General features: G+C 63.4%; 45 protein-coding genes (1 of these 45 running past the window's edge). 23 read left to right on the forward strand and 22 right to left on the reverse strand.

The features are described from left to right. Positions 1 to 200: 200 nt before the first annotated feature. Genes ACWF5H_RS11245 through ACWF5H_RS11265 form a run of 5 tightly spaced genes read right to left on the reverse strand, consistent with a single transcriptional unit; the run spans position 201 to position 6,024 of the window. Positions 201 to 1,166 carry a PaaX family transcriptional regulator gene (locus tag ACWF5H_RS11245; RefSeq protein ID WP_452036883.1) on the reverse strand — a complete coding sequence of 322 codons (966 nt, stop codon included), beginning with the start codon at positions 1,164 to 1,166 and terminating at the stop codon, positions 201 to 203. Between the two features lie 12 nt (positions 1,167 to 1,178). Further along, positions 1,179 to 2,474: a cytochrome P450 gene (locus ACWF5H_RS11250; protein WP_452036884.1), complete on the reverse strand. Its 1,296-nt coding sequence runs from the start codon at positions 2,472 to 2,474 to the stop codon at positions 1,179 to 1,181. Position 2,475: 1 nt separating this feature from the next. After that, a complete protein-coding gene (gene phnE / locus ACWF5H_RS11255) occupies positions 2,476 to 4,179 on the reverse strand; it encodes a phosphonate ABC transporter, permease protein PhnE (RefSeq protein ID WP_452036885.1) in 1,704 nt (567 codons plus the stop codon). Further along, positions 4,176 to 5,015: a phosphonate ABC transporter ATP-binding protein gene (gene phnC, locus ACWF5H_RS11260; RefSeq protein ID WP_452036886.1), complete on the reverse strand. Its 840-nt coding sequence runs from the start codon at positions 5,013 to 5,015 to the stop codon at positions 4,176 to 4,178. The genes phnE and phnC overlap by 4 nt, the downstream gene beginning before the upstream one ends. Positions 5,016 to 5,031: 16 nt before the next feature. After that, positions 5,032 to 6,024, reverse strand: coding sequence for a phosphate/phosphite/phosphonate ABC transporter substrate-binding protein (locus ACWF5H_RS11265; protein ID WP_452036887.1), 993 nt, complete (start codon positions 6,022 to 6,024; stop codon positions 5,032 to 5,034). A gap of 791 nt (positions 6,025 to 6,815) precedes the next feature. On the opposite strand from ACWF5H_RS11265, the gene ACWF5H_RS11270 reads away from it, so the two are divergent. The 16 genes from ACWF5H_RS11270 to ACWF5H_RS11345 all read left to right on the forward strand — a co-directional run bounded on the left by ACWF5H_RS11270 (position 6,816) and on the right by ACWF5H_RS11345 (position 22,546). Next, complete coding sequence (locus ACWF5H_RS11270; RefSeq protein WP_452036888.1) at positions 6,816 to 7,964, forward strand: ABC transporter substrate-binding protein; 1,149 nt, start codon at positions 6,816 to 6,818, stop codon at positions 7,962 to 7,964. A gap of 46 nt (positions 7,965 to 8,010) precedes the next feature. Beyond that, positions 8,011 to 9,075 carry a hypothetical protein gene (locus tag ACWF5H_RS11275; protein WP_452036890.1) on the forward strand — a complete coding sequence of 355 codons (1,065 nt, stop codon included), beginning with the start codon at positions 8,011 to 8,013 and terminating at the stop codon, positions 9,073 to 9,075. Positions 9,076 to 9,101: 26 nt separating this feature from the next. Next, the gene (locus ACWF5H_RS11280; protein ID WP_452036891.1) at positions 9,102 to 10,361 is read left to right on the forward strand and encodes a purple acid phosphatase family protein; all 1,260 of its coding nucleotides are present in this window, start codon (positions 9,102 to 9,104) and stop codon (positions 10,359 to 10,361) included. Further along, positions 10,330 to 11,316, forward strand: coding sequence for a carbohydrate ABC transporter permease (locus ACWF5H_RS11285; protein WP_452036893.1), 987 nt, complete (start codon positions 10,330 to 10,332; stop codon positions 11,314 to 11,316). The genes ACWF5H_RS11280 and ACWF5H_RS11285 overlap by 32 nt, the downstream gene beginning before the upstream one ends. After that, positions 11,313 to 12,227, forward strand: coding sequence for a carbohydrate ABC transporter permease (locus ACWF5H_RS11290; RefSeq protein WP_452036894.1), 915 nt, complete (start codon positions 11,313 to 11,315; stop codon positions 12,225 to 12,227). Before ACWF5H_RS11285 ends, ACWF5H_RS11290 begins: the two co-directional genes overlap by 4 nt. Further along, a complete protein-coding gene (locus tag ACWF5H_RS11295; protein WP_452036895.1) occupies positions 12,224 to 13,015 on the forward strand; it encodes a DUF6282 family protein in 792 nt (263 codons plus the stop codon). The genes ACWF5H_RS11290 and ACWF5H_RS11295 overlap by 4 nt, the downstream gene beginning before the upstream one ends. Then, the gene (locus ACWF5H_RS11300; RefSeq protein WP_452036897.1) at positions 13,012 to 14,082 is read left to right on the forward strand and encodes a Gfo/Idh/MocA family protein; all 1,071 of its coding nucleotides are present in this window, start codon (positions 13,012 to 13,014) and stop codon (positions 14,080 to 14,082) included. The genes ACWF5H_RS11295 and ACWF5H_RS11300 overlap by 4 nt, the downstream gene beginning before the upstream one ends. Further along, positions 14,079 to 14,708 (forward strand): hypothetical protein, encoded by a 630-nt coding sequence (locus tag ACWF5H_RS11305; protein WP_452036898.1) that lies wholly within the window; start codon positions 14,079 to 14,081, stop codon positions 14,706 to 14,708. Before ACWF5H_RS11300 ends, ACWF5H_RS11305 begins: the two co-directional genes overlap by 4 nt. Beyond that, a complete protein-coding gene (locus ACWF5H_RS11310; protein WP_452036899.1) occupies positions 14,705 to 15,748 on the forward strand; it encodes an isocitrate/isopropylmalate dehydrogenase family protein in 1,044 nt (347 codons plus the stop codon). Before ACWF5H_RS11305 ends, ACWF5H_RS11310 begins: the two co-directional genes overlap by 4 nt. Next, the gene (locus tag ACWF5H_RS11315) at positions 15,745 to 16,593 is read left to right on the forward strand and encodes a sugar phosphate isomerase/epimerase family protein (protein WP_452036900.1); all 849 of its coding nucleotides are present in this window, start codon (positions 15,745 to 15,747) and stop codon (positions 16,591 to 16,593) included. Before ACWF5H_RS11310 ends, ACWF5H_RS11315 begins: the two co-directional genes overlap by 4 nt. Then, a complete protein-coding gene (locus ACWF5H_RS11320) occupies positions 16,590 to 17,297 on the forward strand; it encodes a FadR/GntR family transcriptional regulator (protein WP_452036901.1) in 708 nt (235 codons plus the stop codon). The genes ACWF5H_RS11315 and ACWF5H_RS11320 overlap by 4 nt, the downstream gene beginning before the upstream one ends. Beyond that, positions 17,287 to 18,591, forward strand: a complete 1,305-nt coding sequence (gene otnK / locus ACWF5H_RS11325; RefSeq protein ID WP_452036902.1) for a 3-oxo-tetronate kinase — start codon at positions 17,287 to 17,289, stop codon at positions 18,589 to 18,591. The genes ACWF5H_RS11320 and otnK overlap by 11 nt, the downstream gene beginning before the upstream one ends. Continuing rightward, the gene (gene otnC / locus ACWF5H_RS11330; RefSeq protein WP_452036903.1) at positions 18,588 to 19,217 is read left to right on the forward strand and encodes a 3-oxo-tetronate 4-phosphate decarboxylase; all 630 of its coding nucleotides are present in this window, start codon (positions 18,588 to 18,590) and stop codon (positions 19,215 to 19,217) included. The genes otnK and otnC overlap by 4 nt, the downstream gene beginning before the upstream one ends. A 214-nt stretch (positions 19,218 to 19,431) precedes the next feature. Further along, entirely contained in the window at positions 19,432 to 20,889 is a 1,458-nt protein-coding gene (cycA, locus tag ACWF5H_RS11335) for a D-serine/D-alanine/glycine transporter (protein WP_452036904.1), read from the forward strand. A 194-nt stretch (positions 20,890 to 21,083) separates the two neighbouring features. Beyond that, positions 21,084 to 21,527 (forward strand): VOC family protein, encoded by a 444-nt coding sequence (locus tag ACWF5H_RS11340; RefSeq protein WP_452036905.1) that lies wholly within the window; start codon positions 21,084 to 21,086, stop codon positions 21,525 to 21,527. Continuing rightward, positions 21,524 to 22,546 carry a 1-aminocyclopropane-1-carboxylate deaminase gene (locus ACWF5H_RS11345; protein ID WP_452036906.1) on the forward strand — a complete coding sequence of 341 codons (1,023 nt, stop codon included), beginning with the start codon at positions 21,524 to 21,526 and terminating at the stop codon, positions 22,544 to 22,546. Before ACWF5H_RS11340 ends, ACWF5H_RS11345 begins: the two co-directional genes overlap by 4 nt. A gap of 87 nt (positions 22,547 to 22,633) precedes the next feature. Here the strand turns inward: ACWF5H_RS11345 and ACWF5H_RS11350 are convergent, their stop codons facing one another. Next, a complete protein-coding gene (locus ACWF5H_RS11350) occupies positions 22,634 to 23,203 on the reverse strand; it encodes an MOSC domain-containing protein (protein WP_452036907.1) in 570 nt (189 codons plus the stop codon). 40 nt (positions 23,204 to 23,243) lie between these two features. Beyond that, positions 23,244 to 23,756, reverse strand: coding sequence for a hypothetical protein (locus ACWF5H_RS11355; RefSeq protein ID WP_452036909.1), 513 nt, complete (start codon positions 23,754 to 23,756; stop codon positions 23,244 to 23,246). A 139-nt stretch (positions 23,757 to 23,895) separates the two neighbouring features. Between ACWF5H_RS11355 and ACWF5H_RS11360 the strand changes: the two genes are divergently transcribed. Further along, positions 23,896 to 24,210 (forward strand): hypothetical protein, encoded by a 315-nt coding sequence (locus ACWF5H_RS11360; RefSeq protein ID WP_452036911.1) that lies wholly within the window; start codon positions 23,896 to 23,898, stop codon positions 24,208 to 24,210. Positions 24,211 to 24,448: 238 nt separating this feature from the next. Here ACWF5H_RS11360 and ACWF5H_RS11365 read toward each other — a convergent pair whose 3' ends face one another. Both ACWF5H_RS11365 and ACWF5H_RS11370 read right to left on the reverse strand, forming a co-directional pair. Next, positions 24,449 to 24,913, reverse strand: a complete 465-nt coding sequence (locus ACWF5H_RS11365) for a hypothetical protein (RefSeq protein WP_452036913.1) — start codon at positions 24,911 to 24,913, stop codon at positions 24,449 to 24,451. Between the two features lie 86 nt (positions 24,914 to 24,999). Then, a complete protein-coding gene (locus ACWF5H_RS11370) occupies positions 25,000 to 25,752 on the reverse strand; it encodes a hypothetical protein (protein ID WP_452036914.1) in 753 nt (250 codons plus the stop codon). Between the two features lie 363 nt (positions 25,753 to 26,115). Between ACWF5H_RS11370 and ACWF5H_RS11375 the strand changes: the two genes are divergently transcribed. After that, a complete protein-coding gene (locus tag ACWF5H_RS11375; RefSeq protein ID WP_452036915.1) occupies positions 26,116 to 26,457 on the forward strand; it encodes a YciI family protein in 342 nt (113 codons plus the stop codon). A gap of 201 nt (positions 26,458 to 26,658) precedes the next feature. On the opposite strand, the gene ACWF5H_RS11380 is transcribed toward ACWF5H_RS11375, so the two are convergent. From ACWF5H_RS11380 to mhpA, 5 genes are all read right to left on the reverse strand, one after another. Continuing rightward, positions 26,659 to 28,713 carry an acetoacetate--CoA ligase gene (locus tag ACWF5H_RS11380; protein ID WP_452036916.1) on the reverse strand — a complete coding sequence of 685 codons (2,055 nt, stop codon included), beginning with the start codon at positions 28,711 to 28,713 and terminating at the stop codon, positions 26,659 to 26,661. A 101-nt stretch (positions 28,714 to 28,814) separates the two neighbouring features. Next, the gene (locus ACWF5H_RS11385) at positions 28,815 to 29,660 is read right to left on the reverse strand and encodes a fumarylacetoacetate hydrolase family protein (RefSeq protein WP_452036917.1); all 846 of its coding nucleotides are present in this window, start codon (positions 29,658 to 29,660) and stop codon (positions 28,815 to 28,817) included. Between the two features lie 29 nt (positions 29,661 to 29,689). Next, positions 29,690 to 30,397 carry a VOC family protein gene (locus tag ACWF5H_RS11390; RefSeq protein ID WP_452036918.1) on the reverse strand — a complete coding sequence of 236 codons (708 nt, stop codon included), beginning with the start codon at positions 30,395 to 30,397 and terminating at the stop codon, positions 29,690 to 29,692. 93 nt (positions 30,398 to 30,490) lie between these two features. After that, positions 30,491 to 31,711, reverse strand: coding sequence for an acetyl-CoA C-acetyltransferase (locus ACWF5H_RS11395; RefSeq protein ID WP_452036920.1), 1,221 nt, complete (start codon positions 31,709 to 31,711; stop codon positions 30,491 to 30,493). Beyond that, positions 31,708 to 33,387, reverse strand: coding sequence for a bifunctional 3-(3-hydroxy-phenyl)propionate/3-hydroxycinnamic acid hydroxylase MhpA (gene mhpA, locus ACWF5H_RS11400; protein ID WP_452036922.1), 1,680 nt, complete (start codon positions 33,385 to 33,387; stop codon positions 31,708 to 31,710). The genes ACWF5H_RS11395 and mhpA overlap by 4 nt, the downstream gene beginning before the upstream one ends. A gap of 196 nt (positions 33,388 to 33,583) precedes the next feature. Here mhpA and ACWF5H_RS11405 point away from each other — a divergent pair, with 196 nt between their 5' ends. From ACWF5H_RS11405 to ACWF5H_RS11420, 4 genes are all read left to right on the forward strand, one after another. Beyond that, a complete protein-coding gene (locus ACWF5H_RS11405; RefSeq protein WP_452036923.1) occupies positions 33,584 to 34,246 on the forward strand; it encodes a GntR family transcriptional regulator in 663 nt (220 codons plus the stop codon). A gap of 112 nt (positions 34,247 to 34,358) precedes the next feature. Then, the gene (locus tag ACWF5H_RS11410) at positions 34,359 to 35,603 is read left to right on the forward strand and encodes an MFS transporter (protein WP_452036925.1); all 1,245 of its coding nucleotides are present in this window, start codon (positions 34,359 to 34,361) and stop codon (positions 35,601 to 35,603) included. A 50-nt stretch (positions 35,604 to 35,653) separates the two neighbouring features. After that, a complete protein-coding gene (locus ACWF5H_RS11415) occupies positions 35,654 to 35,971 on the forward strand; it encodes a nuclear transport factor 2 family protein (protein ID WP_452036926.1) in 318 nt (105 codons plus the stop codon). A 94-nt stretch (positions 35,972 to 36,065) separates the two neighbouring features. Further along, positions 36,066 to 37,835 (forward strand): FAD-dependent monooxygenase, encoded by a 1,770-nt coding sequence (locus ACWF5H_RS11420; protein WP_452036927.1) that lies wholly within the window; start codon positions 36,066 to 36,068, stop codon positions 37,833 to 37,835. Between the two features lie 392 nt (positions 37,836 to 38,227). Here ACWF5H_RS11420 and aceB read toward each other — a convergent pair whose 3' ends face one another. Both aceB and aceA read right to left on the reverse strand, forming a co-directional pair. Continuing rightward, positions 38,228 to 39,868, reverse strand: a complete 1,641-nt coding sequence (gene aceB / locus ACWF5H_RS11425; protein ID WP_452036929.1) for a malate synthase A — start codon at positions 39,866 to 39,868, stop codon at positions 38,228 to 38,230. Between the two features lie 216 nt (positions 39,869 to 40,084). Beyond that, positions 40,085 to 41,401 (reverse strand): isocitrate lyase, encoded by a 1,317-nt coding sequence (gene aceA / locus ACWF5H_RS11430; protein ID WP_127514291.1) that lies wholly within the window; start codon positions 41,399 to 41,401, stop codon positions 40,085 to 40,087. 130 nt (positions 41,402 to 41,531) lie between these two features. Between aceA and ACWF5H_RS11435 the strand changes: the two genes are divergently transcribed. Beyond that, on the forward strand, positions 41,532 to 43,049 hold the full coding sequence (locus ACWF5H_RS11435) for a helix-turn-helix domain-containing protein (protein WP_452036931.1): 1,518 nt from the start codon (positions 41,532 to 41,534) through the stop codon (positions 43,047 to 43,049). Between the two features lie 430 nt (positions 43,050 to 43,479). On the opposite strand, the gene ACWF5H_RS11440 is transcribed toward ACWF5H_RS11435, so the two are convergent. From ACWF5H_RS11440 to ACWF5H_RS11465, 6 genes are all read right to left on the reverse strand, one after another. Continuing rightward, entirely contained in the window at positions 43,480 to 45,126 is a 1,647-nt protein-coding gene (locus ACWF5H_RS11440) for an SIR2 family protein (protein ID WP_452036933.1), read from the reverse strand. Between the two features lie 31 nt (positions 45,127 to 45,157). After that, complete coding sequence (locus ACWF5H_RS11445) at positions 45,158 to 46,417, reverse strand: McrC family protein (RefSeq protein ID WP_452036935.1); 1,260 nt, start codon at positions 46,415 to 46,417, stop codon at positions 45,158 to 45,160. 5 nt (positions 46,418 to 46,422) lie between these two features. After that, a complete protein-coding gene (locus ACWF5H_RS11450; RefSeq protein WP_452036936.1) occupies positions 46,423 to 49,359 on the reverse strand; it encodes an McrB family protein in 2,937 nt (978 codons plus the stop codon). Further along, positions 49,356 to 53,396, reverse strand: coding sequence for an Eco57I restriction-modification methylase domain-containing protein (locus tag ACWF5H_RS11455; RefSeq protein ID WP_452036938.1), 4,041 nt, complete (start codon positions 53,394 to 53,396; stop codon positions 49,356 to 49,358). The genes ACWF5H_RS11450 and ACWF5H_RS11455 overlap by 4 nt, the downstream gene beginning before the upstream one ends. Further along, the gene (locus ACWF5H_RS11460; protein WP_452036940.1) at positions 53,393 to 56,149 is read right to left on the reverse strand and encodes a helicase-related protein; all 2,757 of its coding nucleotides are present in this window, start codon (positions 56,147 to 56,149) and stop codon (positions 53,393 to 53,395) included. The genes ACWF5H_RS11455 and ACWF5H_RS11460 overlap by 4 nt, the downstream gene beginning before the upstream one ends. Positions 56,150 to 56,256: 107 nt before the next feature. Then, positions 56,257 to 57,671 carry the 3' portion of a DEAD/DEAH box helicase gene (locus ACWF5H_RS11465; RefSeq protein WP_452036942.1) on the reverse strand. It continues 3,754 nt past the right edge of the window, so only the last 1,415 of its 5,169 coding nucleotides appear in the window; its start codon lies off the right edge, out of view; its stop codon occupies positions 56,257 to 56,259.

Raw genomic sequence — 57,671 nt, forward strand, 5'->3', positions numbered from 1 at the left:
GCAATGAGGAGGGGCGTAACGGCGAGGCTCGCCGCGACAACGGCCGCGGCCAGAATCCGGCGGCGGGTTCGAGGGCGTGGTCGGGCTGATGAAAGGCGGTATGACATGGAAATCCTTCCCGCGGCACACGAAATCGGCGTACCGCTATGGAGACGCAGAGCAGGGGAGAGCTATGTCAGGCCGGGGCGCGCAGCAGGGGCCTATGAGTGTTCGGAAAGCAGCGAGGCCGAGGCGGCAAAGGTGTGGTGCGTGATGAGCTCGGCCAATTGCTCGTCATGCGCGCGCAAAATCCGGCGGAATCCGGCCTCGGCGGTGGGCCCGAGGCTGTCGTATAGGGCGGCGCAGGCGGCGACGGCGCGGTGCATAGGATAGTCAGCCCCGAGGAGCTCGTGCGGCAACCGCGGGTCCTGCCGGCGCAGGATGCGCCAGTCCGCCATGATGGAGGTGCGGAGCCGGAGGGCCGCGTCCCCTGGTCGAGCTCCAGCCTCGGGGGACAGCTCGAGTGCCGCGTCCAGCCCGTCCTCGAGGTGGGATGCTACTGGTTCCCAGCGTTCGATAAATTCGGCATACCCCTCTGCGAGGGCCGGAAGGCCGAATGCCGCCTGTACTGATTCCAGTCCGGCACGCTCCGGCAACTTCGCCCCGGTGAACACCGTCAATTGGTCTGGATGCAGCTGATCGCCAAAACCCTTCAGCAGCCCACTCACGGAATCCAACTGATCGCCGGGGCGGATCCATAGGGCGTCGTACAGGCTCCCGAAACCAAGTTGCCGTAGCTGATCGCGGAGGAGTCGGCGGGTTCCCTTGGCGTCCTCCGGGAGGGAATATCCCACCAGGGTCCAGGTGCCGTCCCATGTCTGCGGCAGGTGGCTCATGAAGAGTGATCGCACGTGTGAATTGATGCGTTCCTGGCTCATCGGCGACACCGCATAGGCCGTCTGTCGGCCTACCTTCGTGCCCACCAGAAAGCCCCGCTGCGCAAGCCGCTGGATGGCGGCACGCGCACCGCTGGCCGTCACATCGAACACCTGGAGCAGTTCCACGAGCGCTGCAGACGGGATCGGTTCGTTGCGTGCATGCCAGTAGTCGCCCATCAACACCGTCAACAACTGCTGGGGGCGGGCGCCGTTCTGAAAGCGCGGCAGGCTCGGAGATGACATGGGCATGGCTTGATTCTGTCACTCGGCAGAGGCTCTCAGATCTTCTGCCCGGGCAGCGGGGGTGTCCTTCCTCGCCTTCAGCTGCAGCGGGACGGCACGCGGTCCATATTCCAGCCAGTTCATCATGACGACGTCGCCCGAGAGCTCGAAGGTCTCGGTGCGCTCAAGGAGTACCTGGAGCGCAATCAGCAGCTCCAGCCTGCCCATGGTGGCAGCAGGGCACTTATGCGCCCCGCGGCCGAAAGCCAGGTGCGAGTTGTTCGGGCGACGCAGCACGAATTCATCCGGATCCAGGAACACCGTTTCGTCCCGGTTGCCGGAGGGAAAGATGAGGGCAATCGGTTCACCCTGGCGGACCAAGCGCCCGTGCACCAGAGTGTCATGTTTGGCGGTCCGCGAAAAAACCCGGTAGGGCGCGTGAAGACGCAGGAATTCCTCGATCGCTGCCGGCAGGTCTTCCGGGTGCTCGCGCAGATGCTGCTGCAGGGCAGGGTCCTGGGCCAGATGCACCAAGCAACTGCCGAGGACGGCCTGCGGGGCTCCCATCCCGGCAACGATCATCTGGCGGATCGTCGCAATGGCCGTCTTCTTGGTGATGTGGTTGTCAGGGTTCAGCGCGGCCTCGTGGAGGCTGGACACGAGGTCCCGGGAGGAGTCCGCCCCGGCAGCAAGACGATCCCGGTAAACCTGTTCGGCGATCCGGTAGAGTTCCGCGCTGCACTCTCCGATGACCTCGTCATCCATGTCCTGGATAGCGAAGGAGTAGCGCACTCCTATGTCCCGAATATGCCGCGTAAGCGAGGACGGCACGCCAAGGAAAGCGGCGAAGCAGTCCATGACGAAGGGTGCCGCGAAATCCCGGACGCCGTCGGCGTCGTCCTGAGCCAGCAGGGTATTCACGAGCTCTTCAGCGCTGGCACGGAAAGCCTCTTCGTGTTCGCGCACAATGGAACGCCGAAGCACCGGGTCGATAGCTTCGCGATAGGCGGTGTGCTCCGGCGGATCGAAGTGTAGAGGCGGACGCCGGGAGGAACGCGGAACATGTGGCACCACGTTCTGCACCGAAGTGATGAACAGATCGCCGTCCTGCGTGATGCGGGCGATGTCTTCATAGGTGGTGGCGGACCAGAAGCCGCCGAAGTCACCGCTCCAGGGGAACGGATTGCTCCGCCGGAGTTCGGCGTAGTCGCGGTGGGCGCTGCCAAAGTTTTCTTCGAGCGCGGGAGACCATTCCGAGGTCCGGCTGCCATCCACCACGGCGGCACCGCCGCCGGGCTGCTGGTCGGAGGAATAGCCGAAGGGGCACTGGCCCATGTCAGATCACCTTTCTGCGGGCCCAGCGGGCCACTGATTCGAGAGCTACCACCACAACGATCAGACCGATCAGGATGCCGGCGGTTTGCTGGTAGTTGAGCGTTGCCACGGATTCGTCCAGCAGGAAGCCGATGCCGCCGGCGCCGACGATCCCCAGCACGGCCGACTCCCGGAGGGCCAGGTCCGAGGTGAACAGGCTGTTGCCGATGAAGCTGGGCACAAACTGCGGCCAGACGCCGCTGACGAAGACCTGCACGCGGCCCGCCCCCGTTGCTTCAAGGGCGCGAACCGGAGCGGGATCCACGTTCTGCAGGGAATCGGTGAAAAACTTCGAGGCCAAGGCGGTGCAGGAGATGGACAAGGCCAGAAAGCCGGCGAAGGGTCCCAGGCCCAGTGCAGCCACAAACACCAGCGCGTACACGATGTCCGGGATGCCGCGCATGAAGACGACGAGTGCCCGCAGCGCCAGGGCGAGGGGTTCGAAGCGGACCAGATGCCGGGTGGACAGCACGGCAATCACCAGCCCAAAGACCACTCCAAAGAAAGTCGCTGTGAGAGCCATTATGACGCTCTCGAAAATCCCGAGCAGGATGTCCTGGTTGAATAGCGGCGGCACGAAGCCGGACAGCAGCGCCACGGCGTTGTCCCATGCCTGGCCCAGACGGGCGGGGTTCAGTGACAGCTGGCTGAGCGAAAACAGGAACAGCAGCAAGGCGGCAACGGCACCGCTGGTGCGCAGCACGCGGGAACGGTTCCATCCCGGAGTAGAAGGGTGGGCCCCGGCGGCATAAAGCTGAGATTGAGTATGCTCGTCCGCATGTTCGGCTACGGCACGCTGCACCAAATAGGCAACGAGTTCCAGAATGAGGAGCAGCACCACGATCACCAGGATGATCCCGGCGGCCCGGCGGTAATTGAGCGAACCAATCGCTGTCTGCAGGGCCACGCCGATGCCGCCAGCGCCCACCAGGCCGAGCACGGCCGAGGCGCGGACGTTGATGTCCAAACGGTAGAGAACCAGGGACGTCACAGCTGGGAGGGCACGCGTCAGGGTGGTGGATACAAAATTCTGCAGCCGGTTAGCGCCGACCGAGGCAATCGCTTCACGCGGGGCGGGGGTCTGTTCCTCGAAGACGTCCGCCATCATCTTGCCGATCATGCCGACCGAGTGGAAGGCGATGGCAAGTCCGCCGGCCAGCGGCCCGAGACCGAAGATGCGGACAAACAGGATGGCGAAAATGAGCGACGGCACGGCTCTGGTCACGATGATGATGCCATGTGCGAGCCACTGGACCGCCCGTGGCCCGGTGAAGTGGCGGGAAGCAGCGGCGGCCAGGAACACCGACGCAATCGTCGCCAATCCGGTGCCGGCAACGGCGATCCACAGCGTCTCGAAGGCGAGGGCCATCAGGTCGGGGACAGGTCCGGTGGTCGGCGGCACCATGCGTTCCAAGAGCCGCGCGATGTCGCCAAAGCCCGCTGCGATTGCTGCCGGGCGGATGTCGATCCACCAAACACCGAACAAGGTGACAGCCAAGTAGGCCAGCGGAATGCCGAGCGTCGCTGCGGAGACACGGGGCCGCCCGATGGACGGCTTTGACGATGGCGACGGCGGCGCCCCCGGCGCAGGGTTCCCGCGTCGGGTCGGCGTTCCGCCGTCAACCAGCCGGGTGTCCCCGGCCGTTTGTTCCGTGGTGCCGTTCATGAGCGGGCGCCCTTTGCCTTCTCGTAGATGGCCCGGATAGCTTCCTCCGACGTCTCCGCTGTCGGAGTGTCCAGGATGAGGGAGCCGTCGCGGACCGCGACTACCCGGTCGGAAACCTGTAAGGCCAGATCCACTTGGTGCAGGGAACAGATCACGGTGAAGCCGTCCTCTGCGCTGAGCTTCTTCAAGGTGTTGAGCACCGAGACGCTTGCGTTGGGGTCCAACGAGGCGACGGGCTCATCAGCCAGCACGATCTCGGCATCCTGCATCAGCGTCCGGGCAATCGCCACCCGCTGCTGCTGGCCACCCGAAAGCGTGTCGCAGCGCTGGAAGCGCTGGTCCATCAGACCAACGCGTTCCAGGTTCGCCGCAGCCTTTTCCCTCAGTGCCTTGGGGTAGGTGGAGATCCCGTAGCGAGGCATCTTGAGCGACCCCAAGGAACCCATGAGCACGTTCTCCATGGCGCTGAGCCGTCCAACCAGCCCGAACTGTTGGAACACGAATCCCACGCGGCATCGCAGCCGCTGCAGGTTCCTGCGGCCGCAGGTTGCCGGGTTGACTCCAAGTACCGAGACCGTCCCGTTGCTGGGGCGGTGACTGCCGTTGATCAGGCGCAGCAGCGTGGACTTTCCCGCGCCCGACGGTCCAACCAAAGCGACGAACTGGCCCGGCTGTACCTCCAGGTTGATGTCGCGGAGGACGTTCTTCTGGCCGAAGCTGATGCCCAGGTCGCGGAGGAGAAGGCTGCTGTGTGTGTCGGCGACGTGGCCGGCCGGGGAATGATGTGCCACGGTGTGAAGTCCTGTGTCCTGTCTGCGTCCGGTGGTGGCGGTCATTTGGTGCTCCTAGGGATTACTCGTTGCGGCAGACTTCGGCCTGCGTGGTTTCGCAGATCTCGCTGATGGAGGCGAAGTCGCTGTCCGTGGCTGGTTCGAACGCGAAAGCGCCCGTTCCGCCCCATTCGCACGCCATCTTTCCGGCGTACTCTTCGCCCCAAGGCTCAAGCGCTTCACGCTGATCGTCTGGGCACAGGCCGGCTTCGGCAGCGGTTACGGCGTTGTACTTGAGGACGGCGTCGCTGATTTTGGCGCGCAGGTCTTCCGGTAGCCAATTGCCGATCACCATCGGGGTGCCCGGAATGTCAGGGGAGGTCCAGATGGTTTCGACGTCGCCGTCTTTAATGACGCCGCGTGCCGGCAGGAGATCGGTGACGAAGGTGCCGGCCACGAAGGCCACATCGCAGTCGCCCGCCAGCATCTGGGTCACCGCAACATCGTGCGAGCCCGCGAAGATCGGGTTAATGTCGCTCTTGGGGTCGAGGCCGATGTTGATCAAACCGGCAGCCGCGGCCAGGTACCCGGTGCTCGAAGCCGGATCAGTGAAGCAGACGTCCTTGCCTTTCACGTCCTCGATGTCCTTGATGTCAGAGCCCGCAGCCACCACTCCGAGTGACTGGACTGCCCCGGAGCCCGCTGCGGGAGTCCGCTGGTCCATGGCCACGGGGGTGACATCGGCGACGCCTTGGGCGAGGTAGTAGGAGAAGGCGCCGTAGGTCGCCACGTCAACACGTTCGGCCGCTTGGGCTTCGATGACACCGGCGTTGCTGCTGACCGCCTCAATGCTGGTCGGCAAACCGGTCTCTTTCTCGATGGCGGCGACAATCGGCTTGAAGCTGTTTTCCAGCTCTTCGCTGTTGTCAGTCGGCACCACTGCGAAAACCAGCGAGTCAGGGGCTGCGCTCGAGGCGTCGCCCGAGTCAGAGCGGGCGTTCGGGCTGGCTCCGCAGGCGGTGAACAGGAGGCTGGCCGCTGCCAGCGCGGTGGCGGTCTTAAAGATCTTGTGCATGATCGACTCTCTGATTCCTCTAGTTGGGGAAACGGTGCGTGGCGGCCATTCCCACTCGAGAATCACTGAGCAACACTTATCTGGTCGGAAGACCAATGAACTGTGGCCTATTGATCCAGCGAAATCAAAGATGAGTGAATGGCGTAGGTCACAGTGCATCACCAATCATTGAAGTTGTCAACGGTTTGTTCATCTATTGTCGGCGGGCATTTGCGAGCGCCGCGCCGGCATCCATAGAGCAGGCGTCGATTCGGGAGCGGGCACATGTGGGAGTGCTGTAGGGACGGTTGCCGGCTTGGGGTGGCCGGCATCGTCCCAGAAATAACGACGGCGGCGCTCACCACGATCGGCACCGTCACGACCATCGACGCCAGTCCCTCACCGCCTCCGGGGCATCGCCGTGGTTGTATCGCTGTGCCTGCTGGGTGGCTCCATCGACGGCACCCCGGGAGTTGATGTCGGCCGTTGGCCGGTCCGCTACTTGACCCCCCAGTCGGCCTTACCGGGCGGCGCTACGTCACATTGGAAGATTCTTCAGAAACTCCTTGACGGGCTCTGGTTTGCCTGTCAACCTGTAAGACAGGTTGGATGTAAGGCAAATCACAGTCAGTTCAACGATGGTTGGAGTTTCGATGGCGAAATCAATCAGGAATATGGCCGCGCTAGCGGCCGTCGGCGTCCTTGCGCTCACAGGTTGCGCAGCGGGGGCCAGTGATAGCACGGAAAAATCGGCGGCATCGCTGGATTTCTGGACGCAGATTTATGGTGATCCGGCGGAGTGGCGAGAAACCATGGAAGGACTCGCGACGGATTTCGAAGAGGAAACCGGCACACCGGTCAAGGTCGAGTTCATCGACTTCGCCCAGTCCCGCGACCGCTGGCTGCTGGTGTCGCAAGGGTCGGATGCCCCCGACGTCGGCGACATGTACCAGCTGCACACGAACGTCCAGCTGGGTGGAGGCAAAGCCGGCCCCATGCCCATCAGCGATTACCAGGAAAAGCATTGGCCCGACCTGAAGGAGCGGTTCACCCAGCAGCTCCTGGACGACGCCCAGTGGCAAGGTGAGTTCTACGGCATTCCGTGGCGTGCCGACCCGAGGGTCATGATTTACCGCACAGACCTCTTGGAAGCAGCCGGTTTGTCCGGGCCGCCGGCAACGTGGGACGAAGTCCGCGAGTACGCGGAAGCGCTCACCGACGAAAAGGCCCAGAAATGGGGCTTCACCTTCGGCAGCCTGGACGTGGTGCAGGGCATCATCCCCAGCCTGTGGCAGGCCGGCGGGGAATACCTGTCTCCGGACGGCAAGACCGCCACGATTGACACGCCGGAGATGCGGGAGGCCTTGACGTGGATGTCGTCGCTGACCCAGTCGGGGCTGGTGCCGCCGGACTTCATGGACCCCAACTACGACCCGATGACTGATTTCCGTTCCGGCCGGGTGGCCATGATTGCCCAGGCCAGCTCCTCGGACATCGACTCACTGGCCCGGGACTACCCCGAGTTGGACGGCAAGTGGGCAGCGGCCGCGCCGCCAGCCGGGCCCGCAAACGGGGCGTCCTACACCGGGTCCGGTTACTGGGGCGTCCTGCACGGCACCGAGCACCCCGACGAAGCCGTGGAGTTCGTGGAGTTCCTGTCCCGTGACGAGAACATGCAGACCATTTCGGAAGTCTCCGGCAACATGAGCACCAACCTCAACGTGATGAAGTCCGAGCACTGGACCTCCGAGGACCACCAGAAGGTGATGGGCACGGTGTTGGCGGAGGAAGCGCATAGCTCCCAGGCGCCGTCGCCCTTCTGGACCATCATCCGTGATGAAAAGCCCGGCGGCGTGCTGTGGGATCTTTTCTCTTCCGTCCTGGTCTCCGGCGAAGACATCGACTCTTCAGTGACTACAGCGCAACAGCGGATGCAGGAAGTGCTGGACCGCGGAAAGTAGCCCGCAGTCATTTCTGATACCGCGTAACAACCGAAAGGCAGTACAGGTGGGTAACACGCACGTCTCGATCGTGGGACAACAATTTCTGATCAACGGCCAGCCGACCTACGGTGGACAAGCCTTCGAGGACAAAAGCATCGAAGGGCTCCTCTTCAACTCGCGGATGGTGCAGGCCATTTTCGACGACGAGAACTCCGAGACACAGTCCCGCTGGGCTTATCCGGATACCGGCAAGTGGGACGCCGACCGAAACACGACCGAGTTCGTCGCGCTGTTGCCCACCTGGCGCTCCTTCGGCCTGCTGGGGTTCACACTCAACCTTCAGTGCGGCAACCCGGTCCGCGGACGCGGACCCGGTGGCCCTGTCCCGATGCAGCAGCCGTGGGAAGTGTCCGCTTACCTGGCGAATGGCTCCCTGAAGGAAGCGTGGCTGAACCGGCTGAAGCGAGTGATCGACGAAGCCGACCGCCTGGGCATGGTGGTGATCCTTGGCCTGTTCTACTTCGGCCAAGACCACCGGCTCGAAGACGAAGCGGCCGTGATCCGCGCGGCCGAGAACGTGATCCGCTGGCTGGACGATCATGACGTCACCAACGTCGTGATCGAAGTTGCCAACGAATGCAACATCCCGCGCTACAGCCACGAGATCCTGAAGCCGGAGCGCATCCCGGAACTGATGGAGCACGTCCGCGGACTCACGGACCGTCCGATTTCGGCCAGCTATGCTTCGCTGCCGGACGACTACCTTCCGCCCGCTGAACTGGTTGGCGCGGTGGACTTTGTGCTGCTGCACGCCAACGGCATCAATGATCCCGACGTCATCGCCCAGATGGTCGCTGACTCGCGTGCCAAGGCTTACCAAACCGGCGGCGCGAAGCCGATCGTCTTCAACGAGGACAACCACTTCGACTTTTACAAGCCGCGCAACAACTTCCTGGCCGCCGTCGAAAACTACGCCTCGTGGGGATTCTTTGACCCGGGCGAAAGCAACGATTACCACGACGGATTTCAGTGCCTGCCGGTGCAGTGGGGGCTGAGTACTCCCCTCAAGCGGTCCTTTTCCCATGAATTGGGCCGGATGACCGGTGCCGTCTGGAGCGGACGGGCATGACAGCACACGAGATGGAGAAAGAACCAATGACCAGACTGGCCTTCCGCGACGACTTTGCGGATCGGAACGAAATCCACCTCTCGTGGACCGGCGATACGGCAACCAGCATGCATGTGGTGTGGAAGACGCCGCATCCGGGTGCCGCGCTGTCGGCCCGGATCCGGACCGCAGGTACCGCTGACTGGCGCACTGTCGCCTCAAGCCAGCGCGCCGTGGTGGACTCCGGCGCGGTGATCGAGTCCGCCTTCACCGGGCTCTCGCCGCAGAGCCGCTATGAGTATGCCGTGGAAACCCGGCCCGGCCAGTGGTCTGACGTCCGGGAATTCGCCACTGCGGCGCCGGCCCTGGAACGCTTCGCCTTTAATGCGGCGTTTGTCGCCGACACCGGTCTGGTCGGCCGCAGGGACGGCCTGACCAGCGGCACCACCCGCGTGATTGACAGCATTGCCCAGTACCGGCCCCTGCTGATCCTGGAAGGCGGCGACTTCGCGTACTACGACACCGACCGGCGGTTCGAATTCCTTGAGGACGCGATCGACTACTTCTTCAACCAGATGGAGCCGGCGTTCTCGGTTGCGCCGGTCCAGCCGACCTGGGGCAACCATGAGCTGGTCCCGTTCCTGCAGGAATCGTTCGCCCCGTGGGCGGATCGTTTCGCCGTTCCCGAAGGCCTCGACGACGGGCTCTGCTACTCGTTCGACGTCGGCCATGTCCACTTCATCTCTCTCTGCGCCGAAGAACTCTGGGACCCGATCCCGCAGGAGCGGCTGGAGTGGCTGGTTGCCGACATCAAGCAGGCACAGGCCAACGGCTTCGAATGGATCATTCCCTTCCTCCACGTCGCGCCGTTCGCCGATGGCACCAACCATCCGTCCAACGTGAAACTGCGCGAACAGCTGGGACCGATCTTCGAGGAGTTCAACATCCGCCTCGCGTTGACCACGCACGACCAGGCGTACGAACGCACCTTCCCGCTGCGCGATGTGCCCGCGACGAACACCCCCACGACGACGGCGCTCACCGACTATGGTCCCGGCGAGGGAACCGTCTGGGCCAAGGTCAGCCCGGGCGGCAAGATGAGCAACATCAACAAGTCGTTCTCCAACTTTGCCCACGATGAGGCTCCCTCGTGGACCGCCGTCCGCAGCAACATCATGCACTGCTGGGCCAAGCTCGAATTCGATGAAGACGGGGGCCTCACGGTGACGGTCGTGGGGGGTCCGGGGAACTCCCACGACGAGGAGGTGGTCCTGGATGAGTTCAGGTACGCTCCACCGCAGTCCTGAGCAAACAGCCGCCGCGGCTCTCAGCCGCGGCGGCAAGTCCCGCCGTCGCCGGTCCCGCGGGTTCCTGTTCGAAGCACTGATGGTGCTGCCGGCGATGCTGGTGGTCGCGGTCTTTGGGCTGTATCCGCTGATCGACACTCTCCGGATGAGCTTTCTGGACTACGACATCTTCCGCATCCACTTCGCTGGAACACCGTTCGTCGGGCTGGAGAACTACGCGTCCATTCTCAGCCAGCCGGCTTTCCTACAGACCTTCTTGAACACGGCCGTCTTCGGCCTGGTGGTCACCACCGCCATCCTGGTCATCGCACTGGCCGTGGCGCCGGTGCTGAACCGGAAAGTGTTCGGCACCGGCCTGCTCCGCGGGGTTGCACTGATGCCGTGGTTCGTCCCCGGCATCGTGGCCTCGGCCATCTGGCTGTGGATGTTCTCACCGGGCCAGAGCCCGATCAACCAGGTCTTGATGGAACTGGGATGGATCGACGTGCCCCTCCGGTTCCTGGGTGAGACCGGGACCTGGGGGCCCTTCAGCCTCCCGTTGGTAGCCATCGCTGTGGCCCGTATCTGGGGCGGCCTGCCGATCGCCATCACGCTGATCCTCGCTGGGCTGCAGTCGATCGACAATGCCATCTACGACGCGGCGAAGATGGACGGCGCCAACCGGTGGCAGACCTTCCTGCGCATCACCCTGCCGCAGTTGCGTCCCACGCTGCTGATACTGACCTCGCTGCTGCTCATCGCAACGGTCGGCCACTTTGAGCTGGTCTATCTGATGACCGGCGGTGGACCGGACAACCTGACCAACGTGCTGGCGGTGTACTCCTACCAGAAGGCCTTCGTGGACGGCCAGTACGGACTGGCCGCGGCGGCCAGCAGCATCATCCTGGTCATCAGCGCCGTCATCGGCGCGTTCTACATCATGCTGGACCGCCGGTCGCGGGAGGACGGATCATGAGCACTGCAACACTGGACCGCCGCAAGAGCGCGACCGAGCGGAAGCAACGGTCCCGCCGCAAGAGTGTCCCGAGCCCGGTCAGGGTCTTCAGCACAGTGGTCGGCGGCATGGTGGCCCTCGGGCTGGCCATCTACCTGCTGCTGCCCTTCTTCTGGATGCTGAAGAGCGCCTTCCAGCCGGCGGCGGAGATCACGTCCGCCCCGCCCATCTGGGTGCCGATGGACCCCACGCTGGAGAACTTCCGGCAGGCGCTCGCCATGATGCCGTTCCTGCAGCAGATGGGGAACTCGCTGCTGGTCGGCATCTCCGCTGCACTGCTCACCACGCTGATCTCGGCCATGGCGGCTTACATTACGGCCAAATCCAAACTGCGGATTGTGGCGGTAGTGCTGGGCATCCTGGTGTTGAACCAATTGCTACCGGAAATCACCCGACTGCTGCCGGTGTACTTCATGCTCGAGAACCTGGGGCTGATCAACACCTACATCGGCATGATCCTGACCTACACCGGATTCGCAACACCGTTCGCGGCGCTGGTGCTGCACGGCTACTTCCAGAGCAGTTGCCCGCCCGAGCTGGAAGAGGCGGCCTACGTTGACGGATGTTCCCGGATCGGCTCGTTCTTCCGGATCTTCCTGCCCGTCTCGCGCACCGGCCTGGTGGCGGTCTCCTGCATTGTCTTCCTGCAGATTTGGAACGACTTTATTTGGGCCAGCGCCGTGCTCTACCAAGGCGACGTGACGATGCTCCAAGTCGGGCTGCGGTCCTTCCTCGGCCTGGGCGGAGGCGTGCAGTACATGGGCGCCTTCATGGCGGCCTGCGTGATGACCCTGATCCCGGCGTTCGTATTGTTCCTCTTCGTCCAGAAGTACATGGCAGCGGGGCTGTCGGCGGGGGCGACCAAAGGATGATCCGCCCCATCGACTTCCACCTCCATTTCGGGCCGGACGAACGCCCGCGCAAGTACGACGGCCACCGGGTGGTGGCCGACTACCTGGCCATCGGCGCCCGCGGCGTGGTCTACAAGAGCCACCAGTTGGGCACGTCGGTGGGGGCTGCGCTGCTCAACCACCGGCAGGACGGATTCCGCGTCGCCGGCGGAGTGGCGCTGAACACCGGCGTGGGCGGGCTCAACCCGGCCGCCGTCGAGGCCAGCGCGCGCAGCGGCGGCCGGATGGTCTGGCTGCCGACGCATGACTGCACGGTCATCCTCGCGGCGATCCCTGACACCGGCGAGCTGCTCCGTCAGGTCCGGCCGGTGCTCGAGGCCTGCGCCCAGTATGACCAGGTGCTGTGCAGCGGCCACCTTCCGCCGGACGCCACCGTGGCGGTGTTCGCTTTGGCACGAGAGCTCGGCGTGGAACGCCGGGTGGTGAACCATCCAGACCACGTGGAGGTTGACATGCCCGTGCATGTCCAGGCGGACCTCGCCAAAGAGGGCGCCTACATGGAACGCGTGATCCCGCGGCCGCGGAACACCGCCGTCGACCTCGCGGGACTCTTCGCACAAATGCAGGCGGTGGGCCTGGACCGGAACGTGTTGGGCAGCGACCTGGGCCAGCCCGACTCGGAAGACCCAGCGGAGGGCTACGGCAAGTTCCTGCAGGAACTTGCCGGCGAGGGACTGACCGAGGGCCATCTGGCCACCGTCGCGGAATACAACGCCGCAGCACTGCTCGGCTGGGAGGAGCGGTCATGAGCGGAGAGCGGATTCTGCTGGTGGGAGCCGGCCACGTCAGCCAGTATCACTTGGGCGCCTGGGCAGGGATTGCGGACACCGAAGTCGTCGGCATCGTTGATCCCGCCCGGGACCGCGCCGAAGCCCAAGCGGGCCGGTTCGGCATTGGCAAGGTCTACGAGTCCATCGATGACGCCCTCGGCGAGCTCGAAGTAGACGTGGTCGACATTGCCACCCCGCCGGCCACCCATGCGGACGTTCTGCAGGCGGTTTTCCGGCACGGAGTCGATGCCATTTGCCAGAAGCCGCTCGCCGCCGACTTTGGGACTGCCGTCGAGGTCGCGCGGCGGGCGGAAGCGTCGACGTCGCTGGTCATGGTCAACGACAACTGGCGCTACCGGTCCTGGTACCGCCGGCTGCGGGCCATGGTGGCGGACGGCCGGCTCGGCGAGGTTTTCCACGTGTCCTCGTCGGCGCGCTTCGCGGGAACCATCCCGTCGTCGACGTACCCGGAGATTCCGTTCAGCCTGGGCCGGCAGCCCTACTTTGCGGAGCTGGAGCAGTTCCTGCTGCTTGAGTCGACAATCCACCAGATCGATGCCGTGCGCAGCCTGATCGGCAGCCCGGACACGGTCTATGCGCGGGCCCATTCCGTCGCGCCGGAGGTTGTGGGCGAGGACGCGGTCGCGCTGATGCTCGGATATGGCAACGCCACCGCGCTGATCGACCGAAGCTACGCCTCACACACGCTGGACATTCCGCCCGTCGCCAGCGAACGAGTGCGGGTCGAAGGCACCGAGGGCACCGCGATCATCGACGAACTCGGCGGCTTGGTGATAATAAACGACCAGCCGGCCGGCCGCCGGGTGGAGACCATTACGGCCGAACCCGACGCCTACGCCCGCAGCTATTCCACGGCTTTCCGGCACTTCCTTGACGCCCGGAAGGGTGCCGTGGCGCTGGGGTCGACCGTCGGTGACGCGCTGGAGACGCTGGCCGTTGTCTTCGCCGGATACCGCTCCATTGACGACGGCGGTGCCATCCGGATCGATGATCTCGCCACCGCGTACGGCTGGGAACGGCCATGACCACAATCGGCATCATCAACGCAGCGGACAGCGCGCTGGCGCTTGCCCGCGCCACGCTGCGTTCCGAACTGCCGGCGCTGGAGGCATGGACACTCCTCGATGACCGGTTGCTGGCTGACCTCGCGGAAGGCAGAGACGCGGCCGGACGGCTCAGCAACATGGCTGCCGTCCTGGAGGCCGGCGGCGCCGACGCAATCTGGATAACGTGTTCCAGTTTTCCGTCCACTATCCAGGAGATCCGGGCCGCCAGCAGTGTGCCGGTTACTGGCCCGGACGAGTTGATGTTCGATGCCTTGGTGGCCGATGAGGTCGAACATTTCACCATGCTCTACAGCGTGGAGCCGGCGCGGGCTGCGGCGGAATATCATCTTCGGCGCACGGGGCTACACCGCAGCGCGCAGATCGACTGGGTGAAGTGGCATCCCGACCCAGCGGCCGGTCCGATGGACGGCGGCGCCCTCGGCGCCAGCGTGTCCGGCGGCAGCCAGCGCATCGTGCTGGCCCAGTACTCGCTGGAACCCCTCGCCGTTCCGCTGCGGGAGCGGCATGGGATCCCCGTTGCGTGGGGACTGCCCTACGCGATCGATTTTCTACGACCTGATGCACACGAGAAAGAGGCACCATGAGTGACCACCCGAAGACCATTGGCGTCATCGAAGGAGACGGCATCGGGCCGGAAATCATCGAATCCACGCTCCGCGTTCTGGAAGTCGTTGCCCCGCAACTGACGTTCGAATCCCACCCGATCGGACACCTGACGGATTCCGGCCGGGTGGGCGACCCGCTGCCCGATGAGCGGTTGGCGCGGCTGGCCGAACTCGGCGTCATCCTGAAGGGGCCGCTCAGCGCGCCGAAGGGGACCGGTCGGGTGGTCAAGGTCGTCGGCGACGCGGTCCAGGTGTGGCCCAGCGTCAACAATGGCCTGCGACGCGCCTTCGACCTGTACTCCAACGACCGGCCCATCCCGTCCTTCGGGATCGGCGGAGGGCCGGTCCGGCCGGAATTCACCATTGTCCGCGAGGTCTCCGAGGGCATCTACAGCGGCATGGAACATCGGGTCGGCGACGCGGCGTTCGCCATCAAGACCGTGACCGAGGGCGGGTGGCGGCGCATCGCCGAACATGCCTTCAGCCTGGCGCGGACCAGCGGGTACAACAAGGTGTTGCTGGGCCACAAGGCCAACGTGCTCAACGTGGTGGATGGGATGCAGTTGGCCATCACCCGAGACGTAGCGGCCGCCCATCCGGATATCGAATTCAGCGATGTGATGGTGGATGCCCTGGGCATGTACATGGTGCGCGGACAAGTTGAGAAGACCGTTGTGCTGCTGGACAACCAGTACGGCGACATCCTCTCCGACGTCGCGGCCGCGGCGGCCGGCAGCATCGGTCTGGGCCCGGGCGCGAACCTAGGCACGAAGGCGGCCATGTTCGAGGCCTGCCACGGTGCCGCGCCGGATATCGCCGGCCAAGGGATCGCGAATCCCACCGGCATGATTCTCTCGGGTGCCCTGCTGCTGGACCACATCGGACTCGGCGCCGCGGGCAACCGGGTCCGTGAGGCGGTCCGGACGGTGCTGGAGCGTGGCGAATCAGTGACCGGCGACGTCGGCGGAACGGCTTCCACCAAGCAGTACACGGCAGCAGTCGTCGAGGTACTGCGATGAGCGACGGCGGCGGGCTGCGCGCGGCCTACACGGTGATGTCGCCGGAGGCGACCACCACCATGGGGACCGCGTACCCGGGCAAGCTAGCCGACGCTGCCGGCGAGCTCCGGCAGGCAGGGTACGACGGCGTCGAGCTCCAGGTTGAAGCGCCGGCCGAATTTCCGCTGCGCGAAGTGACCGACCCGCTGGGGCGGCACGGCCTGGGTGTCAGCGCACTGGCCACCGGCCCGATGCGCCAGCACCGCGGCTTGAGCCTGAGCAGCGCGGACCCGGCGATAAGGGCACGAACGCTGTCGGAAGCGCAGGTCCTGATCGGGCATGCGGCTGAAATCGGCACCGACGTCTCGTTCGGCAGCATCCTGGACCCCGACATCGTCTTCGACCACGTTCCGCACGATGAGCTGCTGGCCGAGTCGCTCTCGCAGCTGGCCGGATATGCCGAGCGCACCGGTGCACGCATCCTGGTGGAACCCCAGAACCCGGAACAGGTCACCCTGTTGACCGAAGTGCGCGCCACCGAGGAATTCCTGGAACGCCACGGACTGCACGGGGTGGGGCTGATTTTCGACACGTTCCATGTGGTCCGCTCCGGCCTGGTGGCTGCCGAGGAACTGGCTCATGCCACCGGGGTGCCGGCGCTGGTCCAAATCGCCGGAACAGCAGCCCGCGGCGCCGTCGAATATCCTGATGAACAGTTGGAGGGGTTCCTCGACTCTCTGTTATCGCGGGGATACCGGGGATGGATCACAATGGAACATCTCCAAACTTCCGGACTGGAAACTCCAGCCCGTTCGCTGGCCGGACTTCAACGGCTGGTCCCGAGCATGAAGGAGCGGTCCTCATGACTACCCATGTGGATCCTGTTGGCGGGTTGAGGGTCCATACCCTCGCCGAACAGGTGAGTGAGCAGATCGCGAAAACGATCCTGGACAACAACATGGTCGCCGGGGACAAGCTTCCCTCCGAACGCGAGCTCTCGGAACGCTACGGGGTATCCCGACCGGTGGTGCGGGAGGCGCTGCGCGGGCTGACGGCCCGGGGGCTGGTCTCAGTCCGCTCAGGCGTTGGCGCGTGCGTGGCATCGGCAGATGCTGCGCTGGTGACTGACACGCTGCGGTCGTTTTTGCGCGGAGAAGATCTGGACTACGGCCGAGTGCACGAGGTGCGGCTGATGCTGGAACTGCAGATTTCGCGCATCGCCTGCGCCAAGGCAACCGAAGAGGACATCAAGCTCCTGGAAGAGTGCCATGACCGGATGGGGGCGGAGCTTGAGACCGGCAACCATGCGGAGGCCGACGTCGAATTCCACCGCATGGTCGCCACCGCGACGCACAACCCGCTGTACGGCATCATGCTTGATTCGCTGCGTGACGTGTTGGTCCAGGTCCGGAAATCAACGCTCGCGGTGCCGGGCCGCGCGCCCAGGGCCCATGCCCACCACGGAAAGATCCTGGATGCGATCAAACGCCGGGACAGCGTAGCCGCGGAAGCTCACATGCGCGAGCATCTGGAGGACGTATCGAAGGCGCTGGGTTTCGATGTCTACTGAAGCACGGCCGCCCCTGATTGGGGCGATTGCCGACGATTTCACCGGTGCCACCGATGTTGCGGTCGCCTTCAGCAACGCGGGCCTGCGGACCGTCATTTACTTCGGCCTGCCCGGCACGGAAGTTCAACTGCCTCCGACGGATGCAGTCGTCATCGCGCTGAAGTCGCGGACCATCGAACCCAGCGAAGCGACGCGGCAATCGCTGGCTGCCGCCTCCTGGCTGACAGCCTGCGGTGCCCCGCGCCTGTTCTTCAAATACTGCTCCACGTTCGACTCCACGGCGGCAGGGAATATCGGACCCGTGGCCGATGCGCTGGCCGACTTCATCGGTGCCCCGCTAACCGTCGTCGTGCCCGCCTCTCCCGTGCACCAACGCCGGCAATTTATGGGGCAGCTGTACGTGGGTCAGCAGCTGCTGCACGAATCGCCGATGAAGGACCATCCGCTCACTCCGATGACAGACTCGTACATTCCGCGCGTCCTGTCAGCGCAGACCACGCGGCCAGTCGGCCTGCTGGATCACCGGACCGTCGGCCGCGGCGCGGCAGCAATTGCCGCCGGGCTGGAGGAAGCGTTGCACCGCGGTGAACGGTACGTCGTCGTGGACGCGGTCCAGGACACGGACGTGGACGCGATCGGTGAGGCAGTGGCAGAGGATCGGTTAATCACCGGCGCGGCGGGGATCGCCCGCGGCGTGGCGGCGGCCCTTGCCCGGCGGTCGGACCATGCCGGCGCTCCCGGTCTGCAGGAAGCGGCGCCGGCCGAAGCGGGCCGCGCGGTTGTGCTCGCCGGCAGTTGCTCCGCGCGGACGCTGGAGCAGATCGCCGCGATGGAGAGCCACCACCCGTCCTACCGGCTGGACGCGCTCGGCGCCGCCGATCCGCAGGCCTTGGCGGAGGGCGCCCTGGTCTGGTTCGACGCGTTGCCATCGTCGTCCGAGGGAGCCCTGATCTATTCGTCGCTGCCGCCGGCGGAACTGCGTGAAGTCCAGGCCGCGCTGGGGACTGAGCGGGCCTCAGAGATCCTGGAGGAGGCTGCGGCGTGTATCGCGCAAGGGCTCATGCACCGCGACGTCCGGCGGCTGGTGGTGGCCGGCGGCGAGACATCCGGCGCCGTAGTGTCAGCCCTCGGGGTTTCCGGCGGCGTCATCGGCTCCGAGGCGGCCCCGGGTGTGCCCTGGATCTACCCGTCCAACTACCCCCGCTGCGCCCTGCTGCTCAAATCCGGCAATTTCGGTGATCCGGAGCTGTTCCTCCGCGCCGTGGGGGGAACTGCGGAAGTCGCCGTGCAGTGACCCGGACTGAGGAACGGATCCGGGAAAGCATGGTGGCTGCGGCGCGCTCGCTGTTCAGCCGCGGCTTCACCCACGGCAGCACCGGAAACATCAGTGTGCGCCACGGCGAGCGGGTATATGTGACGCCCACAGGCAGCAGCCTGGGCGCGGTGGAAGCCGACGACATCTCGGTGATGGATTTGGAGGGCGTGTCTCTCGGTGGCCCAATTCCCTCCAAGGAGGCTTTCCTGCATGCTGCCGTGCTGCGGGCCCGGCCGCAGGACTCGGCCGTGGTACACACCCATTCCACCTACAGCGCCGCCGTTTCCTGCCTAGCCGGCCTGGACCCCGCGGACGCCATCCCGCCGCTGACCGCATACTTCGCCATGCGGGTCGGACGAGTGCAGCTTCTGCCGTACCACGCGCCGGGCGACGATGCGCTGGGTCCGTTGGCCGAGCAGGCCGCCGCTTCTTCCCGCGCCCTGCTCCTGAGCAACCACGGGCCGGTGGTCTCCGGCGCCAGCCTGGACGCAGCCATGGAAGCCGTCGAGGAATTGGAAGCGACGGCGAAGCTGTATCTCCTGCTGCACAACCGCGACGTCCGCCCGCTCACGCCCGAGCAGGCGTCGGTACTGGCGGGTCGCTAAGCCGCCAAACCTCCCGCCCGCACCCCCAAGCACCCTTCTCGATTTGACCCGCGGGAGCCGCGGAAGATAAGTTTTCGTGGCGTAGGTCACCAGCCGGCCCTTCAGGGGCGCGCAGGGAAGGCCTGAAATCGCCATGGCCGGACGCCGAAGAAGCCCGTTCCGGCCGGTCCAACCGGAAACTTCCGCAGCTGCGAAGTCCCACCCTAAGGAACGCATGAGCACCACCAGTACAGAACCCCATCTGCGGCGGGCTCTGTCCAGCCGCCATATCCAACTGATTGCCATCGGCGGGGCCATCGGCACCGGCCTCTTCATGGGCTCGGGCAAGACCATCTCGGTGGCCGGCCCGTCGGTCATCTTCGTCTACATGATCATCGGCTTCATGCTGTTCTTCGTCATGCGGGCGATGGGCGAGCTGCTGCTGAGCAACACTGAATACAAGAACTTCAGCGACTTCGCCGGCGATATCCTCGGCCCGTGGGCGGCGTTCTTCACCGGCTGGACCTACTGGTTCTGCTGGGTGGTCACCGGCATTGCGGACGTGGTGGCGATCGCGCACTATGTGGCCTTCTGGTGGCCGGACCTGCCGCTGTGGGTCCCCGCGCTGGCCTGTATCCTGCTGCTGCTGGCGCTGAACCTGCCCACCGTGCGGGCCTTCGGCGAGACCGAGTTCTGGTTCGCGCTGATCAAGATTGTGGCCATCGTGGCGTTGATCGTGGTGGGCCTGGTCATGATCATCACCGGTTTTGAGCACGACGGCGCCCGCGCCTCCTTCTCGAACCTGTGGGAGCACGGCGGCATGTTCCCCACCGGCTTCATGGGCTTCGTGGCCGGCTTCCAGATTGCCGTCTTCGCCTTCGTCGGCATCGAACTGGTGGGCACCACCGCGGCCGAGACGAAGGACCCGGAGAAGAACCTGCCCCGCGCGGTGAACTCCATTCCCATCCGCATCCTGATCTTCTACGTAGGCGCGCTGATCGTGCTGATGGCAGTGGAACCGTGGACTGCGTTCAGCGCCGACGCCTCGCCGTTCGTGGGCATGTTCGCGCTGGCCGGCCTGGTCGGTGCGGCCGGCGTGGTGAACTTCGTGGTGCTGACCTCGGCCACCTCGTCGGCGAACTCCGGGATCTACTCCACCTCGCGGATGATCTACGGCCTGTCCCAGGAGGGCGATGCGCCGAAGCGGTTCGGCAAGCTGTCCGGCCGCGGCGTGCCGCGCAACGCCCTGCTGTTCTCCTGCATGTTCCTGCTGGCCGGCGTGGTGCTGCTCTACGCCGAGGGAAGCGTGTCCGAGGCCTTCACCCTGGTCACCACCATCTCGGCCCTGTGCTTCATGTTCGTCTGGACCATCATCCTGCTCAGCTACGTGGTGTACCGCCGCCGCCGCCCGCAACTGCACGCGGCCAGCAAGTTCAAGATGCCCGGCGGAACGTTCATGCCCTACGTGGTGATGGCCTTCTTCGCCTTCATCCTCTGGGCGCTGACCACCCAGTCGGACACGCTGACCGCGCTGCTGTTCACCCCGCTCTGGTTCATCGGGCTCGGCATCGGCTACCTGGTGCTGCGCCGCAACCCGGAGCACGCCCGGATCCGCGCCGCCCACGACGCCAAGGTCGCCGAGGAGAAGGCGGACCGCGACGGCCGCGAACGGGAAACCGTCTCCGCACCGTAGCGCCCGGTTTCCCGCGGCCCAGTCGCCGTCGTCGTTTCAACAGAGCAACGACGACGGCGCCCGCCGAACGCTGTGAAGCCGCCTTGCCCGCCACGTGGGCAAGGCGGCTTTGGCATACCTCTTCCCAGCCGCGGAAAGACCGGCAAGAATGTTGGCGGCAAGCACCCGCAGACCTTCTGTCCGAAAGGCACACCATGGCACTGGACCTGAACCCCTACCTGCAGTTCAGCGGCAACGCCGCCGAAGCCATCGAGTTCTACCACTCCGTGTTCGGCGGTGAGCTGAACAAGATGACCAACGCAGAGGGAATGGGAGACGACCACCCGGACACCGGTGCCAACATCATGCACTCCTCGGTGTCCGTGGAGCGGGGGTTTCTCCTGATGGCCTCGGACGTTCCGGCCGACGTGCCCGCGTCGCCCAACGGCTACATCTGCATCAGTTCCAGCGGACAGGATGCGGGCGACGACGCCAAGCTGCGCAAGTATTGGGACGGCCTCAGCGACGGCGCCACCATCAACCAGCCGCTGGAGCAGGCGCCGTGGGGCGACTACTTTGGGCAGCTCACCGACCGGTTTGGCGTGAATTGGATGGTCAACATCACCGGCCAGGGCAGCGCGGGCAGTAGGACCGAGTGAGCATCACCGACTTCGAGCGCTATCCACTCACCTTCGGACCCAGCCCGGTGCACCACCTGCCGCGGCTCAGCCAGCACCTGGGCGGCGCGCAGCTCTGGGCCAAGCGGGAGGATGTGAACTCCGGCCTGGCCTTCGGCGGCAACAAGACCCGCAAGCTCGAGTACATCGTCCCGGACATCCTCGCGCAGGGTGCGGACACCATCGTCTCCATCGGCGGCTTCCAGTCCAACCACACCCGGCAGGTCGCGGCGGTGGCGGCGAAGCTTGGGCTGAAGGCAGTGCTGGTGCAGGAGAGCTGGGTGGACTGGCCGGATCCGCTCAATGACCGGGTGGGCAACATCCTGCTTTCCCGGCTGATGGGCGCGGACGTGCGGCTGGACCCGGCCGGCTTCGACATCGGCATCCGCGACTCCTGGCAGAACGCCATCGCGGAGGTCGAGGCAGCCGGCGGCAAGCCCTATCCCATCCCGGCCGGCGCCTCGGAGCACAAGTTCGGCGGACTGGGCTTCGCCAACTGGGCCTACGAGGTGCAGCAGCAGGAGGCCGAGCTCGGCGTCTTCTTCGACACCATTGTGGTCTGCACGGTCACCGGTTCCACCCACGCCGGCATGATCGCCGGCTTCGCCGCGCTGGAGGACGCCGGCGGCCGTCCGCGCCGCGTGATCGGCATCGATGCCTCCGCCACCCTGGCCAAGACCCGCGAGCAGGTGGGCCGGATCGCCCGCAACACCGCCAAGCTCATCGGCCTGGAGCGGGACCTGCGCGACGACGAGATCACCGTGCTAGAAGGCTGGGCCGGCGACGTATACGGCATCCCGGTCGACTCCACCCTGGCAGCCATGCGGCTCAGCGCCTCGCTCGAAGCGATGATCACCGACCCGGTTTACGAGGGCAAGTCCATGGCCGGCATGATCGACCTGGTCAGCAGCAAAAAGATCCCCGCCGACAGCAACGTGCTCTACGCCCACCTCGGCGGCCAACCGGCGCTCAACGCCTACAGCGCCCTGTTCCGGAGCTAGAAAACAACGACGGCGGCGCTCGCCAGGGCGCCGCTGGCTCCGGATTCCCGGGTGGTTTGTGGACCGGCGGACTCTCGCGTTCGATGGTTACGGCAGCCGCCCGGGTCTGGGCCGGACCTCGGCCCCGGCTTCTTCGGGCCGGAGCTCTACCGGGCTGAGCAGTACCGCCGGTCCGCGGTGCAGCAGTCCGCTGGACAGCGGCTGGCAGCGCAGGCCGCCGCGCCCGCGCATCGCGGCGTGGGCGCCGGGTGCCAGCATCCGGTCCATCCAGACGCACGGGTGGGCGTGCCGGCCGCCGCGGAACCGCACTTCTTCACCCCGGGATTCCACCGCGAACTCCTCGCCAATCAGCGGGGCCAGTTGGGCTCCCCGCAGCACCACGTTGCGCCGCGCCAGCAGCGGATCAAACTGCGGAACATCCAGATCCGCGGCGATGGCCTCGAGCGACTCCACCGCCATGAACGTGACCGCCGCATCCATGTGGGCCGCCTTGCCGAAGAACCGGTCGCCCACAATGCCCTTGCCCGCCACCACCGCAGCCTGGTCTAGATCTTCCGTGGGCACATCGGCGGCGCCATCCTTCGCCCGGCCAAAGTACGCATGAGCCGGCGACACCAGCAGGTGCAGGATCTCGACGGGATACCGGTACGTCGTCATGCCTCCAGCTTGCCGTACATCGGTTGGCAGTGTGGCTGGCTTAAATCGGTGTCCGGCTCAGCTCCACGATCCATTCGGGCGTTTGTTGCCCGATCTTCCGGTCCGTCACCACCCGGAGCTTGGCGGCCCCGGCCATGACGCGTTCGTCCTCCGGGGCGCCGGTGACTCTGGTCGAGGGCTGCTTGGCGTCCACACCCTCAAGGGCCGTGACCCTTTGGGCCAGGCTGTCCTTCGAAGCGACCTGAAGGATTCGGGCTTCTTCTTCGCCGGCCAGACTGCTTTCGGCCAAGAGCGTCAGCACGCCCAAGCCGATCACTCGCCGGTCCATGCTGGAGGACATCGACGCATCCAGTGCCCATTCGGCCCGCTCCCACCACTGGGCCCGACGGTTGGCTTCGGCTTGGGTCTGCATGCTGCGCCAACCAATGAAAGCAGCGATGAGCGCGGCCGCAAGGATCGCCAGCGGACCCAGCGACGCTAGAACATCCCACCCGTCCGGGGCGCCGTTGCGGACCACAACCTCGACTGGCTCGGGAACCGTCTGCGCGACCATGGGACCAATCTAGGACACGCTCCCGTCAATAGTGCCGTACGTCGTGCCGCAAGCCGGGTTTCCACTGACATCTATGCGAGCGGGGTCGTTGTGGAGGAGGGGGATTAGACACCCGCCCGGAAACTGGGATGATCGGGCCATGAGCAACCCACTGATGATTACCTCGGATCTGGCGCGCGCCGCACGCGCCCTCACGCAGGTCTCCGCCAAGGTCATTGCCAGGAATGCCGGCTTGGACAAGCAGCAAGTGCGGGACTTTGAGAAGGGCAACGCACCGTTGACGCCGGAACAGAACCAGCAGCTGCGCCGGGCCCTGGGACAGTTCGGCGTCGTCTTCATCGAGGACGACGACCACGGCGGCTACGGCGTCCGCCGCAAATTCAACGCCACCAAGATCAAGCGCCTCGAAACATGGGAAGGCGAAGGCGGCCCCGCATACGAGGACGACATCTAGCTAAGGAGCCATCGCCGTAGGCAGGGCGGTGACGACAGCGAGAGCCGCAGTGTGCACTGCGGCTCTCGCTGACTAAGATGGGCTTTGCTGACGATGATGGTCGACAGCCCCGTCAGGATGAGGGCGCCCAGCAGTCTCCTGGTGAAGCTGCCGCGGATGGAGCCAAAAGTGGTCCTCCCACCAGAAGCGGCGAACTCGCTCCGGTCAGAAGGCTGGACAACGCACTGCTGGATAAGGGTTAGAAGCGGACTTCCTTGCCGCCGAACTGGGAGATAACTGCAAGCTCATCTTCGGATGTGTTGATAATCCACTTATCTCCAACCAGCCAACTGGACTCTCCCGACATTTCCAGGTCCTCATACAGGGCCTTCTGCGTCTTCATCAACTCAGTGATTTCACTGGAACTGATGTAGGTGGAGATAACAGTGTCATCGTCACATGTCCCAGACTCCAGGGCGAGCGTGACCTGATTCTCTTGGCTCCACCCGCTGCAGTCGCCGCCGGCGGCTTCAAAGTCGGCGACCAGATCGTCGATGGAGTCATACTCATCCTTGAACTCGACCACCGGCTCCGGGGTGGGAGTGGGGGTGACCTCGGCGGTCTGGGTGGGGGTTGATGCGGATGCCTCGATTTGTTCACCGGCACCGCAGCCGGCGAGAGCGAGGACGGAGACGATAGCTACTCCTGTGATCGCTTTATTCATGGTCTTTATCCTTTGGGTTGGGCGGGCAAGAGAGGACCCCGCCACCCGGAGACAGAATCACGGATGACGGGGTGCTTTCATCAGGGTTACAGACGGCTGATCTTCTCAACCTTGAACTTCGGCACAGTGGTGTTGCCACCGGCCTGGGTGTCATAGCTGAAGGATTCCTCCAGTGTCACCGTCATCTGCACGATGTCATCCTCAACAACATCATCCAGCTTCGGGCAGTCGATGAACCCATCACCGGAGGTGAACATGCTGTTGTATTCGTACTCGAAGTCGTAGGTCATCGGCGCGTGGCTGATCTTGGCCATGAATGCGCACTGCCCCGTGGCAGCATCGAACTGATAGACCCGCCCGTACACTACGAGCACGTCATCGGCATACTTGTCCGGGTTCTTGTTCAGCTTGGACAGCTGCCGTGCGGATACCGGCTGGGCGTTGTCGATCTTCGCCTTGCGCTTGGCCGCAGCCTTCTTGGCTTCAGCCTTGGCCTTCTTCTCGGCCGCGGCTTCTTCCTTCTTCCGCTTTTCTTCGGCCTCCTTCTCAGCCTTTTCTTCAGCGGCCTTGCGCTCAGCTTCGGCCTTCTCTTCAGCCTCTTGCTCAGCCTTACGCTCAGCTTCCTCCTGGGCCTTGGCCTCTGCGCTGGCGCTGGCCTCGGCGGCAGCGACAGCTGCCTTTTCTTCACCGTTGATGGCGTTGCCGATGCCACCGATCAGGGACAGGACAACGACGATGCCGACGATCCACGGCCACTTCTTTTTCTTCTTAGACTTAGGAGCCGGTGGTGCCTGCAAGGGATTTTGGGCAGGCGGAATCGGATTATTGTTCTCAGTCAATGGTTCCCCAACTTTCAGTACGTATCACATCACGTGCGAGTGAATGCTTTGATTATATGGCGAGGGTCGGACAATAACGGCGGCGGACTTCGATTGTTGCCCTTTGTGTGGAGTTCAGACAGCCGGAATAATGCTCACTGCTCAGCCCTCTGGCGGATACCAAGGACGCGATGCTGGAATTGCCCGCGTAAGACTGCGCTTCCCGCGAGTTCGAGACCCGCGTCGGACTAGCAGAAGTAGTCAGCCGCCGAAGGCGCATTGGTGATCGGTCGCCGGCATCCGCGGGACAGCCGAGACCTTGCGCGGAGGAATGGCGTCCGCGAGGATGCTGGTGATCCGTGCTGCGAAGAAGGAGTCGACGCGATGACGATGTATCTGATCTCGTTTCCGAGTGCCGCCATGGTCGTCTCCGAGGAAGAGTTGCCGGCCGTTTCCGATGCGTCGCATGCAGTGGTTCAGGAGGCGAAGGACGCCGGCGTGTGGGTGTTCGGCGGTGGCATCGATGGGAGCGTCCCGCCAGTCATGGTCGACGGCGATGGCACCGTGCGTGAGGGCACTTACCGGCAGACGACGCAGCTCGAAGGCGGCTACTCGGTGCTGGATCTGCCCTCATATGATGCGGCCCTGGAGTGGGCCGCGAAGTTCGCGGTCGCTTGCCGTTGCGCCCAGGAGGTGCGGGCTTTCGGATACGACGCCGCCAGCTAGGTCTTGGCCGACTTCGACCGGCTCACCGGGCAACAAGTTCGGCAGCTCGCCGACATCTCGCGGAGAATCCTCAATGGCATCGACCGAGGTAGTGCTAGCCGATGCGGTGTACTCGCGTATCAGTGACCCCGGACACAAGGGCCGGAGCAAGGAAATAACGACGACGACGCCCGCCTCGGTGAATGTGCCTCCGAGCCGGCTCTACCCAGCGTGTTCGCCAGCCAGGAACGCCCGCGCCTGCTCGGCGTACCAGTCAATCGCTTCGGGATTCGCCAGGGAGCCGCGATTGACGGCGACGGCAGGGTCGTGGCCTGCGAAGAGTTTCTTGACCGGGACCTCGATTTTCTTCAGCGCGTGCGTGACAGGGACCGCCGGGGCCTGAATGATCACGTCGGGCACGTGGCGGGCGCTCGTGCGTTCCCTGATGGTGGCGGCGATGCGGTCGCGCAGGGCATCCGTGAGCTGGGTGCCGTCGTCGAGGACCACGAACAGCGGCATGTAGTAGCCGCCGTCCGGGCGTTCAAGCCCGATCACCATGGACTCGCGGACCTCCGGCACGTGCTGCAGAGCGGCGTAGATATCCGCAGAGCCCAGGCGGACTCCGGCGCGGTTCAGTGTGGCGTCCGAGCGGCCGTGCACCACGAAGGAACCCCGGGAGGTCTCGGTGATCCAGTCGCCGTGCGTCCAGACTCCCGGGAACTCCTCGAAGTAGGCGTTCCGGTAGCGGGCGCCGTCGTCGTCGCCCCAGAAGAACACCGGCATGGAAGGCATGGGCCGGGTGATGACCATGTCCCCGACGGCATCCACCACGCGGTTGCCGGACTGGTCCCAGGCCTCCACCGCGACGCCCAGCAGCGGTCCCTGGAGCTCGCCCACTCGGACCGGCTCCAGGGGGTTGGAGCCGATGAAGCCGGAGCAGATGTCCGTGCCGCCCGAATCCGATCCCAAGTGCACGTCCGGCTTGAGCGCCCGGTGCACCCATTGCCAAGTGGAATCGGGCAGCGGCGAGCCCGTCGACATGATGGACCGCAGCCGGGACAGGTCCCAGTCCTGGCCCGGCGCCAGGCCGGACTTCTCCACCAACTGCAGGTACGCCGCGCCGGTGGCAAACATTGTGGCGCCGGTATTGGCGATGATCTGGAACTGCCGGTCCTTGCGGCCGAACATTGGCGAGCCCGCGTACGTGACCACAGCGGCCCCGGCCATCATGTTGTTGACCAGCGTGTTCCATACCATCCAGGAGGTGTTGGCGGCTACGTAGTAGAGGTCGCCGGGGCCCAAGTCCTGGTTCAGCGCAGCACCCTTGACCGCCTCCAGTGCCATGCCGCCGTGGCCGTGCACGATTCCCTTCGGTGCACCGGTGGTGCCGGAGGAGAACAGGACCCACAGCGGGTGGTCGAACGGCAGCCGCTCGTAGGAAGGTTCGACGTCGTCGCGCAGCTGCGCGGTGAAGTCCAGCCGCGCTGCGCCTGCACCGGCGGCACCCGCCGCAATCGTGCCCGGATCGGCGTCGGGCTCCAGTTCGCGGACTAGGAGTGTGTGCTTCAGCGTGGGCAGCCCGGCTTCGACCTCCGCCACATGGCTCCGGCGGTCGAATTCCTTGCCGTTGAACCGGTAGCCGTCCACGCCGATCAGCACCTTGGGCTCCAGTTGGCGCAGCCGGTCCAGGGTGGCCTTGGCCGACAGGTCCGGCGAGTTGACCGTCCACAGGGCGCCGACGGAGGCCGCGGCCAGCAGACCGATGATGGCCTCGGGCAGGTTCGGCAGCACGGCGGCCACCCGGTCGCCCGGACCAACGCCGAGACTGCGCAGCCGGCCGGCGAGCGAGGCGACCTCGGCCTCCAGCTGCCGCCAACTGCGCGCGGCGGTCGAATCGTCCTCCTGCACGGTCAGCAGCGCCGTCGTGTCCGCAACATCCGGGTCCGCGGCGTGGCGGAAGATGTTCTCCGTGAAGTTCAGCCGGGCGTTGGGGTACCAGACCGCGCCCGGCATCCGGTCTTCTGCCAGCGCCGGCCCGTCAAAGCCCTCGCCGATCAGTCCGAAGTACTCCCTCACCGCGTCCCAGAACCCGGACAGGTCCGTCACCGACCACCGATGGACTTCACGGTAATCCGAAAGCGCCACTGCACGATGATCACGGACCCAGCCCATGAAGTCCCACAGACGCGAGGCGCGGCGCTGCTCCTCGCTCGGTGCCCACGAGACGGTGGGCGCGTCCGCTGCGGCTGCCTGCTGGGTAGTCTGTGCGTCGGTCATCGTGGTCCTTTCAGATTGCCGGTAGTGCTGGCGCGCCGGTGGTGATGGCGGTCCGGCGGAAACGGGGGTATCCGCCGGCCGCCTGAACCCCGCCCCTGTGGCTAGACGAACTCGTTGCGGAGGGAGCCGATGCCTTCCACGGTACTGGTGAGGACGTTACCCGGCTGCAGCGCGATGCCGTGCGCCTTGCCGACCCCTGCCGGCGTCCCGGTGAAGATGAGGTCGCCCGGGAAGAGGGTGACGATCCGGGACAGCTCGGCGATGATCTGCGGCACGGAGAAGATCATGTTGCGGGTGTTGCCGTCCTGCACCTTCCAGCCGCCGGCCGGGCCCTGTCCCTCGATCACGGTCGAGAGCGGCAGCCCTTCATAATCCGGCAGCTCGTCAAGGGTGACGACGGCGGGGCCGAAGGGGGAGAAGTTCGGGAAGGACTTGCCCAGGCTGAACTGGGGCACCGGGGGGCGCAGCTGGATCTCGCGCTCGCTGAAGTCCTGTCCCACGCTCAGCCCGGCCACACCGTCCCAGGCCTCGGTTTCGTCGACCTTGTGCATCTCCTTGCCGACGACGGCGACCAGTTCCACCTCGTAGTCCACGGTCTCGGAGGGCAGTTCGACGATGGCGTGTGGGCCGGCGAGTGAAGACTGGAACTTGGTGAAGACGAACAGGTGCTCGGGGTACGGCAGACTCGCCTCATCGGCGTGGTCCTTGAAGTTCAGGCCGATCGCGAAGATCTGGCGCGGGTTGGGAATCGGCGCGCCCAGATCCTTTTCGTCGAAGGGCAGGGCGGCCGAGTAGTCCGCGTCCGCGGCCCAGGCACGGAAAGCGTCCCAGTCCTCGTAGAGGCCCAGGGGAGCGGGGCCGAACTTGCAGGCTGAGGCCTGTTCGATGTCGAGGGCTTGTCCGTCGCGGACCAGGACGGCCCGGCCGTGGAGATTGGCGATGCGCATGGAAATGTCCTTAAGTGGAGAAGTAGGTCTTAGTCGATGCCGATGGGGAGCGCGCCTTCACCGGCGGGAACACCGTCGGCGAGTTCCGGCTGGGCGGCAAGCCGCGCGGGCCACACGTCGGGGAAGGACACGTCCGGGTTGGCGTCAGCCGGGGTGTATTCACCGGCGTAGGCCTTCTTCTGGATGGTGTCGAAATCAAGGCCTGAAGCACGTGCGGCCAGCAACTGCTCGGGATCGAACTGCGGGCCCATCTGGTCCTCGCTGAATTCCTGCGAGGCCCACATCCACTCCTTGGAGACGGCCCAGTCGTGCCAGGCGTCCACCTGAATTTCCACGCCGTTGCCGTCCGGGTCGATGTAGTACATGGACATGGTCATCCCGTGGTGCAGGTTCACCGCGGGCAGGATGCCTTGGTCGCGCAGCCGGGCGTAGTTGTCCAGCCACTGGTCGAAGGACTCGTACTCGAAGGCGGTGTGGTGCAGGCCGGCGGTGTGGGGCTTGTCCACCGGCGGCTTGGTGCCGGGCAGCCGGAGCAGCGCGATGCGGTGGTTGGCTTCGTCGTTGGTCAGCCACGCGGCATGTTCGGCGTAATAGACCGGTTGCAGGCCGCAGACCAGCTCGTACCAGCGGACCATCGCGTCCACGTCCAGGGTCATGAACGTGGCGTGGTGCAGTTTCGGCACCGAGATGGGGCGCGGCTTGGGGTTGCGGGCGTAATTGGACTTTTCAACGGCCATGATGGGCCTCACTTTCTGGGGTTGCGGCGGCCGGTTGCTTCAGCCGCGCGGGTATGGAGGGTAAGGATTTCCGATTGTCTGCAAGTCTTGGAACTAGCCGAGCCGTTCGACCACCATCGCCATGCCTTGGCCGCCGCCGATGCACATGGTGACGAGCCCGAGTTGCTGGTCCCGGGTCTGCAGGCCGTTCAGCAGCGTGGTGAGCAGCCGCGCGCCGGTCGCGCCGTACGGGTGCCCCAGCGCGATCGAGCCGCCGAAGGGGTTAAGTTGGCTTTCGACGTCGATGCCCAGCTTGCGTGCGGACGGCAGCACCTGCGCGGCGAAGGCCTCGTTCAGTTCGACGATGTCGATGTCGCCGATCTCCAGCCGTGCGCGCGCCAATGCCTGACGGCTTGCCTCCACCGGTCCCAAACCCATGATTTCCGGCGACAGCCCGCTCAGCCCGGTGGAGACGATGCGTGCCAGCGCCGTCAGTCCATGCTTCCCGGCCACGGCTCCCGAGACCACCACGACGCCGGCGGCGCCGTCGTTCAGCGGGCAGGCGTTGCCCGCGGTCACGGTTCCGGTGGGAGAGAAGATCGGCTGCAGGTCCGCCAGCCTCTCCGCGGTGGTGCCGGGGCGCGGACAGTCGTCGGTGCTGCGGGTGGAACCGTCTTCGGCGGTGACCGGGATGATCTCCCGGGCAAAGAAGCCTGCATCCACCGCTGCCCCCACCAACTGCTGCGAGCGGGCGGCGTACTCGTCCTGGTCGACGCGGGTGATTCCGGTCAGCTGCGCGACGTTCTCCGCGGTGTGCCCCATGGCGATGTAGGAATCGGGGAGCAAGCCATCATCACGTGGATCGCTCCATCCCGTGCCCTCGGCCATTCGCCGCACCGTCCGCGCCGCCGCCTCCTCGAAGCGGGGGTTGGCTGCCTCCCGCACCTCCTGGTAACGCGAGACAGACTCCGCGCCGCCGACCAGGTACGCGCCGCCCTCACCGGCCCGGATTGCGTGCAGGGCCATGCGGGCACCTTGCAGCGATGAGGCGCAGAACCGGTTGACGGTAGTGCCCGGTAATTCGTCGTGCCCCATGAGGACGGCGACCCGGCGGGCCATGTTCCAGCCGTGTTCGTCCTGGGGCATGGCGTTGCCCAAGATCAGGTCGTCCAGCTCGCCCACCGGCAGCCCGGGCACCTGGGCCAGCACGCCGGCCAGCGTCTCCGCGGCGAGGTCGTCGGGCCGGATGCCGGTCATGCTGCCCTTGCGGGCGCGGCCGATCGGGGAACGCCCGGCGGCGACGATGACGGCGTCGTCGTTCTTCAGCGTTGTCATGCTGCTCCTGAAGTCTTGGCGGGAACGGTGAGGTGGAGGGCGTCGGGAAGCGAGCGCACCAGGCCGGACAGTTCGTCCTGGTCGGCGGCGCCGCCGTAGATGAAGAAGTCGGGACGGAACAGCTGCGCGATCTGCCCGCGCGCCGCGAGCTCCGGCAGATACCGGTCGTCTTCATCGGTGACGGTCAGGACGCTAGAGGAGCCGCCGGCAAGGGCGGAGCCCTTGGGCAGCACCCTCACCACCAGGGCGGGCAGCCCGTCGGGCAGCAGATTGGCCATCACCGCGGCCGTATCATCGTCAACCGCGCGTCCGTCGAGTAGCACGGTGAACCGTCCGAAGGTGCTGCGGTCCAGCAGGTCGACCGTTCCGTCGGCGTGTCCGACCCGGCCCTGGACGCCGATCAGCCCGGCCACCGGGGAGAGCGTCGGGTCCGTTTGCGGGAACGCGCCGGGACCCAGCCGCTCCGGCGGGACCGGTGGCAACACGTCCTGGGGCAGCGGGCCGTTGGCCAGGAAGTGCGCGTCGCGCTCCGCCACGGCCGCCGGATCGGTCTGGCAGATCACGCGGCCCAGCTCGACGGACATGCCCAGCGCGAACTGTACGTGCGCCGCACGCTCCGTTGTGTAGGTGTCCAGCAACGCGTCGCCGGCCACCCCGTTCAGGACCCGATCCAACTTCCACGCCAGATTGGCCGAGTCGCGGATCCCGCTGACCAGGCCTTGTCCGTAGAAGGGCGGCATCTGGTGGGCGGCGTCGCCGGCGAGGAATACCCGGCCGTCTCGCCAGTTCTCCACCCACTTTGCCTGGAACCGGTAGATGGCCCGGCGTTCCAGCGTGGCCGTTTCCGGAGTGACGCCCCACGGCGCCAGCAACTGCCAGGCGAACTCGTCGGTGTCGAACACGGCCAGGTCGTCGCCCGGCATCCGCATGAACTCGAAGCGCCGCCGGCCCGGCCCCGCGCTGACCGTAGTGGTGGGTCGCGCCGGATCGCAGACCTGTAGGTTGTCCGGTTCCCAGACCCGTCCGTCGGTGGGCAGCAGGTCTACGATCAGCCAGTCGTAAAAGAAGCCCAGGTCCTTGACCGCCGTGTTCATGTACTGGCGGACAAAACTGTTGGAACCGTCGGCGCCCACAGCGTACTTCGCCCGCAGCGTCCGCTGCTTCAGCGTGCGGCCGGTGACGCGCAGTTCCACGAAGCCGTCCTGCTGGTCGAACCCGACCACCTCGGTGCCGCGGTAGACCTTCAGGTTCGGGAAGTCCGAGCCCCGTGTCCGCAGCCGTTCCTCCAAGGCGGGCTGGTTGAACATGGAGGACTCCGGCCAGCCCTGGTTGCCGGCGGTGGCGTAGTCGAACCGGAGCATGGTTTGTCGGTCCGCCGTCTGCCATTCGTAGGAGGCGGTGGGCGAGGCGAATTCGGCCATGAAATCGGCCAGACCCAGACCGTCGAGCAGGCGGGAGACATCCGGGTCGTAGTGCACGGCCCGCGGCAGCGGGTACGGATTCGGCTGCTTTTCGACGACGACGACGTCGTGTCCGCCTTGTGCGAGCAGCAGGCCGAGGGTCTGTCCCACCGGTCCGAGACCCACGATGGCGACGTCGTAGACGCGGGGAGCGGCGGTCAGTTGGGTTTCGGCGGCATCTGTCCAAGTTGGACGTTCCGCTGGTCTTCCGGCCATGCCTCAACTTCCTTCGCGCTCATCGGCCCGTGGTAACTGCGGATATCCGCCGCCGAGGGCCTGTGTCCTGGGTCATGCCAGCTTGGCAGGCCATATCCGATAAATCAAGCAATTATCGATAATTCCTCAATTCACGGAGAGGCTGTACTGTTTTGGCATGGCAACCCAACCCCGCTCCGCCACCCTGACCGCTCACGTGCATGAACAGCTGCGAGCCGAAATCCTCAGCAATGTGTACGCGCCGGGGAGTCCGTTGCGCCTGGCCGCGCTGTCCAAGCACTACGGAACCAGCATGTCGGTCATCCGGGAGGCGCTGGTCCGGCTTGCCGAGCAGCATCTGGTGGTGCTGCTGCCAAACCAGGGGTTCCGGGTTGCAGAGATCTCGCGCGAAGACCTGATCGACCTCACCGAACTGCGCGTCATGCTTGAAGGGCTCGCCCTGCGGCGATCCATCGAGCGTGGCGATATGGAGTGGGAAGCGAAGGTCGTCTCCACGCATCACATCCTGGAGCGGGCCGAGCTGCACCGGGAGGGCGAGCCCGGCACAACGGCTGAGTGGAGTGCCGCGCATGCCGCCTTCCATGACGCCCTGGGGGTCGCCTGTGGCAGCCCGCGCTTGATCAGCATGGTCCGCGGCCTCCGTGACAGTTCGGAGCTGTACCGCCAGCTCTCCGGAACGGGCGAAGCCGAAGTGAAGCGCGACATCCCGGCGGAGCACCGCGAACTCATGGAACTCGCGAGGGATCGGCGGGCCGACGAGGCCGTCGCGGCATTGGGACGCCACTTCCAACGCACAACCGACCTTCTCTTGCAGGCTGTCCTGGCGGACGAAGCCGGCCCCGGCCCGGCGATGCATTGATGACAATTTAGAAGATTTTCGATAATCCCTTGCGTTGCCCATCAAAATGGTCGATGCTGGCTGAACACGGATGCGCAACGAGACGCGCATCACAGTCTTAGGGGGATTTCACATGACAAGCTCTTCTTCCTCGGGAGCTCATGCGGCTTCGGTCATCGCGGCCGACCCGGGCAGCGGGCGAGGCGGCTTGGGCACCGCCTTCCAAGGCGTGCTCCTCCTGCTGGGCAGCTGCCTGCCGGTGCTGGGCGCCGTTCTCCTGGCACCCGTCCTGCCTACTATCGCGATGCATTTCGCGGACACTCCCGGCGTCGCCATCCTTGTCCCGATGGTCCTGACCGTCCCGGCCCTGTTGGTCGCCCTGGTTTCGCCGGTGGCCGGCGCGGTCGCCGACAAGGTTGGGCGGAAGAACCTGCTGCTCTGGGCAATGGTCGCCTACGCCATCTTCGGCATCGCCCCGTTCTTCATCGATTCGCTGGTCGGCATCGTTATCACGCGCGCCTTCGTGGGCGTCTGCGAAGCCTTCATCATGACCTGCTGCACCACACTCATCGGTGACTACTTCCACGAGACCCGCCGCAACAAGTACCTCTCCCTGCAGACCGTCTTTACAACGCTCAGCGCCGTAGCGTTCCTGGCCATTGGCGGTTTCCTGGGTGCCGGCGGCTGGCGGAACACTTTCTGGATGTACGGGGTGGCCGTAGTCCTCGCCGCCATCATGGCGTTCGTGCTCTGGGAGCCAGTCAAGAGCCCCACCCGCAATCTGCGCCAGGCCGTCCCCTGGCGGCAGATCACCAAGCCGGCCCTGGTCACGCTGTTCGGTGGTATCGCGTTCTACACGCTGGTAGTACACCTCGCCTACGTCCTCACCGAGCTGGGCCTGGACGACGTAGCCCGCATCGGACTGATGGCGGCCCTCGCCTCGCTCGCCACGGCCATCGGCGCCTTCTCCTTCCGGCTCATTCACGGCCTCGGCACGTACCGGCTGCTGCCTCTCGCGTTCGGCCTGACAGCCGTCGGTTTCGTTGTGATCTGGTCCGCGTCCTCCATCCCGGTGGCCATGACTGGCGCCGTTCTGGCCAGCGCGGGCACCGGGCTGCTGCTGCCTTCCCTGATCACTTGGGCACTGGGCCTGTTGTCACAGGAAGTGCGCGGCACCGGCACCGGCATCTGGACCAGTGCCCTGTGGATCGGTCAGTTCATCTCGCCGTTCGTGATCGCGGCCCTCGGGGCTACCGCCGGCGGTCTCGCCGCGGGTATCGGCATCCTGGGTCTGCTGGCGGCGGTGATGGCCGTGGCCAGTTTCTTCATCGCCCGCCGGCCTTCCCCGGCCGAAAGCCTGGCCCAAGCGGCAGCCTGAGATGGAAGCGGAAGCAATTCGCCGAGCCGAAAGACAGAGGATCGAGGCCCTTGGTAAACCGCGACCTACCGGCCCTCGACCGGTTTTGCGACGATCGGTTGGTCTACACACACTCGGTCGGCCGGCGGGATGACAAGACCGCATTCCTCGCCGCCGTGGAATCCGGTGCCATTGTCTACCAGACCGTCGAGCATGAGTTCGACGACGTGGTGACCGACAACGGGTTGGCCTGGACCTCCGGCGGCATGCACACCAGCATCGCCGCCGGAGGCCGGCAGATCGCCGTCGACGCCTTGACCACCTCAGTCTGGGTTCACCGAAGCAACGGCTGGAAGCTCTTGGCGCTCCAGGCCACTGCCTGCGAATAGCTCAATCTAGCGGCACAACCGGCACCTAAGACTTCCATTCTCAACGAAGAGACCCGGCCAGGCGGCAGCGTCCGGCCCAACCTAGGAGGCAACCATGAACCACACCGAAGTTCCCGTCCTGATTGTCGGAGCAGGCGGCGCCGGGCTGACGGCCTCGATGCTCTTCGCAGATCTCGGCATCGATTCCCTGACCATCAGCAGCACCGCATCCACTTCCGTACTGCCCAAGGCCCACGTGATCAATCAGCGTTCCATGGAGGTTTACCGGAAGCTCGGCGTCGCCGAAGACATTTACGCCCACGGCACTCCGCCGGAAAATATGGCCGCCACCGGCTGGTATGCCGGCCTCGTCGGCAAGGACCCCATCTACGGCAAGGAGATCGCACGCCAAGAGTCGTGGGGCGCCGGCTACACAGACCCTGACTACATCGCGGCCAGCCCTTGCCGCCAGACCAACCTGCCGCAGATCCGGCTGGAACCTATCCTGCTCAAGCACGCGCTGAAGAAGTCGCCCGAAGGTGTGCTCTTCAACCATGAGCTGATCTCTTTTGAGCAGGACGACGACGGTGTCACCTCCACGGTGCTCAACAAGGAGACCGGCGAAACGTACACCGTCCGCAGCGCATACCTGCTGGGCTGCGACGGCGGCCGGACCGTCGGCAATGCGCTCGGGATTGAAATGCAGGGGCAGCGGAACATCCTCTACAGCGTCTCCGTGCACTTCTCAGCAGATCTCAGCCAGTACGTCAGCGACCCCAGCGTGCTGATCCATTGGATGTGGCCCGCGCATACCGGCCTGCTCACCCTGCTGATTTCCATGGGCCCGGAGAAGTGGGGGCCGGACTCGGAAGAGTGGGTCTTCCACGAGAACTACGCCGCGGACGACAAGCGCATCTTCGACGACCAGGCGATGGTTGCAGACATGAAGATGGCACTGGGGCTGCCTGACCTTGAGCCGGAAGTCCACAAGATCACGCGGTGGTCCTTCGAGGCGCTCGTCGCGGAGCGGTTCCAGGAGAACCGGGCGTTCTTGCTCGGCGACGCCGCGCATCGCCATGGCCCAACGGGCGGACTCGGCCTCAACACAGCCATTCAGGACGCCCACAACATCTGTTGGAAGATCGCCGCCGTGCTGCGTGGCCAAGCCGCTCCGGAACTGCTGGCCACCTACGAACGGGAACGTCAGCCTGTCGCCGCTACCAATGTCAGGCGTTCCACAGAGAACGCCATGAACCACATGGTCATCGGCCAAGCGCTCGGCGTCTCGCCAGTGCAGTCGGAGGAGGAAAACCTCGCAGCCCTCAAGCGAATCTGGAGCGACGACCCAGCGGACGTCGAATCCCGTGCCAAACTGCGGTCCGCCATTGCCTCGCAGTCCATGGAATTCCGCGAACACAATATCGAAGCGGGCTACCGCTATGAGTCGCCGGCGGTCGTAGAGGACGGGAGTCCCGAGCCGCAGCCCGCGGATGAGATCCGCGTCTACGAACCCTCCACGAGGCCGGGCTCGCCCCTGCCGCACGCGTGGCTCGAGGACCACCGTGGAAACCGGTTCGCCATCCAGGACCTCGGCGACGTAGGACAGTATGTGCTGGTCGCCGGGGAAGCCGGTGCCGGATGGGTGGAGGCTGCCCGCTCCGCCGCTGCTGAAGAAGGGATCGACGTCCTCGCATTCACGGTCGGGCATACCGAGGGCGACTATCTGGATCCCCGCTGCGCCTGGACACGCAACCGCGGCCACGGTCCGGCCGGCGCCGTCCTCATCAGGCCCGACAAGTTCGTCGCCTGGCGCTCCGATGCGGCGGCGGAAGAAGCCCCCGGCCAACTGCGGCAGGTGCTCCGGGCCATCCACCAGAAGCACTAGCTCCGGGATACATAGCAACGAAGAACGCCGGGTGCGGCTCCCTACGTGGAGCCGCACCCGGCGTTCTTCATTCACTGTGCTTCCGCAGGGGCCGCCGGCCCGCCCGACCGTCGGGCTGCATGTGGCGAAAGTAGCGTGGACCTGGCGGCCCTGCGGAAAGTCTTGGGTGCCGGCGGTTGACCAGGGGCTGGCTATAGGACCCCGGTCAACCGCCGGACAGTTAGAAGGGGTATGCCGAGGGCGTGTTGCCTCGGTTGCGGATGGGATGGCCCGGGATGTTGTGCCCATTCGCGAGGAAACACAACATCCCGGGCAGCATCTCCCGTCCCCCACTCCCGCTCTCCGGCCCGGCCACTGGTTGCCAGCGGCCCGGACCGGAGGAGCGAGGAGACTTAGGCTGCAGCAACCACCTTGGTAGGCGACTTCTCCAGCAGGTAGTTCTGATAGGCCGGGATGGTCAGGAAGGCCGGGAACTCTTCGCCGAGGGCACACTCTTCGAAGATCTCGCGGGCGTCGTCGAACCGGTCGCCGTCGAACCGCGGCAGGGCGGCGAACTCTTCATCCAGCAGTTCGCGGACCCATTCGCGGGTGACAATCTCGCCGTCGTCGGTCACGGCGTGGGCATGGATCCACTGCCAGATCTGCGAGCGGGAGATCTCCGCGGTGGCGGCGTCCTCCATCAGGTTGTGGATGGCCACCGCGCCGTTGCCGCGCAGCCAGGACTCGATGTACTGGATGCCAACTTCCAGATTGGTGCGGATGCCGGTCTCGGTGATGGTGCCTTCGGTGCCGGCGATGTTCAGGAGGGCACCGTCGTCGGGCGTGACGTCCTCGCGCTGGCGGTCCAGCTGGTTGGGCCGGTCACCCAAGGCCGAGTCGAACACTTCGCGGGCCACGGGGACCAGGTCCGGGTGCGCCACCCAGGAGCCGTCGAACCCGTCGGAGGCTTCGCGGGTCTTGTCCGCGTGCACCTTCTCCATGGCGATGGCGTTGGCCTCCGGGTCGCGGCGGCTGGGGATGAAGGCGGCCATCCCGCCGATGGCCATGGCGCCGCGGCGGTGGCAGGCGCGCACCAGTTGCTCGGTGTAGGAGCGCATGAACGGCGCCGTCATGGTCACCTGCGTGCGGTCCGGCAGCACGAACCGCGGGCCGCGGGCGCGGAAGTTCTTGATCACCGAGAAGATGTAGTCCCAGCGGCCGGCGTTCAGCCCGGAGGCGTGCTCGCGCAGCTCGTACAGGATCTCCTCCATCTCGAACGCGGCCGTGATGGTCTCGATCAGCACGGTGGCGCGGATGGTGCCCTGCGGGATGCCCAGCAGGTCCTGCGCCAGGATGAACACGTCGTTCCACAGCCGGGCTTCCAGGTGCGACTCGATCTTCGGCAGGTAGAAGTACGGTCCGCGGCCCTGGGCGATCAGCCGCTGGGCGTTGTGGAAGAAGTACAGCCCGAAGTCCACGATGCCGCCGGCCACCGGTTCGCCGCCGATCAGCATGTGCTTCTCCGGCAGGTGCCAGCCGCGCGGCCGGACCACGATGGTGGGCAGGTCGGTCAGCGTCTGGCCGGTCAGCTTGTATTCCTTGCCGGCCTCGGAGGTGAAGTCGATCCGCCGCTCCAGCACGTCGGTCAGGTTCAGCTGCCCGTTGATCACGTTGGACCAGCTGGGCGTGGAGGAGTCCTCCATGTCGGCCAGCCAAACCTTGGCGCCGGAGTTCAGCGCGTTGATGGTCATCTTCTTCTCCACCGGCCCGGTGATCTCCACCCGCCGGTCCTCCAGCCCGGGCGCCGGGGGAGCGACCCGCCACGACGAGTCCTCGCGGATGTGCCGGGTGCCGGGCAGGAACTTCGGATCATGCCCGCGGGCGATCGACTTGCGCCGGTTCTCCCTCTGCACCAGCAGCTCGCGCCGCCGGTCGGCCGTGGCCTTGTGCAGCTTGGCCACGAACTCCAGCGCCTGCGGCGTCAGCACTTCCTCCTGCCGGCACACCGGCGAGCCCGTCAACGTAATCCCGTTCAAAGTAATCGGATCATTCATCGCTCATTCACTCCCTAAAACTTTTGTAAGTACGACGCCGGAGCCCGGCCCAAGTGCCAAAGGTGACCTTCAGTTGAGGTGCGGTACTGATGGAGCCGATTGGGGATCCGGAAAGCGGCTAATAGATTCCGTAAGGCCGCCCGCGGCCGTCGGAATGTCGTGCCGCGGCGGACCCCCAATCGGCGAAGCCGAGCACCGCCGTCGTGATGTAGCTGGTTAGTGGAACTGGCCTTCTTCGGTGGAGCCCACCAGCGCCAGGGTGCTGCCGTTGGGGTTGAGGGCAGTGGAGATGGTGTCGAAGTAGCCGGTGCCCACTTCGCGCTGGTGCTTGGTTGCGGTGTAGCCGCGGTCTTCGGCGCCGAACTCGCGCTCCTGCAGTTCGACGTACGCGCTCATCCCGTCCCGGGCGTAGCCGTGGGCCAGATCGAACATCGAGTAGTTCAGGGCGTGGAAGCCGGCCAGGGTGATGAACTGGAAGGTGAAGCCCATCGCCCCGAGCTCGCGCTGGAACTTGGCGATGGTGGCATCGTCCAGGTGCTTCTTCCAGTTGAAGGACGGCGAGCAGTTGTAGGAGAGCATCTGGTCCGGGAACTCGGCCTTGACCGCCTCCGCGAACTTGCGGGCCAGCTCCAGGTCCGGGGTGCCGGTCTCCATCCAGATCAGGTCCGAGTACGGGGCGTAGGCCTTGGCCCGTGCGATGCACGGCTCAATCCCGTTGCGGACCTTGTAGAAGCCCTCCGGAGTGCGCTCGCCGGTGATGAACTCGCGGTCGCGCTCGTCCACGTCGGAGGTGATCAGCGTGGCCGCCTCGGCGTCGGTGCGGGCGATGATGACCGACGGGGTGCCCGCCACGTCGGCGGCCAGTCGGGCCGCGTTCAGCGTGCGGATGTGCTGCGCGGTGGGGATCAGCACCTTGCCGCCCAAATGGCCGCACTTCTTCTCCGAGGCCAGCTGGTCCTCCCAGTGCACGCCGGAGGCGCCGGAAGCGATCATGGACTTCATCAGCTCGTACGCGTTCAGCGGCCCGCCGAAGCCGGCCTCGGCGTCGGCCACAATCGGCACCAGCCAGTCCTCGACGGTCTGGATGCCCTCGGAGAACTCGATCTGGTCGGCCCGCAGCAGCGCGTTGTTGATCCGGCGGACCACCTGCGGCACCGAGTTCGCCGGGTACAGCGACTGGTCCGGGTAGGTGTGGCCGGAGAGGTTGGCGTCCGCGGCCACCTGCCAGCCGGAAAGGTAGATGGCGCGCAGCCCGGCCTTGACCTGCTGCACCGCCTGGTTTCCGGTCAGCGCGCCGAGCGCGTTGGTGTAGCGGCCCTCGGCGGCTTCCTCGGTCAGCTGCTTCCACAGCTTCTGTGCGCCGCGCTTGGCCAGCGTGTGCTCTTCCTGGACCCGGCCGCGGAGGCGGACGACATCCGCTGCGGTGTAGTCGCGAGTGATGCCCTCCCAGCGGGAATCGGCGGCCCACTCGAGCTCCAGTGCCTTGGCCGCTTCCTCAGCGTTCATCGGGGCCGGCTCAAATGATGCAGTCATTGCTGTTCTCCTTGATAGCGGGTCGTACTCGTCGCCGTCGGTGATCGAGCTTGTCGAGATCCGAACTTCTTCGTGAAATCGACTATTCCGTAGGTCACAACAGGTAATCCATAAAAAATGCTGGAAAGATTTGCACTTCTTCTCGTATCCTCAAGAAATGGCAACCACCAGCTGGAATCGACCCTCCAAGCACGACGACGGTGCCTCCGCAGAGCCCGAAGTCGACGTCATCAGCCTGGGCCGGCGGGTGCGGCACCTGCGGAAGGCCCAAGGCATGACCTTGGACGACCTCGGTGCCGCTGTCGGCGCCGCCCCGTCGCAGCTCTCGCTGATCGAAAACGGCAAGCGCGAGCCCAAGCTCGGCATGCTGCAGGCGCTCGGCAAGGCGCTGGGCGTGGGTATCGACCAGCTGCTCGGTGCCGAGCCGCCCAGCCGCCGTGCCGCGCTGGAAATCGAACTGGAACGCTACCAGCGCGGGCCGCTGTACGAGTCGCTCGGATTGCCGAAAGTCCGCGTCAGCTCACGGCTTTCCATGGACGTGCTGGAGTCGCTGGTCGGTCTGCAGCATGAGCTGGAACGCCGGCTGGACGAGCAGGCCGCCACCCCCGAAGAAGCACGCCGGGCCAACACCGAGCTGCGGGCGGAAATGCGCGCCCGGAACAACCACTATGAGGACATCGAGGCCCAGGCTCAGGAGCTGCTCAAGGCTGTTGGTTTCAGGGGCGGCCCGCTGTCCCACCACGTGGCCGCGGACATCGCCGAGCACCTCGGTTTCAGCCTGCAGTACGTCAGCGACCTACCGCATTCCACCCGGTCAGTGACCGATTTGAAGAACAGCAGAATTTACCTGACCCAGGGCCATCGGTCGGAACACGACCCGCGCTCGGTGCTGCTGCAGGCAGTCGGGCACTACGTCCTCGGGCACCAGACGCCGACCGACTACGCGGACTTCCTCCGCCAGCGCGTCTACACGAACTACTTCGCTGCCGCCCTGCTCATGCCCGAGCACGCCACGGTGGATTTCCTGCAGAAGGCCAAGGCGGCCAAGGAGTTGGCCATTGAGGACTTGCGCGATGCCTTCAGCGTTTCCTACGAAACCGCTGCCCACCGCTTTACCAACTTGGCCACGCACCACCTGGGCATCACGTGCCACTTCCAGAAGGTCCACGTCTCCGGGATCATTCACAAGGCCTACGAAAATGACGGTGTGAACTTCCCCGCGGATCACACCGGCGCCATCGAGGGCCAGCCGGTCTGCCGCAACTGGACCTCCCGTGCAGTCTTCGACGTGCCGGACAAGTTCCGCGCCTTCAATCAGTACACAGACACCAAGGCCGGAACATTCTGGTGCACCGCCATCACGGAACGGCACTCATCGGGGGAGTACTCGCTGAGCATCGGTATCCCCTATAAGGAAGTGAAGTGGTTCCGCGGCCGCGACACCCCTGAACGCTCCGTCTCCAACTGTCCGGACGAGTCCTGCTGCCGCCGCCCACCCGCCGACCTCGCCGCCCAATGGGCCGGCCACGCCTGGCCCAGCGCCCGGGCCAACTCCCATCTTCTAGCGGCCCTCCCGCCCGGGGCATTCCCCGGTGTAGACGAAACTGAGGTTTACCAGTTCCTGCAGATGCGGGCTGGGCAACGGTAGCTTCAAACGACTGGGCTGATCCTGACGACCCGGGTCAAGGGAGACGTTCGCGTGCTGTGATGGCGGAGCCGGTTAGGCTCTCAAACATGGGAATCGCTTACCGAGACGCGGCTAACGACCGGCCTAATCGACCTGTCCCATTCAGCCTGGGTGAGATACTGTTGTTCTACCAGAAGCTCCCGAGGTCCAGTACGTCAAGCATCGCTTGGAGGGGCATCATATGAAAGCGAAACGACAGTTGACCACATCAGTATCGAAAGATCGCGAACAGCGTCTCTCGGCTGCAAAGAAGGAGGCGTACCGTTTGAATGCCAATGAGCATAGAGACGGCGCAAGGATCTTCCTTCGGGGAATCACTGATGTTCAAAAGGGAATGCAAAACAAAAGTGCCGCGCGCTAACTGCGCCCCAGTGTTGATGACTAATTCCAGCTACTGAATCGAAAGTATCTTTCGCCCTTCTGCAATGAGGTAAGTGATAAGATCTTGTAGCTCAGCGGCCGGACAATTACTTAGTGAACTCGCTTTTTTTTGAGCTGACGAAGCGAGAGTTATAACCCCAACCGGAGCGTCTCCGCCTAATCTACCGCGCGGATGTATCTGGACGAATATAGGAATCGACAAGAAGGTCTGCCATCTCGACGCAGACTTTGTCAGTCCTAACTCGTCGATTGACAAGAGGACCGGCTTTCCGGAACGTAGCGCTCGCACTGAAGCATTGGTTGATCCGGGCGCTACGCGCTCACTGCGTAGGAAAGCGCGTTCAACTATCGGGCCCATACTGCTTGCCCAAAGTGTAATCGTCCGATCGTCAAGGTCGGCGTCTCGCCTAACCCACAGCTCCAGCCTAAATGATTCTGGATCTGACAATGCGGGAAGGAAAGTTCGTACTATTTCCAACCCATTTCGCATGATTCGATAATGACCTGAATAATCTGCTTTTTTCAGGTGTTTGCTCCACTCAGGCCACCAATAAGCCAGTCTTTGACCGTAACGAACACCCGTTGCCTTCTTGGCATAAGATCCCGGTCTATCGATCAGGCGATCATGAAAGAAGCAGATCGACGTCTCTTCACAGAATTGAGCGACCTGCCCGTAGGTCTCCGGATGCAGGATAGTGGTTCCTAAGTGCGCCCCCCGTTGGTCTATAATCTGTGTCAACTTACGCTGCGTCGCTGAATCGGAGTGTGAGGTTAGGTCATCAGACAGGGGGACCAAGGCGCATCGAAAGTTTTCATTGGATTTCGTAAGCGCGAGAGCACGGACCAGCGGCGGATCGGTCAGACTTGAACCCACCACCATAAGGCGATCTCCTGGCCTCGACAGCTGCGTTTTTAGCTCTTCCAGTACGGTCTCCGCAGTTTGGGCGTAGTCTCCCTCCGTCAGAACTATATGACCATTGATCCGACCATCTTCAGCAACTCGCCCATGGAGATAGGTTATTTCAATATTCTCAGTAACATTCCGAGCAGCATGTAGTTCTTGGGAAATGGCATCTTCACCAATCGACCTCCATTTTAGCCCCGGCCAGGCAGGCGAGAAGGTCGAGCCCTCCTCTGCGTCTGTTTCCTGCAAGAAAGAAATGAACTTCTCGAATGATTTTTCGATGTGCGTATCATAGTTTGTAGTTAATATTCTCACTGGAATCCCAGTCATGGCGACATATACGGCGAGTTGCGTGATATTGCCGACAATTGTTCCTTTATTCCATCGGTGCTTCTTATATAGGGCATTGGCAAGCTTGTTGGCTATAAAAGCATCTAAATCAATGTCGTCGAAACTTTTTTCAGATTTGATGTGTTCAATTACCATTGACGCAAAATGTTCCGGCGCGATCTCACCTGACCTATAAATCTGGTTGATTGCATCGTCTCTTCGAGTTTTTGCACTCGAGCCTCGCCGCCTCGGAGTACTATCTTCCTTTGCAATTTCAGCAATCAGTGCTTTCCAGCCCAAGCCTGTGTGTCCGATCGTTACGCCTGCGCCACAATATATGGTGAGTGAGCTGCCTGTAACAAGTTCAGCAAGCGCTCTACGAGTTTTTGCTTGGCTGAAGAACGGCATATCGGGTGCGACCATTCGACTCTTTCCAGGGGTTGCATGTTGTCTTCTATTTGAAACGAGGCGTGAGGTCATGTGTGTCGATTAGCGTTGATTCTGGAATTTCCATGGCCCGGCCATAAGCTATCGCCACAGTTGCTTCGATTCGTTTCAAAATGATGGATGGGGCAGCCGACAGATCTAGTGACAATTCTCGTGTAGTGATGGATGTCCCATGCACCCTTCGGGCGACAGTGGGTCCTTTGCCTGCATAGATAAGCCAAGCATCATTACGGATTAGAGCTGTGGCATAGGCGAGCATCTGGTAGTGGTCTGCGTTCGGATATTGGCCGCTGCTTGAAGCTGCCTTATATTTTGCGTCGAAGATCAATGTGGGGATGGCACCAATCTCATGCACGACGTCCGGTCTCATCACGAGGCGCTTGCGGCCGTCGGATCGTTTCTCATCTAGGTGTGTCTTGTACTGCGCTAGCGTCCGCCCTGGGTACTTTCGGAGGGCTTCGGTCAGCGCTGTTGTAGCGAAATCTTCGAATACTTTGGCCATGTCCACGATAAACGAAGCGACATGTAGATGACCGGGCCGCGCTTCTGCCACTGTGTTCTGCAGGATGACCTCCGCGATCCGGAGGGCCGGCGTGTAGGCAGAGTTCAGCCGGCTGGGCGTCCAGAATGGAAGGCGTAGGCCGCGCACAAGAAGCGTGGCATCCAGTAGTCTTCGGTCAAGATGCAGGAGTCGCCGGCGCACGTCCTGGTTTAGATGCTGAATACTGAGCATTCGTCGAACAGCTGACCGAAGAATCCGGTTCTCCGGGATATCCACCGTGTATTCGTCGTGTGTCACCTCAACGGGAAACATTATGCCTGGTCGCCGTGCCACCTGGTCGGAAATTCGGATTCGACCTCGGACGGTCCGTATCGTCTCATCCCGAGAAATGTAGCCTTGCAGCACGCCGCGCTCGGTTGCCCTCTCCCCAAGACGTGCGAGCGTCTCTCCGAGAGCAGCCCACAGGTCTGTTGACTGCTCAGCTTCTACGTTCTCCGGCCGGAAGCCGGGATCTTTGGCGTAGCTGAGAAGGAACAGGATCTGGCTAATGCCGACTTTGTCCTTGGGCTTCACCTCCACCAAGAGCTTGCCGATCTGAGCGGCTCCGACCTTGCCGTTGGGCAGGAGCTTCCACATCCCAGGACCCGCCCAGCGACTCGTCACCAGCCCGGTCCGCTCGAGGGCGGAGCGGGCGTCGTCGTCGATCTCGAATGCCACCGAATCGACCGCCAGTTCATCTAGAACGACGTGCTCAGTCGGAACCATTACCATCAGTCTTCGTCCACGGCAGCCGGTGTCGACAGCTCGTCGAGTGTGCGCCCCATCCCGGCGAGGAGCCCATCCAGACCGAAGCGTTCATGCACCTCGTCCCGATCCATCTCGCCGAAGTGATACTCCTCCAACAATGGCAGCAACTCGTACTTCCACACCCGTCGCAACCCCGCGGCGTTGTAAGCGTCCTCCTTCATGAAGTAGGAGGGCCCCACCGCGAGGTCACGTTTATCCGTTCCCAGCTCTCCATTCAGTGCATCAAGCAGATCGGCGGCTAGGGGAGGCAGTTCCCTGGACTCCAAGAACCGGCTGAGGAGTCCTGCGATCATCCCTTGTTGAGGATGCAGTTCTACGAACGCGAACCGCCGGCGGATGGCGGCATCGACCATCGCAATGGATCTGTCTGCTGTGTTCATGGTGCCGATGATGAACAAGTTTGGCGGCAGTGTGAATTCCTCGTTCGGACTGTATTGCAGCCGGATGCTGTCCTTCCGGTACTCCAGCAGAAAATACAATTCCCCGAATACTTTGGCGAGGTTGCCGCGGTTCATCTCGTCAATGATGAGGAAGAACGGCATGGACTCATTTCCGGGCCGTGAGGCTTCTGTGGCGAGCCGCCGGAGAGGTCCATGCTGTAGTTCGAATCCCACCTGGCCGCCTGCCGGAGCGCTGGGCCGGTAACCCTCGAAGAAGTCCTCATACGAGTACGAGGGGTGGAACTGCACAATTTGAACACGGTCGGCATGTTCTGTTCCTGCAAGATAGCGCGCCAGTTCCTTGCCGATGTAGGTCTTTCCCGTACCTGGGGGACCGTAGAGCACAATCTGCCGGCGACTCCTCAGCAGATCGATCATTTCCTCCAGGTCATCGCGGGCCACATTCAGTTCCGTGGCCAGCTCATCGCTGGCGGTCTTGAGTTGAGGTACGACGACGGCGCGGGGTTTGGGCGGCTGCGTCACCGCGGTGCCTTCGCCGGATGAGGGAGGCCGTTGGATCCATGTCTTGATTGCGAGCAAAGCATCGGAAACGTCAACGATGGTGCCGGCCTCTTTGACAAGGCGGGGCAGCGGCTCCGGAAGGTCGGCGTTGGCCACAGGGTCCTTATGCCAGTCAACCGTCCGACAGAGTTTGGGGCCTGAGAAACCGGCGGAGTAAGTGCCACCCGCGACTGTACCGACGAGTATGACTTCTTCCCAAGGGGTGATGATAAGGTCGCCGTCGTTCATTTGGCTAGCGAAGCGGTGCAGTTCCCGGGCTTTATCCTTCTGGTCCGCGTAGGCGATGTGCCCATAAACGTGCTTGACCGCCTCGAAGACCTCCTCAAAAGCCAGTTCCGCAATGTCGTCAAGGCCAAGTGACTGCGCGGGGAGAGTAACGATGCCTTCCGCTGTCCAGGTCTCCGCCATGGAATAACCTGCTTGGGACTGCCGGACCAGCCAGGCGCGGCGCTTTGTGCCATCAAACGTCGTCCATTGAGACTTGTAGGGTTCTTCATACCACTCTGCGTAGTAGCCAACTTCAGCGTTATGGATTTGGCGGATGTCATGCAGGTCCTGAGCGATGTCGGTTTCGGTATTGCCCCGAGGCGCTCCTAGGAGGTGGGCGAAAGCGTCGCGGATCTTCTGTCGGTCCTCTTTGGTGACCACCGGCTGCAAATAGTTCGGCCAGACCAGATAGTCGATTGTGTAGCGTATCGCCGGGACATCATCCGGAACAGAGGTGGTGAGTTCCATCCACTGCCACGGGTTTGAGAGAGCAGCATCGAGCTCTTCCTGAGGTACGTTTCGAACGATCTTGACGAAGCGTGAAAGCCACCCTACGTGGGCAGGAATGTGCATGTTAAACCCTCGGCCGCCCTTGAACGAGCCGGGCGATTTTAAGGCTTGCGTCAGGTCTGTCGGTAGATGGGCAGGACCATCTGGCGCCCAGCCAAGCACTGCGTTGACACGCTCGGCTTTCTTAGTCGAACCGATGTCCATAAGGGCCACGCACTGCAGGTACGTCAGTTCGGCGGCGAGCAGATAAGTATCATTTGGCATGCCCTCGAGCTGTGCCTGCAATCTGTCGAGGTAGGTGCCGCTGCCTGGATCTTGACTCTCACGCGCGCGGATCAGGCTATCGGCCGTGGCATTGGTCCAAGTTAGTGTGTCACCATCGATGGGAGATGTTCCGCTTACTAACGCAGGGCCAAGGATCTTCCATGCTGCTGCTTCTGTTTCAGGAGATTTTCCTGCGCCTCGGACATACGTGTCTGACACTGGAAGCACTCTTTCTCCGCGCCACTCGCGGAAGGCACTGGCCACTTCGGCGGGCCACGAGTCATCTGGATCGGCACTCATAAGGGTCCACAGCAGCCCCTGAGCATCAAGACGGTCAGCTATCGGCAGGCCTGCAGTCTGCGCTTGTTCCATAATGGCGTCAAGAACGTCAAGCAGCTGCCTATAGCGCTCACTCGGGCGCGCGCTGGTTCCGAGAGGCTGGATGCCGGCCAGCTTCATGAACTCGCCTGTTTTTCTGGCCCTGAAAGGAGGGTAGGAGTTGGGGCCGAGCGCCATGAGGAGTAGCGACCCGAAGCCTATCGCGCCACCAGAAGAGAGCCGCGCGGGGTTCAGTTCGCGGAGGTGACGCTCGAGCCGATCAAGTCTTTCTGGGGACGGGGAATCACGCCAAAACTCCAAGACTGCGTCGCTTAGTTTTTCCGGGTACTCACGCGCAGCCTTGACAAGGGACATCATAAAGTACTGATTCACTAGGTTCGTTCGGCTTATCTCCCGGCGCAAAGTCTCGAACCATTGCTGCTGTCCGTGGAGGAGCTGATCTCGCGCCCGAAGCAACCCCTCGGCCAACGCGACTTTATCATTGCGCTCTTCCTCGTTCAGATCGATCTGCTTCGAGAAGTAGCGAGCGAAATCAATGACCCGATCCCAAGCATTCATATCCCGACCCCCGACTGAGAATGCCGTGGACCTTCTCCAGGCGGAGGAAAGAGGGCAGTTCGGTACGGTTGACCTGTTTCGATGGCCCGTCCGACCTCATCGAAGCAGTGCATGATATGCGAGTCCCAATCGTCGAAATCTCCCGCAGACCAAAATGAGCCTCCTATGTCCTCAAGGATAACTAGAGCAGAATTTCGGTCGAGCTCATGAAGGTGCATTAGGGCTGCCTCAATTTCTGCGCGCAGCAGAAACCGGCGATTAGGATCAAATACAAAGGGGGGGAGGACATCTCCCAGTGCCAGTGCGAAGTCAGACATCAGAGTGTTTGTATATGACAGCTCTATTATGCGAGGAGTAAGCCATTCTCGACATGTCAGCGTTTTGTTCCACGGAGCGGGCGAATCAATCATTTCTGGAGGAAGAATAGGGAGCTGCTTGACGTGGAAAAAGTTGACGTTGGCTCCACCAATCTTGCGCTTAGCGGCGTAGGCAAAAGTTGCGGATGAGGTTAACGCCTGCAAAATTGCGGCGTCACCGGCGGTCCGCGTGGACATGACCTGAGCGCTGTTACCAGCCGGACGGAAAGGAATGTTGGTCCCAACGAAGCTGTAGGTATCAGTGGATCGGGCAACATTGCGGAAAACAAAAAGTGATCCATTATTAGTGTGCGGCCACTTTTTCGCAAATGCGGAACGAGGTACCCATGTCTTCGGCATTGGTGCGTAGCGGAAGTCGCGGAGTTGGTGCAACTCAGTTCTTTCAAAATCGCCGTTTCGCACTCCTGAAGCAAAACGGTTATTGTACAAATGAATCATTGCCCCTTGATAGAGCGGTAGCATGCTTTCCCCACCAGTAACACTTTGGGGCGGATTATATATGTCTCCGTGGAGAGTCCAGCCTTCTCCATCCAAATCCTCTTGTGTTCTGAATAAGTGTGAGTCGGAAGAAATGTCAAACATGCGATGCAGAGATACGCCCCAAGGGTTATTCGCTCTGTGTGGAGCTTCATTGATTAGAGGCACGCACGCTCTGTATATGGCGGCTGTTATTTCAGCTTCAGTTCCGTTCCTGAAAATCGGCAATGTGTTTGTGTTCGGGTTGAGGCTTAAGATTATGTCGGCGGGGAGGTCGACGGTGGAACTTCCAATTTGCGATGGTTCCTTTAGGAAAAAGGAGAATTCCGTTCGCTCACTGTTTTGCCTCTCTCCGAGTACGGTAAGCAGGCTGAACTTATAGCTGCGATGAACGTTTGTGAACAAGGGCTTAGAGTTTTCAAAGTCATGGAGCGCAGCTAGTGATCTTGCTTCTACAAGTGAAGCGAAAAAGCGCTTGGTCGTGTCGTCCGTTGCTATCCCGGTGGGAATGATTACGCCGAAGCGTCCGCTCGAAGAGGTCAGCTGACGAAAACGCTCGGCGAACACAGAATAGGTGTTTATTTCGCCGATCCCGCAAAGGGGGTATGCGGAACTTTTATGCAAAAATTTACTGAGTTGATCCCGTGCCCGCTTTTCCCGTTTATACTCATTGTAGAGAATGGGATCGTTCAATGCCAGTGCATTGATAAGTTCTGCACGCTTGGATTTGTTTCCAGTTTCCGCAACTTCGGGCATCCGTGATCTGAAAAAGTTCTTTTCCTCGAGTTTTATCTTGCCCCAAGGAGGATTGCCTAACATGCAAGTGAATCCATCTTTTGGCGGCGGGTTGTGGGATTCTGCTGCATCGTTAGTTGGCATGAATATCTCAGGGAATTCTAAATGCCAGTGGAAAAATCGAAAGTCTTGCTTTAGGCTGTTGACTTCATCTATGGTGTTTTGAAGTGATTTGTCTGTGTGTCCGTCTTTGATGCGCCTGAAGACTCCATTAGTGGGCGGTGGAGCATCGCTGCTCCGTTCTAAGTGCCAAGCAAAACTTGCACACCAAGTATCAGCCGTCCGCCGGAGGTCCTCCACCAAGCGCGACTCATTGAATTTTGCATAGTCGACCGCTCGCGATCGAGCCTCTTGAACGGAGGTTACAGGGGAGTTAAGTCGGAGGCGGTCCTTGACCAGATCTTGAAAAACATTGTCTGAATCAAACTCCAGAGGGGTCATCCCAGCAGGAGAAATGTACTTTCCGACAGATGCCTTTTTGCTCTGTCGATTCGCTTTCTTTACGTCAGTAGAATATTTCCTGTCATCCCCTTCAACGGGGTCGAAGGCTTCGTCCGGGATTCCACTATCAAGGAGCGCCGGTGTCGAACCGAAGAGACTATTTCCTATCTTGATTCGACTGTCCAGAAAGTTGAGTGGTTTGCCAGGCTCGACAGCTTCTAGCCATAGCGAGACCTTCGTGAGTTCGGCGGCTAGATCATTCATATCCACGCCATAAATGCATCGATCTACAACGTCGTGGAGTGCATGATGGATGTTTTCAGGAGTGGGTTCATCCTCGCCAGCCCGAACCTCGGCCAGTCGGCGTGCAATGCGGCGTGCGGCGGCCACGAGAAATCCACCAGATCCAGAAGCCGGGTCGCATACGGTGAGGGCCAGGAGTCGACGCTCCGCGTCTTGTGAATCCGCTGCCTTCTCTAGTGCTTCGTCGAGTATCGGCTCGAGCGCGGTGTCGAGAAGGGCGGAGACCAGGCCCGGCGGCGTGTAGTAGGAGCCTGTGACCTTACGCTCGTTGCCGGCGACATTCTCAAGCTCGAAGGTCTTTGACTCCAAGTCCACCCGCGGAATGAGTTCCAACAAGGATTCGTACACGGAGCCCAGTTCTTCCGCTCCCAGATGGCGGTAGTCAACGGCCTCGACTCGGAAGGAAGCGTTTTTGACCCAGGCAAGCGAGCGCACAGTGCGTAGCAGGTCCTGGTTCGCCAGTTCGCAATCCATAACAAGGTCTTTACCCGGCTGTCCGGCTGCGAGCTTTGCCCGCGGATCCGGGTCGAACAGTCCACCTAGTGCGGGCAGCCCAAGGGCGTCCAAACCGTTCCCACCCAGCGACTGGAGCACCAGTTTCTGGCTCCGCCAGAGATCATCGTGGGGGCCGCCATCGTGCTTACGGGAGAGCTTCCGAAGGCGACGGGTGGAGAAAAAGTCGGAGTACCGCCGTCGTACTTCCTGCGGAGCACCGGGGGTGTGCAGCGCACCGCGGTCCTCCACCACGAAGCAGAAGAGCAGCCGGTAGGCGGTGCGTAGCAGTGCCTTGTGATAGTCGTGCCGCGTCAGCTCCTCGGAATGCAGCGCTTCAATTAACCAAGCGTTGTTTGGGTGCCGCAGCAACCCGGTGCCCAGCTGCTCAAGAGCTTGCTGCACTCCTTCGCCCAGCCGTTCAAGAGCCCGGCTGCCCGACTCCACGGCTTCTGATCGCCAGGATTCGAGCCAGCAGCTGGCGGGACCGGCTTGCTCGTTCTTGGCCGCAAGGCGCGACTGGTGGCAGAGCTGCCAGAACAGCTGGAACTCCGGATAAAGCTCCGAGGTGAAGATTGTTTCGAGGTCAAACTCGACATAGGCAGAACCGGCCAGCGCAGTGGAATCGCGCAGGATGCGCAGCTTCAAGCCGTTGCTGAGGATGCCCCAGAGATATTCCGTGCGGTGGTTGAGGAACTCCTGCAACATTTTTTGCGGAGCCTTCACCGCGCCTTCGATGCCCGGGTTGCGCCTGTCCAGTTCCACGCGGGGGCCGAGCAGGTGGATCGGCACGTTGTCCCAGAGGTGTGACACCGGAAAGCTTTCCCGGTCCGGGATGGCGGTGCCGGCGCGGGCGACCTGGCCGTAGCCGAGCTCGCGGAGCAGGATGAGCAGCCAGCGCTGGCGGGCATCGCCGGTTCCGGCGCCTGTCCCGCCCTGCTTCCGGTCCGCTTCCTGCCAGTCCTGCCAGACATCCTTGAGATAGGCCCAGGACCGGGATGCGGCGTCACTGATCGTTTCCCTGCCGGCGAGGAAATACGACGACGGCGCGAGGCCGCCTTTGTCCTGGAGGTTGCCCGATTGGATTCGGCCGAGCAGCGACGGGGGTAGGACTCCGCCGACGACTGTAATTGCCTGGAATGCGCCGCTCACTGCTGTCCTCCTGCGGGGGCGTAGATGTAGACGCCGAGGATGTCGGCGGGGAGGTTGGGTTCGACGGCGAGTCCGCGGATGCCGAGCTTGCCGGCTTTAGAGTCGCCGCGGGCGGCGAGGCGCACTTCCGTGTGGTCCGCCTGGATCTGTTCGGCAACCTGCTGGGCTTGCGCGGCTAAGCCGGCTTCGAGCAGGGGGATGCCGCGCAGGATGTTGGAGCACATGTTCGCTGCTATCTGGGGGCTGACATTCGCGGACGGCTTAGAGGCGAGCAGTCCAGCTACTTCTTGAGCGGAGAGCCAATCAGGCTGCTGGGGAGTGCCCCGGAAAGCGACGATGCGCGCGTCTTCAGCCAGGTCGTTGTGGCCGCCGAGCCGAGACGGCAGGACGAGCTTGGTCCGGAACCGGACGAGGAGTGCGACCGTCAGTTTCGACACCGACGAGGTGGCAATGTAGCCGCAGCGAGCGGCCGGGCGTTGCTTGCCATCCAGCTTCGCGTCGAGCGCGGAGTTCAGCACGTATTGGGCGAGGCCGGCGACGGCAGGATCAGTCCTGTTGAGCACATGGGCTCCGGGTGGAGCCGGATGGTCGGCGACGAATTGGATATCGGTGGGCTGGTTGAAGAGCGCGCGGACACCCGGTGCCGCGCTGACGATGTTCGCCGTGAAACCTGCCGCCGTGGGTGTGAGGTGGGCACCGGTTTCCTCCAATGCCTGGCGAACGAATCGCTCCACGTCTTCGGGTGCCCCAAGGCTTTTCCTGGCTGCGTCCATGGCTGTCCTGACGCGGTCAGGGTGCACGGCGCCTTGGGCATATCGGGTGCGGCTAGTCCTCTCGTTTTCTGCGCTGGAACGCCATTCCTCGTCGAGTTTGGCTGCTTCCGGAGTGAGACCCAGATCCAGTTCCAGCTGGTCGCTGTCCTGGCCGCGCATAAGGACGCCCTCGAGCAGGGCGGCAAGGACCTGGTCGCTTTGAGGGGGCACGGGCACGCTTACGCCAAGGTCCTTGCGGATGCGTTCATGCTTGCGGAGGAGTACTTCGAGGACGATGCCGTCAATGCCGTTGTCCTCGCCGTACATCAGCAGGGCCCGGACGGTATCCTTGACCTGGCCGAACCGGTCCACACGGCCCTCGCGCTGTTCATGGCGTGTGGGGTTCCACGCCAGATCGTAGTGGACGACCGCTTGGAAGCCGTCCTGCAAATTGACGCCTTCCGAGAGGCAATCGGTCGCGACCAAGACCTTATGTCCTCCCGCTGCCGCTTCAATCAGCTGGTCGACCCGTACGGACCGCTCCTCAGATGGGAGTTCACCAGTGACTATAGAGACCTCGACCCGCTTCAATTCCTGCCGTAGGTACTCGGTCACATAATGGGCCGTCGGGATGAACCGGCAAAAGACGATGGGATGGAAGCCATCCTTCAGGAGAGCCCGGACATGTTTGACCAACCCTTGGAGCTTGGCATCGCTGGCCGGCCTGGCCTTCAGCTCCATCGCCTGCCGGGCAAGGCTGTTGAGTAGTTTTTTGGTACTGGAGCTGTTGATGTCTTCCTCGGTGAATCCCGCCGGAGCGACGTCGATGCCCTCGGTGCCGTCGTCTTCCACCTGGTCCATGACGGTTGCCATGCCTCGGTTCTCGATCGAGGTGAGCGCCTCCTCGTCCTTCAACGCTGCACGGGTAGTGAGCGTGGCCGCCGCGGCTGCCGGAGAGGACGCGATGGAGCGCAGCAGGGACAAAGCGGACCACCAGCGCACGCGCTGCTCTAGCTTGGTGCCGGACTTGTCCTGCACACGGCCGCGGACATAGGCGAGAACACTGTCAAATAGTTCGCGGTGTTCCAACGACAGCTTGTAGGACCGTTCGCTGGTTTCCCTGTCCGAGGGGAACTTGGTGTCCTCGTCCAGGAAGCGGCGAATGTCTGCACGCCGACGTTGCACCATGTGGTCCGCCAGCATACGTCGGCCTTCCTCTGTGCCCAACGGAGCCGTTTTCAACTCCGGCCGGAGCAGTCCGATCAGGTTACGGAAGGCAGAATCGTTTCCCGAATGGGGTGTGGCCGTTACCAGCACCAGATGGCGATCGACGTCATGGGCCAGCGCGCGTACAAGTTGGTAGCGCTGCGTGCGTCCGCTGCCGCCACGGCCTGAGTCGTCCGCTGTGACACCGTGGGCCTCATCGATGATGACGAGGTCCGGAGCATGCTGCAGGAAGTTGTCGCGGCGTGAGGCGTTCTTGATGAAGTCAGTGGAGACGATGGTGGCGTCGAAGTACTCAAACACTGAGCGGCCGTAGCCTGCCTCGGCTTCGAGCTTGCGGATAGTGCCGGGCAGCACCAATGCGGCGTGGATACCGAACTTTTCCTCGAGTTCGCGGCGCCACTGCTCGGCAAGGCTCGGGGGGCAAAGGATCGACAGCTTGCGGGCGCTTCCTTGGGCCAGCATTTCTGCCGCAACAAGGCCGGCCTCGACGGTTTTTCCGATACCGACGTCGTCGGCGATTAGGAGCCGCACGACTTCATGGCGCAAGGCCAGCAGGAGCGGGACCAGCTGGTATGAGCGCGGGGTGACACTCAGACCTGCCAGCGAGCGGAACGGCCCGCCGCTGGAACGGAAACCGATGCGGAGGGCATCGCGAAGCAGGCGGGCACTGCGGTCATCACCCAGGTCCGTTGGGGAAGGCAGTCCAAACCGTGCCGGTTCAACGTCCTCGATTCCGCGCAGGACCCCGGCTTTTTCCTCGTCGGTACCGCCCAAGGGACGCAAAACGAGTACGGCCTCATCCGACTCAGGAAGGACGACCCATTCACGACCCCGAGCCCTAACGAGCGAACCTACTGCAAATGTCTCTTCGCTGACCGTGGTCACTGCAACTCTCCGAATGTTTCACTGTGGGCTTTGACAAATTCTTCAACCGACTGGTGCTTGGGCAAGGTCAGGACGTTCCATCCGCTGAATGCAAGTTCCATTTCCCTTGTGCCGGAGCTGCCGTTGTCCTCGACGAGGATCGCCGTCCTAAGGACCCCGTTATCGAGTGTTGCCTCGATCCGGTGGCCCCCTACCATGACGTCGACGCTGTCAACGTTTCGAAGGCCGTTCTGACGCAGGAAGTCGCCGAGTTCCACGATACGTGGATTGGCAGCGTGGAAATCGACCGGTGCATTGCCAACTTCTGGCGCCGACGCCTTCCGTGATGCCGAAGTCTCCGGCTGGATTGTCGATGACAGCTGCATGTCCATCAGCAAGTTACGGACCGTCCGGCGGTCGATCTTCTCGTGGGAACGCTGGTTTCCGTATGACAGGAGGCACCGGTAGCAGCCGCGGACGCAAGCATCGAGTTTGTCTTCGCCGCTTTTCGGGTCGATATGCAGGATGTCCAAGGCGCTTGCAGCAACCCGTGACAGTGCGTCCTGCTCGGCCTGTAGCCGGCGAAGAACACCTGCACCGCCTTCCGCGGCTTCGACCAGGAGGATGCGTCCGCGCTCGCCGTCATCGGGTAGCAGCTCCGAGGTCAGCTCTGAATCCTCCAGCTGGAAGACAGCTTCGATCCCGCGCTCGATTGCGTACTGTGCGGTGACAGCCTCTGTATCATCCATTGCTTCGGTCCAGCGAAGGACGGCGATATTGCGATGGTCTTCGACGAACGGGATGACTTTGTCGGCCCGCTTTGACTTGTCAACAGTTGCGATGTCCGGATCGAGTTCCTCGTCGTCGGCAGCGTTGGCTTTCGCCTCACTCAGCCAGGCGCCGGTGGTTAGGTCCAGCCAGTAGCCGCGGTCGTCCTTATTCTTGCGGTTGGTCCGGCCGATGTTCGTGACCCGAACGGTTGCCCCGTCCCCATAGGTAACGTCTGCGACGATGTGGCCGTCGACCGTCACCGCCGCCTCGGCGCGGCGGGGACTGGTCGGCGCCCCGGCGAACCGGTAATTGGTCAGCAGCTCGAAACCTTGTCGGTTGCGTTCTTCCTCGTCGGCGCTGATCCGCTCTCGGCGCACCGTGATGACCGATTGGAGTTGCATGAGGTTCTTCCAGCTACCACCGAGGGCTGCCCCGCAATGCTCGCAGATTTCAAGGCCAACGGCTCGCTCGTGGAGGTAGCCGCAGGATTCACAAATTCGAGCCTCGGACATCGCCACTTCACTGGCGTCCTCGTTGTCACCGGTGCGCGGCAGGCTGACTTTGGTGACTTGGTAACGGGCACCTTCATGGTAAATGAACGACTGCGGCCCGAATTCGCTGATAGCGAGGAACCGGGAACGCTGCAGCCATGTGCTGGTGT

The sequence above is a fragment of the Arthrobacter sp. NPDC055138 genome, assembly GCF_053607305.1.

Coding starts and splice junctions, on each gene's coding strand:
- ACWF5H_RS11270 (WP_452036888.1), top strand. CDS start 6,816: ATGGAAGGACTCGCGACGGATTTCGAAGAGGAAACCGGCACACCGGTC.
- ACWF5H_RS11250 (WP_452036884.1), bottom strand. CDS start 2,474: ATGGGCCAGTGCCCCTTCGGCTATTCCTCCGACCAGCAGCCCGGCGGC.
- ACWF5H_RS11375 (WP_452036915.1), top strand. CDS start 26,116: ATGACGATGTATCTGATCTCGTTTCCGAGTGCCGCCATGGTCGTCTCC.
- ACWF5H_RS11290 (WP_452036894.1), top strand. CDS start 11,313: ATGAGCACTGCAACACTGGACCGCCGCAAGAGCGCGACCGAGCGGAAG.
- ACWF5H_RS11450 (WP_452036936.1), bottom strand. CDS start 49,359: ATGAATGCTTGGGATCGGGTCATTGATTTCGCTCGCTACTTCTCGAAG.
- aceB (WP_452036929.1), bottom strand. CDS start 39,868: ATGAATGATCCGATTACTTTGAACGGGATTACGTTGACGGGCTCGCCG.
- otnK (WP_452036902.1), top strand. CDS start 17,287: ATGTCTACTGAAGCACGGCCGCCCCTGATTGGGGCGATTGCCGACGAT.
- ACWF5H_RS11360 (WP_452036911.1), top strand. CDS start 23,896: ATGAGCAACCCACTGATGATTACCTCGGATCTGGCGCGCGCCGCACGC.
- ACWF5H_RS11305 (WP_452036898.1), top strand. CDS start 14,079: ATGACCACAATCGGCATCATCAACGCAGCGGACAGCGCGCTGGCGCTT.
- ACWF5H_RS11265 (WP_452036887.1), bottom strand. CDS start 6,024: ATGCACAAGATCTTTAAGACCGCCACCGCGCTGGCAGCGGCCAGCCTC.
- ACWF5H_RS11355 (WP_452036909.1), bottom strand. CDS start 23,756: ATGGTCGCGCAGACGGTTCCCGAGCCAGTCGAGGTTGTGGTCCGCAAC.
- ACWF5H_RS11365 (WP_452036913.1), bottom strand. CDS start 24,913: ATGAATAAAGCGATCACAGGAGTAGCTATCGTCTCCGTCCTCGCTCTC.
- ACWF5H_RS11350 (WP_452036907.1), bottom strand. CDS start 23,203: ATGACGACGTACCGGTATCCCGTCGAGATCCTGCACCTGCTGGTGTCG.
- ACWF5H_RS11320 (WP_452036901.1), top strand. CDS start 16,590: ATGACTACCCATGTGGATCCTGTTGGCGGGTTGAGGGTCCATACCCTC.
- ACWF5H_RS11245 (WP_452036883.1), bottom strand. CDS start 1,166: ATGCCCATGTCATCTCCGAGCCTGCCGCGCTTTCAGAACGGCGCCCGC.
- ACWF5H_RS11285 (WP_452036893.1), top strand. CDS start 10,330: ATGAGTTCAGGTACGCTCCACCGCAGTCCTGAGCAAACAGCCGCCGCG.
- phnC (WP_452036886.1), bottom strand. CDS start 5,015: ATGACCGCCACCACCGGACGCAGACAGGACACAGGACTTCACACCGTG.
- ACWF5H_RS11310 (WP_452036899.1), top strand. CDS start 14,705: ATGAGTGACCACCCGAAGACCATTGGCGTCATCGAAGGAGACGGCATC.
- ACWF5H_RS11445 (WP_452036935.1), bottom strand. CDS start 46,417: ATGGTTCCGACTGAGCACGTCGTTCTAGATGAACTGGCGGTCGATTCG.
- ACWF5H_RS11390 (WP_452036918.1), bottom strand. CDS start 30,397: ATGGCCGTTGAAAAGTCCAATTACGCCCGCAACCCCAAGCCGCGCCCC.
- ACWF5H_RS11295 (WP_452036895.1), top strand. CDS start 12,224: ATGATCCGCCCCATCGACTTCCACCTCCATTTCGGGCCGGACGAACGC.
- aceA (WP_127514291.1), bottom strand. CDS start 41,401: ATGACTGCATCATTTGAGCCGGCCCCGATGAACGCTGAGGAAGCGGCC.
- ACWF5H_RS11300 (WP_452036897.1), top strand. CDS start 13,012: ATGAGCGGAGAGCGGATTCTGCTGGTGGGAGCCGGCCACGTCAGCCAG.
- ACWF5H_RS11385 (WP_452036917.1), bottom strand. CDS start 29,660: ATGCGCATCGCCAATCTCCACGGCCGGGCCGTCCTGGTCCGCGACGGA.
- ACWF5H_RS11380 (WP_452036916.1), bottom strand. CDS start 28,713: ATGACCGACGCACAGACTACCCAGCAGGCAGCCGCAGCGGACGCGCCC.
- mhpA (WP_452036922.1), bottom strand. CDS start 33,387: ATGGCCGGAAGACCAGCGGAACGTCCAACTTGGACAGATGCCGCCGAA.
- ACWF5H_RS11315 (WP_452036900.1), top strand. CDS start 15,745: ATGAGCGACGGCGGCGGGCTGCGCGCGGCCTACACGGTGATGTCGCCG.
- ACWF5H_RS11280 (WP_452036891.1), top strand. CDS start 9,102: ATGACCAGACTGGCCTTCCGCGACGACTTTGCGGATCGGAACGAAATC.
- ACWF5H_RS11420 (WP_452036927.1), top strand. CDS start 36,066: ATGAACCACACCGAAGTTCCCGTCCTGATTGTCGGAGCAGGCGGCGCC.
- ACWF5H_RS11340 (WP_452036905.1), top strand. CDS start 21,084: ATGGCACTGGACCTGAACCCCTACCTGCAGTTCAGCGGCAACGCCGCC.
- ACWF5H_RS11440 (WP_452036933.1), bottom strand. CDS start 45,126: ATGGTCGCACCCGATATGCCGTTCTTCAGCCAAGCAAAAACTCGTAGA.
- ACWF5H_RS11410 (WP_452036925.1), top strand. CDS start 34,359: ATGACAAGCTCTTCTTCCTCGGGAGCTCATGCGGCTTCGGTCATCGCG.
- phnE (WP_452036885.1), bottom strand. CDS start 4,179: ATGAACGGCACCACGGAACAAACGGCCGGGGACACCCGGCTGGTTGAC.
- cycA (WP_452036904.1), top strand. CDS start 19,432: ATGAGCACCACCAGTACAGAACCCCATCTGCGGCGGGCTCTGTCCAGC.
- ACWF5H_RS11395 (WP_452036920.1), bottom strand. CDS start 31,711: ATGACAACGCTGAAGAACGACGACGCCGTCATCGTCGCCGCCGGGCGT.